The sequence below is a fragment of the Ruegeria sp. CI1 genome (assembly GCF_056536925.1).
Genome location: NZ_JBQFQP010000013.1, coordinates 1 through 57,671 on the forward strand (window position 1 = coordinate 1; position 57,671 = coordinate 57,671).

Annotated in this window: 51 protein-coding genes and 4 pseudogenes (1 of these 55 running past the window's edge); 24 read left to right on the plus strand and 31 right to left on the minus strand. The window is 55.2% G+C overall.

The window, feature by feature from the left end:
- Positions 1-66 precede the first annotated feature (66 nt).
- From ACR0LZ_RS15530 to ACR0LZ_RS15550, 5 genes are read right to left on the minus strand one after another with little or no spacing between them, the layout of a single operon-like run.
- Positions 67-711 carry an aldehyde dehydrogenase family protein gene (locus tag ACR0LZ_RS15530; protein WP_480750750.1) on the minus strand — a complete coding sequence of 215 codons (645 nt, stop codon included), beginning with the start codon at positions 709-711 and terminating at the stop codon, positions 67-69.
- Entirely contained in the window at positions 711-1,895 is a 1,185-nt protein-coding gene (locus ACR0LZ_RS15535; protein WP_480750751.1) for a hypothetical protein, read from the minus strand. Before ACR0LZ_RS15535 ends, ACR0LZ_RS15530 begins: the two co-directional genes overlap by 1 nt.
- Before the next feature lie 30 nt (positions 1,896-1,925).
- Complete coding sequence (locus tag ACR0LZ_RS15540; RefSeq protein ID WP_480750752.1) at positions 1,926-2,234, minus strand: BMC domain-containing protein; 309 nt, start codon at positions 2,232-2,234, stop codon at positions 1,926-1,928.
- Between the two features lie 39 nt (positions 2,235-2,273).
- A complete protein-coding gene (locus tag ACR0LZ_RS15545) occupies positions 2,274-2,540 on the minus strand; it encodes a EutN/CcmL family microcompartment protein (RefSeq protein WP_480750753.1) in 267 nt (88 codons plus the stop codon).
- Positions 2,540-3,832 (minus strand): glutamine synthetase family protein, encoded by a 1,293-nt coding sequence (locus tag ACR0LZ_RS15550; protein ID WP_480750754.1) that lies wholly within the window; start codon positions 3,830-3,832, stop codon positions 2,540-2,542. Before ACR0LZ_RS15550 ends, ACR0LZ_RS15545 begins: the two co-directional genes overlap by 1 nt.
- 95 nt (positions 3,833-3,927) lie before the next feature.
- Between ACR0LZ_RS15550 and ACR0LZ_RS15555 the strand changes: the two genes are divergently transcribed.
- Positions 3,928-5,067, plus strand: a complete 1,140-nt coding sequence (locus ACR0LZ_RS15555) for an FAD-dependent oxidoreductase (protein ID WP_480750755.1) — start codon at positions 3,928-3,930, stop codon at positions 5,065-5,067.
- Here ACR0LZ_RS15555 and ACR0LZ_RS15560 read toward each other — a convergent pair.
- The 5 genes from ACR0LZ_RS15560 to ACR0LZ_RS15580 all read right to left on the minus strand — a co-directional run bounded on the left by ACR0LZ_RS15560 (position 5,064) and on the right by ACR0LZ_RS15580 (position 9,449).
- A complete protein-coding gene (locus ACR0LZ_RS15560; RefSeq protein WP_480750756.1) occupies positions 5,064-5,414 on the minus strand; it encodes a YjiS-like domain-containing protein in 351 nt (116 codons plus the stop codon). The two genes, ACR0LZ_RS15555 and ACR0LZ_RS15560, sit on opposite strands and share 4 nt — an antisense overlap.
- A gap of 90 nt (positions 5,415-5,504) precedes the next feature.
- Complete coding sequence (locus tag ACR0LZ_RS15565) at positions 5,505-6,188, minus strand: type 1 glutamine amidotransferase (RefSeq protein ID WP_480750757.1); 684 nt, start codon at positions 6,186-6,188, stop codon at positions 5,505-5,507.
- Positions 6,185-7,609 carry an FMN-binding glutamate synthase family protein gene (locus ACR0LZ_RS15570; RefSeq protein ID WP_480750758.1) on the minus strand — a complete coding sequence of 475 codons (1,425 nt, stop codon included), beginning with the start codon at positions 7,607-7,609 and terminating at the stop codon, positions 6,185-6,187. Before ACR0LZ_RS15570 ends, ACR0LZ_RS15565 begins: the two co-directional genes overlap by 4 nt.
- A complete protein-coding gene (locus tag ACR0LZ_RS15575) occupies positions 7,594-8,307 on the minus strand; it encodes a GltB/FmdC/FwdC-like GXGXG domain-containing protein (protein ID WP_480750759.1) in 714 nt (237 codons plus the stop codon). The genes ACR0LZ_RS15570 and ACR0LZ_RS15575 overlap by 16 nt, the downstream gene beginning before the upstream one ends.
- A complete protein-coding gene (locus ACR0LZ_RS15580; protein WP_480750760.1) occupies positions 8,304-9,449 on the minus strand; it encodes a class II glutamine amidotransferase domain-containing protein in 1,146 nt (381 codons plus the stop codon). Before ACR0LZ_RS15580 ends, ACR0LZ_RS15575 begins: the two co-directional genes overlap by 4 nt.
- A gap of 2 nt (positions 9,450-9,451) precedes the next feature.
- Between ACR0LZ_RS15580 and ACR0LZ_RS15585 the strand changes: the two genes are divergently transcribed.
- Positions 9,452-10,051, plus strand: coding sequence for a GntR family transcriptional regulator (locus tag ACR0LZ_RS15585; RefSeq protein WP_480750761.1), 600 nt, complete (start codon positions 9,452-9,454; stop codon positions 10,049-10,051).
- A 78-nt stretch (positions 10,052-10,129) separates the two neighbouring features.
- Here ACR0LZ_RS15585 and ACR0LZ_RS15590 read toward each other — a convergent pair whose 3' ends face one another.
- Complete coding sequence (locus tag ACR0LZ_RS15590) at positions 10,130-10,723, minus strand: UbiX family flavin prenyltransferase (protein WP_480750762.1); 594 nt, start codon at positions 10,721-10,723, stop codon at positions 10,130-10,132.
- Complete coding sequence (locus tag ACR0LZ_RS15595; protein ID WP_480750857.1) at positions 10,720-12,228, minus strand: UbiD family decarboxylase; 1,509 nt, start codon at positions 12,226-12,228, stop codon at positions 10,720-10,722. Before ACR0LZ_RS15595 ends, ACR0LZ_RS15590 begins: the two co-directional genes overlap by 4 nt.
- A 169-nt stretch (positions 12,229-12,397) precedes the next feature.
- On the opposite strand from ACR0LZ_RS15595, the gene ubiT reads away from it, so the two are divergent.
- The 4 genes from ubiT to ACR0LZ_RS15615 are packed head-to-tail and all read left to right on the plus strand — an operon-like array spanning position 12,398 to position 16,026.
- Positions 12,398-12,898, plus strand: a complete 501-nt coding sequence (gene ubiT / locus ACR0LZ_RS15600) for a ubiquinone anaerobic biosynthesis accessory factor UbiT (protein WP_480750858.1) — start codon at positions 12,398-12,400, stop codon at positions 12,896-12,898.
- Entirely contained in the window at positions 12,898-13,875 is a 978-nt protein-coding gene (ubiU, locus tag ACR0LZ_RS15605) for a ubiquinone anaerobic biosynthesis protein UbiU (RefSeq protein WP_480750859.1), read from the plus strand. The genes ubiT and ubiU overlap by 1 nt, the downstream gene beginning before the upstream one ends.
- Before the next feature lie 4 nt (positions 13,876-13,879).
- On the plus strand, positions 13,880-14,788 hold the full coding sequence (gene ubiV, locus ACR0LZ_RS15610) for a ubiquinone anaerobic biosynthesis protein UbiV (protein WP_480750763.1): 909 nt from the start codon (positions 13,880-13,882) through the stop codon (positions 14,786-14,788).
- A complete protein-coding gene (locus tag ACR0LZ_RS15615; protein WP_480750764.1) occupies positions 14,785-16,026 on the plus strand; it encodes an NnrS family protein in 1,242 nt (413 codons plus the stop codon). Before ubiV ends, ACR0LZ_RS15615 begins: the two co-directional genes overlap by 4 nt.
- 289 nt (positions 16,027-16,315) lie before the next feature.
- Here ACR0LZ_RS15615 and ACR0LZ_RS15620 read toward each other — a convergent pair whose 3' ends face one another.
- The gene (locus tag ACR0LZ_RS15620; RefSeq protein WP_480750765.1) at positions 16,316-16,672 is read right to left on the minus strand and encodes a hypothetical protein; all 357 of its coding nucleotides are present in this window, start codon (positions 16,670-16,672) and stop codon (positions 16,316-16,318) included.
- Positions 16,669-17,013, minus strand: a complete 345-nt coding sequence (locus ACR0LZ_RS15625; protein WP_480750766.1) for a hypothetical protein — start codon at positions 17,011-17,013, stop codon at positions 16,669-16,671. Before ACR0LZ_RS15625 ends, ACR0LZ_RS15620 begins: the two co-directional genes overlap by 4 nt.
- A gap of 553 nt (positions 17,014-17,566) precedes the next feature.
- On the opposite strand from ACR0LZ_RS15625, the gene ACR0LZ_RS15630 reads away from it, so the two are divergent.
- From ACR0LZ_RS15630 to ACR0LZ_RS15640, 3 genes are all read left to right on the plus strand, one after another.
- Positions 17,567-18,025 carry a c-type cytochrome gene (locus ACR0LZ_RS15630; RefSeq protein ID WP_480750767.1) on the plus strand — a complete coding sequence of 153 codons (459 nt, stop codon included), beginning with the start codon at positions 17,567-17,569 and terminating at the stop codon, positions 18,023-18,025.
- A gap of 6 nt (positions 18,026-18,031) precedes the next feature.
- On the plus strand, positions 18,032-18,907 hold the full coding sequence (locus tag ACR0LZ_RS15635) for a c-type cytochrome (protein WP_480750768.1): 876 nt from the start codon (positions 18,032-18,034) through the stop codon (positions 18,905-18,907).
- 137 nt (positions 18,908-19,044) lie between these two features.
- Positions 19,045-21,351, plus strand: coding sequence for a Tex family protein (locus ACR0LZ_RS15640; RefSeq protein ID WP_480750769.1), 2,307 nt, complete (start codon positions 19,045-19,047; stop codon positions 21,349-21,351).
- A gap of 123 nt (positions 21,352-21,474) precedes the next feature.
- Here the strand turns inward: ACR0LZ_RS15640 and ACR0LZ_RS15645 are convergent, their stop codons facing one another.
- The 5 genes from ACR0LZ_RS15645 to ACR0LZ_RS15665 form a co-directional block, all read right to left on the minus strand.
- Positions 21,475-22,215, minus strand: coding sequence for a methyltransferase domain-containing protein (locus ACR0LZ_RS15645; RefSeq protein WP_480750770.1), 741 nt, complete (start codon positions 22,213-22,215; stop codon positions 21,475-21,477).
- Positions 22,216-22,367: 152 nt separating this feature from the next.
- Complete coding sequence (locus ACR0LZ_RS15650; RefSeq protein ID WP_480750771.1) at positions 22,368-23,447, minus strand: IS630 family transposase; 1,080 nt, start codon at positions 23,445-23,447, stop codon at positions 22,368-22,370.
- A 77-nt stretch (positions 23,448-23,524) separates the two neighbouring features.
- Positions 23,525-25,192: a sulfatase-like hydrolase/transferase gene (locus tag ACR0LZ_RS15655; protein WP_480750772.1), complete on the minus strand. Its 1,668-nt coding sequence runs from the start codon at positions 25,190-25,192 to the stop codon at positions 23,525-23,527.
- A gap of 125 nt (positions 25,193-25,317) precedes the next feature.
- Entirely contained in the window at positions 25,318-25,560 is a 243-nt protein-coding gene (nqrM, locus tag ACR0LZ_RS15660) for a (Na+)-NQR maturation NqrM (RefSeq protein WP_480750773.1), read from the minus strand.
- Between the two features lie 17 nt (positions 25,561-25,577).
- A complete protein-coding gene (locus ACR0LZ_RS15665) occupies positions 25,578-26,603 on the minus strand; it encodes an FAD:protein FMN transferase (RefSeq protein ID WP_480750774.1) in 1,026 nt (341 codons plus the stop codon).
- Between the two features lie 375 nt (positions 26,604-26,978).
- Here ACR0LZ_RS15665 and ACR0LZ_RS15670 point away from each other — a divergent pair, with 375 nt between their 5' ends.
- From ACR0LZ_RS15670 to ACR0LZ_RS15680, 3 genes are all read left to right on the plus strand, one after another.
- A complete protein-coding gene (locus tag ACR0LZ_RS15670; protein WP_480750775.1) occupies positions 26,979-27,503 on the plus strand; it encodes a CBS domain-containing protein in 525 nt (174 codons plus the stop codon).
- 360 nt (positions 27,504-27,863) lie between these two features.
- A complete protein-coding gene (locus ACR0LZ_RS15675) occupies positions 27,864-29,582 on the plus strand; it encodes a type I secretion system permease/ATPase (RefSeq protein ID WP_480750860.1) in 1,719 nt (572 codons plus the stop codon).
- Positions 29,582-30,898, plus strand: a complete 1,317-nt coding sequence (locus ACR0LZ_RS15680; protein ID WP_480750776.1) for an HlyD family type I secretion periplasmic adaptor subunit — start codon at positions 29,582-29,584, stop codon at positions 30,896-30,898. Before ACR0LZ_RS15675 ends, ACR0LZ_RS15680 begins: the two co-directional genes overlap by 1 nt.
- Before the next feature lie 46 nt (positions 30,899-30,944).
- Here ACR0LZ_RS15680 and ACR0LZ_RS15685 read toward each other — a convergent pair whose 3' ends face one another.
- The 5 genes from ACR0LZ_RS15685 to ACR0LZ_RS15705 form a co-directional block, all read right to left on the minus strand.
- On the minus strand, positions 30,945-32,192 hold the full coding sequence (locus ACR0LZ_RS15685) for a Tm-1-like ATP-binding domain-containing protein (RefSeq protein ID WP_480750777.1): 1,248 nt from the start codon (positions 32,190-32,192) through the stop codon (positions 30,945-30,947).
- Positions 32,193-32,234: 42 nt separating this feature from the next.
- Entirely contained in the window at positions 32,235-33,722 is a 1,488-nt protein-coding gene (locus ACR0LZ_RS15690; protein ID WP_480750778.1) for an aldehyde dehydrogenase, read from the minus strand.
- A gap of 5 nt (positions 33,723-33,727) precedes the next feature.
- Entirely contained in the window at positions 33,728-35,248 is a 1,521-nt protein-coding gene (locus ACR0LZ_RS15695) for a tripartite tricarboxylate transporter permease (protein WP_480750779.1), read from the minus strand.
- Between the two features lie 10 nt (positions 35,249-35,258).
- Positions 35,259-35,795: a tripartite tricarboxylate transporter TctB family protein gene (locus tag ACR0LZ_RS15700; protein WP_480750780.1), complete on the minus strand. Its 537-nt coding sequence runs from the start codon at positions 35,793-35,795 to the stop codon at positions 35,259-35,261.
- A 61-nt stretch (positions 35,796-35,856) separates the two neighbouring features.
- Positions 35,857-36,789, minus strand: a complete 933-nt coding sequence (locus tag ACR0LZ_RS15705; protein ID WP_480750781.1) for a tripartite tricarboxylate transporter substrate binding protein — start codon at positions 36,787-36,789, stop codon at positions 35,857-35,859.
- A 119-nt stretch (positions 36,790-36,908) separates the two neighbouring features.
- Between ACR0LZ_RS15705 and ACR0LZ_RS15710 the strand changes: the two genes are divergently transcribed.
- The 3 genes from ACR0LZ_RS15710 (at position 36,909) to ACR0LZ_RS15720 (ending at position 42,130) form a co-directional block, all read left to right on the plus strand.
- Positions 36,909-37,685: an IclR family transcriptional regulator gene (locus ACR0LZ_RS15710; RefSeq protein WP_480750782.1), complete on the plus strand. Its 777-nt coding sequence runs from the start codon at positions 36,909-36,911 to the stop codon at positions 37,683-37,685.
- Positions 37,686-37,761: 76 nt separating this feature from the next.
- Positions 37,762-39,117, plus strand: coding sequence for an aminotransferase class III-fold pyridoxal phosphate-dependent enzyme (locus ACR0LZ_RS15715; protein ID WP_480750783.1), 1,356 nt, complete (start codon positions 37,762-37,764; stop codon positions 39,115-39,117).
- Positions 39,118-39,910: 793 nt separating this feature from the next.
- Entirely contained in the window at positions 39,911-42,130 is a 2,220-nt protein-coding gene (locus ACR0LZ_RS15720) for an NADP-dependent isocitrate dehydrogenase (protein WP_480750784.1), read from the plus strand.
- 35 nt (positions 42,131-42,165) lie between these two features.
- Here the strand turns inward: ACR0LZ_RS15720 and ACR0LZ_RS15725 are convergent, their stop codons facing one another.
- Positions 42,166-42,918, minus strand: coding sequence for an IclR family transcriptional regulator (locus ACR0LZ_RS15725; protein ID WP_480750785.1), 753 nt, complete (start codon positions 42,916-42,918; stop codon positions 42,166-42,168).
- A gap of 290 nt (positions 42,919-43,208) precedes the next feature.
- Here ACR0LZ_RS15725 and bhcA point away from each other — a divergent pair, with 290 nt between their 5' ends.
- The 5 genes and pseudogenes from bhcA to ACR0LZ_RS15750 form a co-directional block, all read left to right on the plus strand.
- Positions 43,209-44,399 (plus strand): L-aspartate--glyoxylate aminotransferase BhcA, encoded by a 1,191-nt coding sequence (gene bhcA, locus ACR0LZ_RS15730; protein WP_480750786.1) that lies wholly within the window; start codon positions 43,209-43,211, stop codon positions 44,397-44,399.
- A 10-nt stretch (positions 44,400-44,409) separates the two neighbouring features.
- Complete coding sequence (gene bhcB, locus ACR0LZ_RS15735; protein WP_480750787.1) at positions 44,410-45,381, plus strand: beta-hydroxyaspartate dehydratase BhcB; 972 nt, start codon at positions 44,410-44,412, stop codon at positions 45,379-45,381.
- Between the two features lie 12 nt (positions 45,382-45,393).
- A complete protein-coding gene (bhcC, locus tag ACR0LZ_RS15740) occupies positions 45,394-46,557 on the plus strand; it encodes a 3-hydroxy-D-aspartate aldolase BhcC (protein ID WP_480750788.1) in 1,164 nt (387 codons plus the stop codon).
- 87 nt (positions 46,558-46,644) lie between these two features.
- Positions 46,645-47,625 (plus strand): iminosuccinate reductase BhcD, encoded by a 981-nt coding sequence (gene bhcD / locus ACR0LZ_RS15745; protein ID WP_480750789.1) that lies wholly within the window; start codon positions 46,645-46,647, stop codon positions 47,623-47,625.
- 269 nt (positions 47,626-47,894) lie between these two features.
- Positions 47,895-48,688 (plus strand): annotated as a pseudogene (locus ACR0LZ_RS15750) (transposase); the annotation flags it as partial.
- On the opposite strand, the pseudogene ACR0LZ_RS15755 reads toward ACR0LZ_RS15750, so the two are convergent.
- Positions 48,685-49,448: pseudogene (locus ACR0LZ_RS15755) on the minus strand (transposase); the annotation flags it as partial. The pseudogenes ACR0LZ_RS15750 and ACR0LZ_RS15755 sit on opposite strands and share 4 nt — an antisense overlap.
- 92 nt (positions 49,449-49,540) lie before the next feature.
- On the opposite strand from ACR0LZ_RS15755, the gene ACR0LZ_RS15760 reads away from it, so the two are divergent.
- Positions 49,541-49,933 carry a transposase gene (locus ACR0LZ_RS15760; protein ID WP_480750861.1) on the plus strand — a complete coding sequence of 131 codons (393 nt, stop codon included), beginning with the start codon at positions 49,541-49,543 and terminating at the stop codon, positions 49,931-49,933.
- A complete protein-coding gene (locus tag ACR0LZ_RS15765) occupies positions 49,816-50,115 on the plus strand; it encodes a transposase (RefSeq protein ID WP_480750790.1) in 300 nt (99 codons plus the stop codon). Before ACR0LZ_RS15760 ends, ACR0LZ_RS15765 begins: the two co-directional genes overlap by 118 nt.
- On the opposite strand, the gene ACR0LZ_RS15770 is transcribed toward ACR0LZ_RS15765, so the two are convergent.
- A complete protein-coding gene (locus ACR0LZ_RS15770) occupies positions 50,072-50,539 on the minus strand; it encodes a hypothetical protein (RefSeq protein ID WP_480750791.1) in 468 nt (155 codons plus the stop codon). The genes ACR0LZ_RS15765 and ACR0LZ_RS15770 overlap by 44 nt on opposite strands.
- A 62-nt stretch (positions 50,540-50,601) precedes the next feature.
- On the opposite strand from ACR0LZ_RS15770, the pseudogene ACR0LZ_RS15775 reads away from it, so the two are divergent.
- Both ACR0LZ_RS15775 and ACR0LZ_RS15780 read left to right on the plus strand, forming a co-directional pair.
- Positions 50,602-50,769: pseudogene (locus ACR0LZ_RS15775) on the plus strand (integrase core domain-containing protein); the annotation flags it as partial.
- A 133-nt stretch (positions 50,770-50,902) separates the two neighbouring features.
- Positions 50,903-51,016: pseudogene (locus ACR0LZ_RS15780) on the plus strand (transposase); the annotation flags it as partial.
- 254 nt (positions 51,017-51,270) lie between these two features.
- Here ACR0LZ_RS15780 and ACR0LZ_RS15785 read toward each other — a convergent pair.
- The 4 genes in view from ACR0LZ_RS15785 to tssL are tightly spaced (each overlapping or abutting the next) and all read right to left on the minus strand, a layout consistent with a single transcriptional unit that may run on beyond the window.
- The gene (locus tag ACR0LZ_RS15785) at positions 51,271-51,993 is read right to left on the minus strand and encodes a PP2C family protein-serine/threonine phosphatase (RefSeq protein WP_480750792.1); all 723 of its coding nucleotides are present in this window, start codon (positions 51,991-51,993) and stop codon (positions 51,271-51,273) included.
- A complete protein-coding gene (gene tagF / locus ACR0LZ_RS15790; protein WP_480750793.1) occupies positions 51,990-52,676 on the minus strand; it encodes a type VI secretion system-associated protein TagF in 687 nt (228 codons plus the stop codon). Before tagF ends, ACR0LZ_RS15785 begins: the two co-directional genes overlap by 4 nt.
- On the minus strand, positions 52,676-56,245 hold the full coding sequence (gene tssM / locus ACR0LZ_RS15795) for a type VI secretion system membrane subunit TssM (protein ID WP_480750794.1): 3,570 nt from the start codon (positions 56,243-56,245) through the stop codon (positions 52,676-52,678). Before tssM ends, tagF begins: the two co-directional genes overlap by 1 nt.
- On the minus strand, positions 56,245-57,671 hold the 3' portion of the coding sequence (gene tssL, locus ACR0LZ_RS15800; RefSeq protein ID WP_480750795.1) for a type VI secretion system protein TssL, long form. Its footprint extends 13 nt past the window's final position; the window shows 1,427 of its 1,440 coding nt (coding positions 14-1,440); its start codon lies beyond the right edge, outside the window; its stop codon occupies positions 56,245-56,247. Before tssL ends, tssM begins: the two co-directional genes overlap by 1 nt.

Consider the following 57,671-nt stretch of genomic DNA (forward strand, 5'->3'; position numbering starts at 1 on the left):
ACCCGGCGCTTGCTTCACCGAAAATCCGCCGCATAATCAAACCAAACAGATGCGCCAGATCCTCTCTTAGCTCAGGCAGCCATCTGTCCCAAAATCCCCGACGACGGACACCATCGCTGGCCCACCGGTCGCCATCACAACGGAGGTGCGTCGATGCTTCATCAGCTCGGCGGTGCCTTGTATCGTCACGGCATCAAGACATTGGATCAACCCTTTGGGCGCCCCCATCTGTTCCGCTAAGCTGGACATGACCTTTACTGTTTCGATACCGCTACGCACACCACGTGGATGCGGGGCGCAAACGATGGCGTTTCCCGCTTTGACCGCCGAAAGCACCTTGTAGATGATGGTCGAGGTCGGGTTTGTCACGGGGATGAGTGCGGCGACCACCCCCATTGGTTCGCCAAAAGCTGCGATTTTGGTCGCGTCGTCGCGCCATAACAGGCCAAGGGTTGTTACGTCTCGCAGATAATCCGCGACTGATAGGGCGTTGAACAGGTTCTTTAGCCGTTTGTCCGGGACATTGCCGTAACCGGTCTCCTCGACGGCGATTTGCCCAAGCCGCTCGGCCTCGGGTTCGATTGCGCGGGCCATGGCATCAACAATGGCATCAACCTGAGTAGGATCGGTCCCTAAGAAGGCACGATATGCGGAAAAGGCCGTTTCAGCAGCACGCCGCGCGGCGGCGATCGATTTCAGATCCGCATCCATCACGTTGCTCCAGTGGCAATGGCGTCAAAAATACGACGCGCCTGATCGACGTCGCCTGCGGAAATACCAATGCTGTCCAGCTTGCGGCCCGCGGCGGCCACATCCGCCCCCAGCATTTGATCCGTGATCGCTATCAAGCTGCGGGTCAGCGGCGCGGGAATACCTGCCAGCGTTGCCGCCGAACCGAGTGGCACCAGAGACCCAAGTACGCCATCGCGCATCAAACCAACTGCGACCTGCCGGTGGGGGACAGGACGCGAAAACTCGCCCCTGTCCGCACCTGCGAAGCGTTCGATCCAGTCATCGATGTCGGGTAAATCCCTGACGCCAAAGGCCGCCGCAACCCTGCGCCGTTCTTCGGCGAGTCCTACAATCACAGCGCGTTGGTCTTCTCCGATCAGTGCGGAGAATGTGATGTTTGTCGCCAGCAGTTCACCACCCATCGGAACACTTGGACCTCCCTTTTCCAGTGCGGCGCCTCCGAGCACCAAGGCAGGGATTTCCACTGCGGCGGAAAGATCTCCGAAACTGGAAACCAAGACCGAGTCAACGGGGCTCAGGTTGGGAAGAAACTGGCTTAACCCGTCAAGCACATGGGTTCGACCGCGCGGTAAAGTCGCTCCGGCCATTGGAGCGGCGTGAGTCAAATTCAACACCGAACCCTCGGCAGCGAACCAATACGGCAGCCCCTGTATCTCGATCAAAGTAACATCCGCCTTACAGCCGCCAATGCGCAGCATCCACGCCGCTTCGACAGCGCCCAGTGACCGGCCAGGGGCAAGCACCAGAACCTGGCCGTCACTCAGATGATCGGCCAGTACCATTGCATAGGTACGCTGCTTGTGGACTGGCCCTGTGAGAAAGATCACTTCGGCCCCGCTAACCGCGGCGTCCAGTTCGGCGGTAGTGCGGACAGACGGGCTATCCCGGTTCACATGATATGACCCCACCGGTCCAACACCACGAAGACCGATGCCCGAAGATTTCTCCAGCAGGTCCAGTTCACTGCCGTAGGCGGAAAACAACGTAACGTCTGCCCTTTCTGCCAGACACAGAGCAGCCAGAAGTCGGGCATCCGGCCCTCCGCCCAGAACGGCAATCTTGCCATATTTCTGGGTTGGTGCGGCTTCCCTTGTTGCGCCGCTTGCTACGGCACGGGTGAATTCTGCGAATCCAGCGGACATGGTTGCTCCTTACTCGACTGCCACGAAGATTCAGGCAGTTGTGCCTGCACCCAGCCCATCAATGATGGCTTCAAGCTCGTCGTGAGGACGTGCGATGACATGCACTGAAACGACTTCGCCCACTTTATTGGCTGCGGTCGCGCCCGCGTCTGTGGCGGCCTTCACGGCACCAACTTCGCCGCGAACAAGGGTGGTCACGAGACCGCCACCCGCTTTGGTTTGTCCGACGATCGTAACGCTTGCGGCCTTGACCATTGCGTCTGCAGCCTCAATCGCGCCGACGAGGCCGCGGGTCTCGATCATGCCCAGGGCCATCTGCCCCGCAACTGGTTTCGCCATTTTTGTTCCTCCAGAGTAAAACGTTGATAAGTGTTGAAGTCAGTTGGCCGAGATGTGATCCACAACCGCCACAATGGTCAGATCCACCGGCACTGTGGACAAATCCGCAGCCATCCGTGCTGCCGATCCACCGACCACGAGCACAGTGTCTCCGATCCCCGCACCACTCGTATCTACGGCGACACAAGCCGGTCGAAGGACCTTGCCGCGACTGTCGACGATATCGGTGATCAACAGCTTTTTGCCGACCAAGCGCGCGTCCTTGGCAGTTGCAGTGACAGTGCCTGTAACTTTGCCTATCAGCATCAGAGCGTCCTCAGGTACCGGTCCAATTCGACTTGCGTCACCTGCTCGGCAAAGAAACCCAACTCACGCTCGGCCTGCTGAAGGACAAGTTCCCACTGCAACTCGCCCATCACATCCTTAAGCCAATCCGAACTGCGCGCCAGATTGATGGCAGTGGGTAGATCAGTCGGAATCGCGTCCCCGATGGCCTCCTCATACGCGTTGCCCATCGTGGGCTTACTGGGTTCAAGGCCCTGTTCCATACCGTCCAGACCTGCTGCGATTTCTGCAGCCAGCAAAAGATAGGGGTTGGCATCGGCACCCGCGTCACGCTTTTCAACGCGAACAGAAGTATCGGAGCCTTCGATGACGCGGATACCGACTGTTCGGTTGTCGTATCCCCAACTCGCGTTAATTGGGCAGAAGGTATAAGGCGCGCGACGACGATATCCATTCACCGTCCCACTTCCGCAAATTGCGCTTTCACACATGCGCTTTTGTAGTCCTGCAATAAATGCTTTAGCCGTGTCGTTGATTTTCCCGTTTTCGGCAAAAGCGTTCTTGCCATCCTTCCACAGGGAGTAGTGTGTGTGGAATCCATTGCCCGACTGTTCAAAGAACGGTTTTGGCATGAAAGTCGCCAGATACCCATGCGCAATACCCAGCTGCCGGATCAGCGATTTGAACAAAACTACCCGGTCAGCGGCCTGAAGTGCCTCGCCATACCGAATGTTCACCTCGATTTGCCCTGCTGCGTATTCGGGATTGGACTGTTCGATCGGGATGCCGCATTCATTTATTTGTTGACGGATCGGACCAACGATATGCTCCATCCGGGCCGCCCGTCCCAGCCCATAAACTTGGATGCCGTTGTCACGTGGTTGCCCGGTGTCGGGGTCCAGCAAATAGAACTCAAGCTCTGTCCCGACGTTGACTTCGAACCCCATGTCCCGCGCACGTTCCACCTGCCGCACCAAGGCCTGACGGGGGTCGATCGGAACCGGCTTGTGATCCATGCCTTCGGCCCGACCAAAACAGACCGCGACACCCGGCTCCCAAGGAACCGGGACGGGCTTGCTCATCGGAAAGACATGCATATCAGGATAGCCATTATCGAAATTGACATACGGAGTGTCCCAGACATCGCATGTCATATCGATAGCAAAGAGCGCAATTGAAAGGGCGTTGCCGCCTTTGCAAATCTGATCCCAATGGCTCGCCGGAATACGCTTTCCGCGCATAATTCCGTTTAGGTCTCCGACACCGAGAATGACGGTGTGCGTCCCCTCGGGCAGCTCGAAATCCGAACTCATTGATGCGCTCTCCCTGTCGCTTTTTGGCTTTTCTTAAGTTGTATTCTGTATACAGTATTCACGAATACGACCGAGAAACAAGGAAAATCTGCGCCATGCCCGGAAGCTCTGTAATTGTAGTCGGCGGCGGCATTGTTGGGGTCATGACGGCCCTGACATTGCAGCGACGAGGAGAGCAAGTAACGCTGATCGACAGGTGGGAACCTGGACATTCTCGTGCATCTTCAACGGATTACAACCGAGTAGTCCGTGCTATTTCAGGCCGGGACGAGTTCTATACTCGGTGGGCCCGCGAAAGTCGGATGCGCTGGCTCGAACTGCAAGCCGAAACCGGTCTAAACCTGATGTACGAATGTGGCGCACTGATTCTTGCAACGCGGGGACATTGCGATTGGGAAGATGCGACGGCTGATACATTCGATCGTATCGGAGTTCCGTATTACAAGTTCGAACGTTCCGATATCGAATCTCGATTTCCACAATTCCGGGTGCCGGACATCGAATATGCTTTGTTCGAACCTGAGGCGGGAATGCTGATGGCACACCGCTGTGTGATCACCGCATTGGGTCTGTTTCGCAGTGCAGGCGGCGAAGTCACCAGGGGGCGGGTTACAACGGACGATGTCGAGCGCCCAATGCTTGATGGGCAGCCATTGGAAGCCGATCTGATCATCATCGCGACCGGGGCCTGGATGGCCGACATGTTTCCCAAAACGGTGAAACCGATCACGACCGTTGTAGGTGTCAATGTTTTATACACCTCGACCCCTGATGGGTCAGAAGACTTCGACATGGGCAGAATGCCGTGTTGGATCGACCACGGGCAGGGTTCTTTTGGATTGCCCTCTTCGGAGGGGTCAGGTGTCAAGGCAGCAGTGGTGATCCCCGACAAGATTGATCTGGACAATGACGAACGGCTAATTCGCCAAGCGACGCTAGGACGAACCCGCAGTTATATACGGCATCGCTTTCCGGGCCTCGAAGGTCAACGGGTTGTCGACTCAAAGTTCAATCAGATAATTTTGACACCGGACACTCATTTCATTGCTGACTGGCATCCCGAACACGAAAACGTTTTTCTTGCCGGAGGTTGCTCGGGACATTTGTTTAAACATGCACCCGTATTTGCAGAATTTGTAGCAGGCGTCGGTCTGAGAGACTTCGGCACAGCCGAACGCTTCAAACTATCGGGGCGGCGAAAGCTGAGCCCCAAGGAAAGTCCCAGCGGTCGTTAACTGCCCGACAGAGCGCGATAGATGTTGGCGTTTGGGCATCTGTCTTCGGGCAAGTGTTCACCCTTGCGGATCGCGTCTCTGCAAGTCTTGGCCTGATCGCAGTACCCGCATTTTTCAGCGAGCTCGAGACTAAGTTCCGGACGAGAATCGAGCGCTTCTTCGCTCAAACCAAACTGACTGGCCATTGCAACAATTCGCTCCCGCGCTCCGGGCGATCCGGAACGCAGAGCTTGAAAATCGGCCCGGCTCAAACCAAGATCAGCCAGTTCACGATCGCTCAGCTTTTCTGAACGCCCCAGATTTGCAACGCGAGAGATCGCCTGAAAGAAATCATCAAACCTAGCCATTCAATTGTCTCCGCCAATACCGTATTCAGTATACAATCTTCAAGGTTTTGGAATTTGATCAAGATCAACTCCGCACACCATGGATATCCATTACGCACTGCGGAACAGCGAGACAGCTTCCTTTACAGCCAGATCGCGTGGCACCACAGCATTTTGGATTGAAGCCAATGCCAGTTCCGCCTCGGTTTTAGACAAAAAAACGCCCCGACCTCGCTCAACTATCTCGCGCAAATGTGTTTTGGTATACTCGGGGTGGAACTGAACCGATGCTGCGGGAAAATCATAAGTCAGTGCGCCGACAGGACAATGCGCCGCCGTCGCAGTGACTTTTGCGCTCGCCGGAACCCGGGTCACTTGGTCTTGATGCCAGACGTAACTCGGAATCACTGAGGATCCAAAATCGAATTCTCGCGCGCCAATCACGTTGCCAACGGACGCTTTCGCGGCCCTGCCGCCAAATGTATCTGCCATGATTTGGTGACCAAAGCAGATTCCGAAGATGGGCTTGCCCGCATTTTTTGTGTTCAGCAAAAAATCTTTGAGCGGCTGTATCCACGGCGGGGCGTCATAAACTCCAAATTCGGACCCGCCCACTATAACCCCGTCAAACGTGCCTATCTCAGGCAACGCCTCGCCATCGACGACGTTTGCAACCGAAAACTCTGCGCTTCTCAAATGCGGTGCCAACCACCCCTTGATTTGGCTCGCGGTCCGTGGTGTCCCCTTCAGTAACGGAAGGGGATGCCCTGTCAGTTCGAGGATGGCAATTTTCACCAATCGAACGCCCTGTCTATCCCCGCCATTTTGACACCAGTAAAGGCAGAGGCTTCGAAGCTCAAAGCGCGCAGATCTTCGGTTTCCAAGTTGTGGACAGATGACTTGCCGCAAGCCTTTGCCAGAGCAGTGATTTCCATGGTCATGGCCGTCAGGTATCGTGCAATCCTTTCTGCTCCCGCCTTGGGATTCATCCGCACTTCCAGCTCAGGGTCCTGTGTTGCGATTCCGACTGGACAACGACCTGTATGGCAATGATGACATGCCCCAGGAGACGTCCCCAATGCCTTGTAATCCTCCACATAGCGCGGAGTATTACACCCTAGGGCCACCATCGCCGCATTGCCGATCATTACGGCATCGGCACCCAATGCTAGACACTTCGCGGCATCGACCCCGGATCTGATGCCACCAGCAGCCACCAACGAAACTTTGCCCGTCATGCCGCATTCATCCAACGCCTCTCGCGCAGCCCGGATCGCGCTCATCGTCGGAATTCCGGTGTGGTTCAGCAACAATTCCGGAGACGCACCAGTTCCTCCTTCGGCGCCGTCAACGACAACGACATCCGCCCCGGCTTTGGCAGCAATTGCCACGTCGAACCGTGGACGTGTCGCACCCATCTTGATAAAGATCGGCACCTGATAGTTCGTTGCGATCCGTAACTCTTCGATTTTAACGGCCAGATCGTCAGCCCCCAGAAAATCCGGATGACGGATCGTTGAACGTTGATCGACACCTTCCGGCAATGTCCGCATTTTGCTGACACGCGGGCTGACCTTCATGCCCAGCAATAGTCCTCCGGTTCCGGGTTTGGCCCCCTGCCCCACAACCAGCTCCAAAGCATCCGCGCGCCGAAGGTGATCCAGATCGACTCCATAGCGAGCAGGAGACATCTGGTAGAGTAGAATGCGTGACGCTTCGCGTTCCTCTTCCAGCATTCCACCTTCGCCCGTACACGTCATGGTGCCGACTTTCGAGGCCCCGAACCCCAGAGAAGCCTTGGCCGAGGCAGACAGGGCCCCAAAAGACATCGAGGCTATGTATATCGGAATTTTCAATTCGACAGGGCGTTCTACAAGCCCGCGACCACCACCCAAGACCGTCGTGGTATCACAGTTTTCGCGATATCCCTCCAACGGCAGGCGTGTCATCGTCGCAGGCACGAAGGTTAGATCGTCGAATGTCGGCAATCGCTTGTTGAAAGTGTTGTAACCGCGCACCTGATAGCGACCGAGTTGTGCTAGAGCGTGCACCTCGGAAATCGCCTCTGGCGTCCACCGGGTGGACCCGCCTTCATCATAAGAGGAGGGAACACCTGCGGGCCTACCTTCGACTGAGCCGGCATCGCGAAACCGGATTTCATTCTCCGAGGCCGTTTCGAATGGATATTCATATGGTTTACTCAGATCATGAGCCATGCGCTTGCGTCCCTGCTTTCAAAATACCAAAGGCGCTGACCTGAAACCATTTTTCGCCAGTTTCGAGAACTGTCAGTCAGCCCTAGCGGTCGCAGAATGGCGTCTACTTCTGCCACTTCCTCTGCGGTTGGGTCGATGATTTTGACGTCCACACCAGTGCTTTCGACCTCACCCGCGACCCAAACCTCTCCTTGCCACAAGGCGTCCGCGCAGGACGCGCCCGCGCCGCCTAGCGCGATGATTTTACCCGCATGTGCCATGAAGCCGGATTGATAGCCGATCTTCCCCTCGACCACGATGTTTCCGCCTTTCATGGCAACGCCAACACGTGGCCCTGCGTTGCCCTTGACGTGAATCGTGCCGCCAATCATGGCAGCACCGCAGGACATGCCTGCATAACCACCAACGGTGATGTGACCCTTGGCCATCCCTTCACCCACGGCCCAGCCGCAGTTTCTTTCGATGGCAATCTTGGCACCGGTGTTCAAGCCACCACAATAGTAGCCGACGGAACCTTCGAATGCGATGTCGACATTGTCAGGCAGGCCAATACCAAGATTGTGCCGTGAAAGGGTGTTCGTCACACGGATCGGTTGACCGAGGCTGCAAGCCGCCATTATCTCCCGGTTGATTTCCCGGATTGGGCGGTCCCCAACTTCAATGACGATTTCGTCGGTAAGCGTTGCCGTTTCGCTCATGCCGCCATACTCCGGTTTCCGACACCCCAGATGCCCGTTAGTGAAGGGCCGTCATAATTGATGACATCACATTCTTCGGAAACAACGCGGCGCACGGCTTGTTCTTCGGTGGCGGCCGCCAACTCGCCGTTTTGGTTGACAACGACGAGCGGCTTCATGGCAAAGCGATCCTTGGCAAACCCGATCCCATATGGTGTGGCAATCATATAAGTAAAAACACCATCGATCGAGTTGATAGACTTTTTCAGTGCCTGCTCCATCGTCAAACCGGCTTTCATCTGATCACTGACCCAAACGGCTATCAATTCGCTGTCATTTTCAGTCAGAAAGCGATACCCGGCACGGGTCAGGCGGTTGCGCCACAAAAAATAGTCCGTGATCTGCCCATTGTGGACGATCGCCACATCCGAAAATGGCCGCGCCCAAAACGGATGCGATGCATTTGGCAGCACAGAGCTTTCCGTGGCAAGACGTGCATGCCCCAATCCGTGCGTACCGATCATGTCGCGAACTCCGTGTTTATCCGCAACAGCTTCGGCGCCTCCGATGTCTTTAACTATTTCCAGACTGCGACCGCAGGATTGAATTTCGATGCGGTTGGTCAGTGTGTCCGCATCCGAAACCCAAGCCTGCAAGTTGACCGGTTCGGATATTTCCATACGAAAGCAATAGTGTCTGTTGGCGTCCGTCACGATCTTTGGCTCGGACAGGAAGCCGGACCCATTTGCCTTCAAAACTGCCTCGAATTCATCGAGGTCAGATCCCTGCAGCGATTTGTCAAAACCCATACCTCTCAGCACGTATCCGGTGTCTCGCGGCACCCCGTAAATAGCGAAGCCAGTGCTGTCGGCACCACGATGCTCCTGCGCATCCATCAAGGCGACAAGATCGGCCCCGACTTGGCCCGGAGCAGCAAGAATCCTGCCAGCGATTCCACACATAAAAGAACTCCCTGTTCGTTTTGCTTTGTATACTGTATACAGTACACGAGCAATATCAACCCTATTCGGCTTGGCATCGCCTGCATTATTGAATACAGGATTCAGCAATGAAGAAAGCGAGGCACTGAGTGGCACTAAAACAAATAAAAACGCAGCGCAGACGGCTGGCGGATGAAGTTTACGACCAACTCGTAGAAGCAATCATGAGCCGCGAGATATCGACAGAAGACCGACTGGTGCAGGAGAAACTGGCCGCAGAATTGAATATCAGCCGAACTCCGGTCCGCGAGGCGTTAATGCGGTTGGAGACCGAAGGCGTACTGGAAGTCGTCGCTAGCGGTGGGTTTCGCCTCGCGCAAATGGACCACAATGAAGTCAAGCAACTTTATCAGGCCCGTGCAGCCATCGAAGGGCAAGCCGCACGTATCCTTGCGGTCAATGCTTCGGCCAAAACCCTGGACGGGCTGCGCGCCCTCATTCGCATCGAAGAAGACCTCGAAGACCCAACCACACGGGATTACTTCATTGCAAACAGACGCATTCACCGGGCCTTCATGGTGGAGGCTGACAATAAATTCCTTCTCGACATGTTCGATATGATTTGGGGAAAAGCGATGGCATTTCACCTGTTTTCGGCAATCGAGAACGTCGATATTTCCAAGTCCCTTGGTGACCACCTGAATCTCGTAGAAGCTATCGAAACTGGTAACCCAACCGAAGCACTGGAGGCATTCACCGCGCATATTCAAGCCGGATTCGACCTGCAGATTGAGGGTTTGTCGGAATCCCAAACCAACGCCTGACGTTGATGAACCAGCCACTTGTCCAATTTTGTCAGACCACAATGGCTTACAACGCACCTGACATGGGAACTGCAAAAACTAGGAAAGGCCAGAAAGAGTGGTCTTTTCGGGGGCCCACTGACGCGCCATTGGAACCGTTATTCCAAGGTGATCTATGGCGCGTGCTGCAATTTGATCGATGATGGCGGCGACCGATTCAGGTTGCAGGTAAAATGCGGGAACGGGCGGGAATATCGTTGCTCCCAGCTCCACCGCTGTGGTCATGTTACGTAGATGGGTCAAAATCAGAGGCGCCTCGCGTGCCAACAAAACCAAGCGCCGCCGTTCTTTGAGCTGCACTCCGGCCGCGCGGGTCAGCAGATTGTCGTCCAATCCGTTCGCTATCGCCGCCAGTGTTCGCATGGAACATGGTGCGACGATCATGCCCGATACCGGAACCGACCCCGAAGCGATGCTAGCACCAACATCGTTTATGTCATGGACTCGTGTTGCAATCTTGCAGGCTTCTTCAAATGCCGCCTGCCCGCATTCTAGCTCAATCGTGCGTTCCGCAGCCGCACTGATCACCAGGTCGGTTTCGGCGCCAAGTATTGCCAATTGTCGGACGACCGACAGACCCAGTGCGGCGCCTGACGCCCCGGAAATCCCAAGAACAACGCGCCTGGGCATCATGGAATGAGCCCCGGTAGAGCACGTCTCACGAAATCGGCTGCAAAGGCCGCATCTTCCGGATCGGTTCTCATAACTTCTCCCCACTCACGGGTGGTTTCACTATCGATTTTCTTCGTCGCATCGATGCCCATTTTTCCGGCCAAACCGGCTTTGGGCGAGGCAAAATCGAGATAGTCCATGGGCGTCCCATCAATGATCATCACGTCCCGTGCGGGGTCCATCCGTGTGGCCAATGCCCAGGCAATATCGTCCCAGTTTGACGGATCGATGTCCGAGTCAACGACAACAATTATCTTGGTATAGCTGAATTGTGGCAGCATTCCCCATAGCGACATCAAAACCCGACGTGCCTGTCCGGGATAACGCTTATCTATACTCACCACCGCCATGCGATAGGAGCAGGCAGCAGGTGGCAACCAAAGGTCACGGATTTCCGGGATTTGCGCGCGGATCGTTGGCAAGGCAAGTGTATTGAAAACCTCTCCGATAATCGCAGGTTCGTCTGGTGGTCTCCCTGTATAGGTGGACAAATACAGAGGCTCTTTTCGGCTGGTCATTCCCGTCACCCGCATTACCGGGAATGGTTCGGCAGCGTTGTAGTATCCGGTATGATCCCCGAAGGGTCCTTCTGGCGCCGTTTCCGCGGGCGAAATCCAACCTTCCAACACGATTTCCGCCTCGGCCGGAACCATCAGAGGAACAGTTTTTGCGGGTGCAAAGCGAGGTCGAACTCCACCAAGCACACCGGAAAAACTCAGTTCCGAGACCGTCTCTGGTAACGGCAGCGCCGCTGAAAGCAAAAGTGCCGGGCAGGCCCCTAGGACAATGGCAACAGGCATTGGTTCATCTTGAAGCACCCATGTCCGATGGTGCGCCGCGCCACCCCTGTGGGGCAACCAGCGCATGATCAGACGGTTCTCTTCCAATACCTGAACCCTGTAGATTCCCGCGTTGTAACGTGAGATGTCTTCAGGTTTGGTGCCGAATGGACGAGTCAACACAACTGGCCAGGTAATCAGCGGGCCAGCATCACCCGGCCAATGAGTCTGCACAGGAATGACGTTCAAATCGACTTCGTCACCCTCACGAACAATGCCCTGAACGGGTGCAGACGATAGGAATTTCGGTCTGGTTGACAGCGCAGCATTGAGCATCGGCCAACGCGAGAGCGCGTCACGTGCGCCGGAGGGTGGCGAAGGAGAGCGCAACGCCGCAAGAAATTCTCCCAGCTTGGGCAGGTTATCCTCTAGCATGCCAAGCCCCGCAGCGACCCGTTCAGTCGTGCCAAACAGATTGGTTACAACAGGCATCCCTCCAAGACTACTGTCGGAGCATTCCGGGTGATTGAACTGCAACACCGGGCCGCCTTGCTCTAAAACAACGCGATGCACCGCCGTCATCCGATGGCGGATAGGAACCGGCTCTGACACCGTTTGAAACTGCCCGGCCTCAGCGCACCAGCCGAGAAAGGATCGCAGGTCAGGAAATGGGGGCAGGTCGCGTATGGCGGAACTCCTTTGCGGATGATCGCGAGCTATCAGAGGAATTCACAAGCTGAATTGACATCAGTCAAATTACGCGAGGCACAATCAAACTAGGACAGGTGCAAACACGGCAGGAAAGGACCACTCATTGCCTCAGCCCTCCCCGATCATCCCACGGTTTCCACCGGCATTGGGACGGGCGCTAAGGGTCATACCCCTTGGCCCGCTATCGCTGTCCCTGACCAGCTATACCCGTGCCTTGGCAAAGCGTCACCCGGGCATGTTCCGGCGTTTGGGCGAACACGTTTCGTCGCGGTTTGTCCTGGACCCCACTGATCTGCCTATCTGTATTCTAATGGAACCAAATGGCGGCAAACCGCGAGTGCGTGTCTTGCACAATAGGTGCAATGGCGACGCTCGAATTTCAGGGCCACTTGCAGCACTTCTAGGCCTTGTCCATGGCGCATACGACGGTGACGCGCTGTTTTTTTCCAGAGACTTGACGATCGAAGGCGACACGGCAGCCGCATTGGCTTTGCGCAATGCGATAGATGAAGAAGAACTGGATCTAGCACAGGAATGCGCGCGTTTTTCAGGGCCATTTTCAACTCCACTTCTGCGTCTGATTGCACTGACCGAACGTAGGACGGGTTTGTTTCTCTCGCGACCCGAGGAGAATTTATCGTGGTAATGGAAATCGTATGCCCCGCAGGAACACCGGCCGCGTTGCGTGCAGCCGTTAAGGCCGGAGCACACACCGTTTATTGCGGCTTTGCAGATGAAACCAACGCCCGGAATTTCCCCGGCCTGAATTTCAGTCGAGAAGAAATGCGTGAAGGCGTGTCCTTTGCACATGCGCATGGAGCAAAAGTTCTGGTCGCAATCAACACTTATCCGCGTGCAGGGGCGGAAAGCACCTGGCACCGCGCTGTGTCAGACGCCGGAACGGCAGGTGCCGATGCCGTGATCCTGGCCGATCCAGGCCTGTTGGACTACGCGGCCGCTAATCTTCCTCAATTGCGCCGTCACCTCTCGGTTCAGGCGGCCGCTGCCAACGCCGACATAATCAACTTCTATGCCAGTGAGTTCGGAGTGAGACGGGTTGTTCTACCGCGCGTCCTTTCCGTACCCGAAATTGCCGCGATAAATTCAGAAATTGACGTCGAAACCGAAGTATTCGTCTTTGGCGGGCTCTGCGTGATGGCCGAAGGCCGGTGCTCCTTGTCTTCTTACGCGACCGGAAAATCGCCCAACATGAACGGGGTTTGTTCACCAGCCAGCCATGTTGAGTACATCGAAGAGAACGGCGTTTTGGATGCACGTCTTGGTGGTTTTACCATCCACCGGGCAGGCAGGGGTGAACCGGCCCCTTACCCGACATTGTGCAAAGGGTGCTTCAGCGCAGGCGAAAAAAAAGGCCATCTTTTCGAAGACCCGGTCAGCTTGAATGCCGAACAACTAATTCCCCAGTTGAAAAAGGCGGGCGTCACGGCCCTAAAAATCGAGGGTCGCCAACGCTCTCGCTCATACGTGGCCCAAGTCGTTCGAAACTTCCGCGCTGCCGTCGACGCGCTCGAACAAGGCAGGCCGCTGCCTGTCGGCATGTTGGCAAGCCTGTCAGAAGGCCAGGCCATGACTACTGGCGCCTATAAAAAAACATGGAGGTGACGCCATGGAACTCACGGTTGGTCCAAACCAGTTCTTTTGGCCCACAGAGGACTGGACCAAATTCTATTCTGATCTTGCAACGGCACCTGTGGACAGGGTCGTTCTGGGTGAACTCGTGTGCTCTAAACGGTTGCCATTCTACCAAGACCAGATCCCGGCAGCGATGACCACGTTAGCAGAAGCGGGGAAACAGGTGGTACTCACCAGCCTTGCGCTTGTGACATTAAAACGTGAACGGAAATTGACTGCCGAGCTAGCCGAATTGGGCGCGGCTGTCGAGGTCAATGACCTGACTGCGCTGGCTTACCTGCCGAAAGGCGTCGACTTTCATGTCGGTCCTTTGATCAATGTTTATAACGAGGGTACGCTGTCATGGCTCGCCAAGCGCGGTGCAACCCGCATCTGCCTGCCGCCTGAACTGCCTCTGAACTCGGTGCGGCGCTTGACGGACAAGGCTCAGGAACTCGGTGTTGCGATCGAAATCTGGGGGCATGGGCGCATACCCTTGGCCATGTCTGGTCGATGCTATCATGCGCGCTTGCATGGGCGGATTAAAGACAATTGCCAATATGCCTGCGAAGATGACCCCGATGGCCTGCAGGTTCGAACATTGGACGATCAACCGTTTCTGGCTATGAACGGAGTGCAGACCCTGTCCGAGACATATGCCTGTGCTGCCAACCAGATTGGGCTATTGGCAGACTGCGCGGTCTCTGCGCTGCGCCTATCTCCGCAATCGAAGGGTTTCACCAATTTGTGCAAGGGGTATCGTCGTTTGCTGGAAGGTGAGACATCGGCCGTGGGCCTTACGGAGGAGATTTCGGCGCAAAACCCTGGTATCAGATTTAGCGACGGTTTCCTTACAGGCGATACCGGTTTGAGTTGGTCCGGTGCCGATATTAACGCGGTATGAATTCTCACTACGGCGGTTCGGATACTTTATTGGCCCAGGTTTTAGCCGCCCCTTACCGACCGCTGTTTCTCGCGGCCATACTCGCAGCGCTCCTGTCGGTAATGTGGTGGCCGCTTGGCCTCTTGATTGGCATTCCCGCGCCGGTCTTTCCATCTCCTTCGCTTTGGCACGCTCACGAACTAATCTTTGGATTTGCAGGAGCCGCCACAGGTGGATATTTGCTCACCGCCTTGCCCTCGTGGACCGGCGCCGATCCGATTTGCGGGTGGCGTCTGAAATTACTGGTTGGTCTTTGGGTATTTTCACGATTCACAATGGCAACCGCAGATTGGCTGCCATCATTGTTCGTTGTCATCGTGAATTCGGGGTATTTTCTTGTACTGGCAGGCCTACTTATCCAAGGCATTGTGACCGCGAAGGCCTACCGAAGATCTTTCTATTGCATCGCGGTGCTTGCCATGTCCGGATTGGACGGCGCCCTTTTAGCTGGCGCCTCATGGGGTAATTTCGCGACCAGCTCGTCGGTACTGCATGTTATGATTTTGTTGTTTGCGTTGATGATCCTGAACATCGGCAGTACAGCAATACCCGCCTTTACCCGAAACTGGCTGATGTCGCGATCGTGCGAATGTGTCACCGTGTTCGAAGGCACCCGAAACAGATACGCCAGCATTGCCTTCCTGCTAATCGCATTCGCATTCTTCCTAGTCGAGCGAGAGCGTGCTGAGGGCGTTGCTCTTATGGTTGCCTCACTCTTGATCCTGGTGTCCATGCGTAAGTGGCAAACCCACAGAGTCCTCGGGAACCCGCTCCTAGTCGCCTTGCATGGGTCTTTTTTGTTTCTTCCACTTGGCTTGGCAGTGATGGGTTCTATTAAAGCATTCGAATGGCCTTTGGACAAAACCACCGCGCTGCACATTTTGACGATGGGCGCGATGGCGGGACTTATCATGGCCATTTCGGGCCGAGCTTCGTCCCATATCGGAGACGGCAATCTGAAGGCCAGCCGAGTATTTATTGCCGCAGTCGCCCTGATTTGGCTTGCCACCATTACAAGAGCCTCTGTGCTGGTCTTGCCATCTTCCAGTAACTTTCTCTTTTGGGCTGCGTGTTTCTGGTGCCTAGGGTGGATGTTGTTTCTTTTTGACTTCCGACACGCGTTGAAAGGCCCACCACCTCGGCCAGTCCTGAGTGGAAAACGTTTGAAAACTCTGCCCGAAATGGGCGGTTCGGTTTGATGCACTAGAACCTGACAATCTCATTGACGGTCCGATCCGTTGGGCACGGCAACTGCGCACCTTTCGGCGGTGTTTCGCAGGCAGGAAGCGAAAACCATGCTTCTTGTTCTTGCTCTACGTATTTTGGATTTCATGTTCTAGTTCGAGAAAGGGCGCCAAAACTGGTGCAACCAGATACTTGCCAAAGGACCTGACCAACTACGCGATCAGGTCCTCTAGTCTGTCCATATAGAAACCGGTTACCGACCCGTTTTCCAGGCACTTTTACCAACTTCACAAATTATGAAAGCTATTCGAACGCACCAAACAACCGGCTTCTGTCCTGCCGTGTTGCTGTCCGTTCAACCACAGTGTTGTTGTTGGCGTCTTTCAACTCATACTGCCCATTCTCGATTTCTTCTTTCCACCCATCCACATAGTTGACTTCAATATTCCGTCCGCTGATCTCGAAACTGGCTACCGTGCCGCCACCTTTTGCTCGGCTGGCAGCTCCTCTGGGCGCCGTCGCCTGTGTACTGCGGGCATTCGCCAAATTCTCAAAATCCTGGGGCGTCGCAGGGCGTTCTTCGACCGTGCGACCAAGCGCGTTCTTCCGTTCGAACCGGCCATTTTCGATTTCGATCTTCGATCCATCCGCAAAAGTCACTTCGCGCCCATGATGATTCGGGTCATCGTCCAATCCTCGGCCCTTCCTTCCGCGACGTCCATCGTCGTCATCATCATCTCGCGAGCTTCGGCTGTCGCGATCATCATCGTCACTGTTTCCAGGCCCACTGTTATCATCGTCGCCGCTGCCAGATCCGCTATTCCCGCCGTCACTGTCGTCGCCGCCGCCGCCAGATCCACTATTCCCGCCGTCACTATCGTCACCGCCGCCGCCAGGCCCGCTATTCCCGCCGTCACTGTCGTCGCCGCCGCTGCCAGGCCCGCTATTCCCGCCGTCACTGTCGTCGCCGCCGCTGCCAGATCCACTGCTTCCTCCGTCACTATCCCCTCCACCACCGGGGCCACTGTTTCCGCCGCTCTCACCATCCTTCGCCCATGCTACTGGCACGGATAAGGTTACAAACCCGCGCTCGTTAGTGGTTATGGTCAATGGAATTGCTGCCAGTGTTGCTGATAGGGCTGTGGTCAAAGCCAATTTCGTCGCCTGTTTCATCCGTCTTTCTCCTTCTGCCAGTGCGAAAACCGACGGGTATAGCCGTCTCTCTGGCAATTTGAGCATGTATTGAATTCTAGGAAATCAGACTTTTGTCCCGTGTTATCCTCGAATTGGTCTGCTTCGGACCATTTCTGCCTCGATCTCCGACTCTGGTCCTGACCGAAGAACAACCTTCTCAGACCTTGGTCGGTTTGGCTGAGAACTGGATTGTCGCAGGCTCATATTGACCGGACCGGTGCGACAGGCCATGAACCCCGACTTGCATGCGCGCTCCTATTGGAGGTCCCTGATACCGGACCGGTCGCAGAAGTTGCTATGGCAATTTCAAAAAACGCTCTATTGTTTAACAGGTCAAACGACCGGAGAGGCGGACGACACATGAAAAAGACCTTTTTAACTATCACGATAGCGACTTTGTTAAGTACCGGGATTGCACAAGCCCAAGATTATTCGTCGGCCATAAATGCGAGGCAAGGCCAGATGCGAATGCAGGCATTAAACATCAGCATTCTCGGTGCGATGGCCAAAGGCGAGTTGGAATATGATGCTGGTTTGGCGCAAGCAGCAGCAGACAATCTTGTCGCGATTTCAAATATCAACCAGTTGACCAATTGGCCTGAGGGCTCGGAAGCCGGAGCCAATGAGGGCACAAGAGCCAAGCCTGAGATCTGGAGCAATTCCGCAGGGTTCCAGGAAAAGTGGGCTGCGTTTGCCCCTGCCGCAGTGCAGATGCAAGCTGCAGCTGGACAAGGTGCAGCCGAGATTGGTGCAGCGATCGGAGCCGTCGGAGGCACGTGTAAAGGTTGCCACGACGATTTCCGTGTACCTCAGAACTAGCTCTATATGCGCCGGGGTGTCCTAGCGCTGTCTTTGGCGGCCGTTTTGGCCGCCATTGTTTTCTTTTTGCTCACGGCGCCTGAGCGCCTCTCTTCTGAGGCATTTTCCGAAAAAGAAGGTGATGCAGTGGCCGGGAAAACAGTGTTCCTCGCGGCGGGCTGTTCGTCATGTCATCAATCGCCAGGCTCGGAGGATTCGTTGACATTGTCCGGAGGACAACGGTTTCCTTCTGATTTTGGTACATTCATTGCACCAAATATCTCCATGCACCAATCCGCTGGAATTGGTGATTGGTCCCTGACGGATTTCGCAACCGCTCTGAGATATGGGGTTTCACCGGACGGGCAGCACTACTATCCTGCGTTCCCCTATACCTCGTACACACGCATGACGGATCAACAGATTGCCGATCTCTGGGCCTACATGCGGACACTCCCCGAAGCTGATGACGCAAGCCTACCGCACGAAATCACGTTTCCATTTTCGGTTCGCAGAGGGTTGGGGCTATGGAAACGGCTCAAATTTTCCGCCGACTGGGTTATGCCCGAGGTCACCACAGCAGAAGTTGAACGTGGTCGCATGCTGGTTGAAGCACTGGGACATTGCGGCGAATGCCATACACCTCGGGATGCGTTGGGCGGCCTGAAAAAAAACGTTTGGTTGGGTGGCGCCCCCAATCCGACCGGCGAAGGGCGTATCCCTGCCCTGACGCCGGATAAGTTGACGTGGAGCGCTGCGGACATCGCATACTACCTCGAAACCGGGTTTACTCCGGACTTTGACAGTGCCGGAGGGCACATGGTTGCAGTTATAAAGAACACCTCGCAACTCACCCCCGAAGATCGCGCCGCAATCGCCGCTTATCTTAAATCGCTGAAGTGAAACTCAGTCGCCTGGGTGAGATTCCTGCTTCAGAGATCTAGGCCGGCTTCTTTTTCCCGTGATCGGTGCAACCGTCTCTTTCCCTCCTTCAAGGCACTGGCTAAGAAGTTCCTCTAATTTGATTCAAGGAGACAGGTTTGGACCGGATCGCCCGCACAATTGCCACCGAAATCAGCGCCCGCCCTGAACAGGTGAGCGCAGCGGTCAAGTTGCTGGACGAAGGAGCCACCGTGCCATTCGTCGCCCGTTACCGCAAGGAGGTGACAGGTGGGCTGGACGATACTCAACTGCGGATTCTGTCGGACCGGCTGTCGTATCTAAGAGAACTGGAAGCACGACGTGAAACGATCCTGAACTCGATAAATGATCAGGGGAAACTCACGGACGATCTGAAGAAATCCATCGCACAAGCCGACACCAAGGCACAGCTTGAAGATATATATCTGCCCTACAAGCCTAAACGCCGCACCAAGGCCATGATTGCTAGAGAAAACGGGCTCGAACCTCTGGCCGATGCCATCTTGTCTAACCGCAGCGCCGACCCGGAAAAGCTGGCGGAAGGCTATGTAACCGAAGCAGTGCCAACGTCCAGGGACGCATTGAATGGTGCCCGGGACATCGTCGCCGAACGACTAACCGAAAATGCAAATCTTCTGGGGAAATTGCGCAGCTTCATGCAGAAAGAAGCATTTCTGACGTCAAAAGTGATCGACGGCAAGGAACAGGAAGGAGCGAAATTTTCCGACTATTTCGATCATACTGAGTTATGGGCAAATGTGCCGTCTCACCGGGCGCTAGCGATGCTGCGAGCATCGAAAGAAGGCATCGTAACTCTGGATATTGCGCCCGAGCCAGAAAGCGGCACTGCACGCGCCGAGGCGATGGTGGCAGCTCATTTGGAAACACGGGACGATGGCCCCGGTGACCAATGGTTGCGCAAAGTTTCCGGTTGGAGTTGGCGGGTGAAACTTTCGTTGTCGATGATGGTCGAACTCATGGCAGATCTGCGAACTCGCGCACAGGAAGAAGCCATTCAGGTTTTTGCGCGCAACCTCAAGGATCTACTGTTCGCAGCCCCGGCGGGCGCACGTCCGACACTCGGCCTTGATCCAGGGATCAGAACCGGCGTCAAGGCCGCAGTCGTCGATGCGACCGGTAAACTTATCGCCACAGAGACGCTCTATCCGTTCCAGCCCAAGAACGATTTGCGTGGGGCGCAAACCACAATCTTCAAGCTGATTACCGAACATAAGATCGAACTCATCGCTATTGGCAATGGAACTGCCAGTCGCGAAACAGAGCGAATGGTCGCAGACACGTTGAAACTACTGCCGAATTCGGTAAAAGGTCCAACTAAAGTTGTGGTGTCCGAGGCCGGTGCCTCCGTCTATTCTGCTTCGGCACTTGCGGCACGAGAGTTTCCGGATCTTGATGTCAGCTTGCGCGGCGCCGTTTCAATCGCTCGCCGACTGCAAGACCCATTGGCCGAACTGGTCAAAATTGAACCAAAGTCAATCGGTGTCGGTCAATACCAGCACGACGTGGATCAGCATCGTTTGGGTCAATCACTGGAAGCCGTGATTGAAGACGTCGTGAACGCCGTGGGCGTCGACCTGAACATGGCGTCTGCACAATTGCTCTCACACGTGTCCGGTTTGGGCCCTGGGCTGGCCGAGGCGATCGTTGCACATCGGGACCTTAATGGTGCTTTCAGAACACGCAAAGAACTGTTGAAAGTCGCCCGCCTTGGCCCGCGTGCATTCGAACAATGTGCCGGTTTCCTTCGCATCCCCGATGGAGACGAACCGCTCGACGCATCCGCCGTGCATCCCGAAGCCTATGCTGTTGCCCGCCGCATCGTTAAGGCGTGCGGCCGAGACATTCGGCAGATTATGGGCAGTGGCGGAGCATTCACGACTTTGCGCGCCGAGCAATTCGTCGATGACACCTTTGGCTTGCCAACAGTGCGAGACATCTTGTCAGAACTGGAAAAACCCGGTCGCGACCCACGCCCGAGTTTTGTTACTGCCTCCTTCGCCGACGGTGTTGAAGAAATCACCGATCTCAAACCTGGTATGGTTCTAGAAGGTACTGTAACGAACGTCGCGGCGTTCGGTGCGTTTGTTGACATAGGCGTTCACCAAGACGGGCTGGTTCACGTCAGCCAGTTGGCCGATCGGTTTGTCAAAGACCCGCACGAGGTGGTAAAAACGGGCCAAGTTGTAAAGGTGCGTGTGGTTCAGGTAGATGTTTCTCGAAAGCGCATCGGTCTAACCATGCGGAAGGATGGCGGGGCAGTTGCTGAGAGAGATCGGTCGGCACGCGGTCCGGCATCGAACAAAGGCAGCTCAGCAACAAACCATCAGCGCAGGAGTGCCCCCGAAGAGAACCGCAGCACTGGTGCACTTGGCGCTGCACTGAGGGACGCTTTCAAGAAAGACTAGTAGGCTAGAAGCCCATTGATCAGTAGGCTACTGGAGATCATGCTCTAATGGTCAGAATCAGACATCGCGAACCCTGTCGCACGTCCCTCGGCGAAGGTCGGAGGTAAGAATGATACCGCGAGGTCAGGCTTGTGTCCGCGCGGTGACTACAAACTGCGGAGACACTGCCAAATAGGTCCCGTCCACGGCGGCACCTTCCAAATCTTTCAAGAGTGTCGCGACACGCTGTGCTGACATCCCGCCCTCGATCGCATATTCACCGATCGTACGGATCATGCCAAGCAACCGGCCGGTCGTGTCGGCTGCAGTAACGACTTGGACCTTGATATCGGAGAAGCCCGCACGTCGTGCCAGAGCATGAAGCCGACGTCCGATGATGGGCTGTTTCCAGGCCCAAGCCGCCGCTTCGATGAGATCGTTCCATTCTCTCAGTTCAAGAGGTTCGACGGCCATAAGACGCCGGTCACCCTCGATCATATGAAGCCTCCCATCCGGACGCAGCACACGCCGAAACTCAACCAAATTCGCCTCTGGCTTGGGTACATGAATAAGCGTGTTTCGCACGATGACTCGATCGACGCTTGCCGTCGGCAAGGGCACATCTTCATCGGTCAATAGGTGCGTGGTTATGCGATCGGCAATTCCTGCCTGTTCTGCCTTTGATCGAGCACTCGCGAGAAAATCTTCATTTACGTCGGCAGCGTGAACATGACCGTCAGGGGCAACTCGGTCGACAAATTCGATTGCTTGATGTCCCGGGCCGCAGCCAAAATCCAAAATATCAAGCCCAGGGGCGAGACACGCGCCATCATAGTAATGGGCGGTCTCTTCGCTCCACCGGAACATCGCTTCGAAGCGCTGCAAACGCTCATCCGGAATGTCGATCCATTGACTATCTAGTTCTGACATAAGTCACCAAAGCCAACATCCCCTCTTGCGGCCATTTGACCTTAGCACATTTGGCCGCCTTGGGCTCCAAGCCGTCATTTGACGACTTCTGTCAGACTTCGATCGACCTATCGGCCCGAAGCCAAGGTCTGGAACCCACGGTTTCGCGCGGCGATGATCCGGTCGGGGTCGGCCGTCCAGCGGAAAGGCTTGGCCTCAGTCGTGTTGTGTTCTGCGATGAAGCGGTTGATGGCGGCCTGCAAATCGACGAGTGAGTGGAACACGCCGCGTTGCAGGCGGCACCGGGTCAATTTGGCGAAGAAACCTTCGACCGCGTTCAGCCAGGAGCAGCTTGTGGGCACGAAGTGGAAGGTCCAGCGCGGATGCCTCTCCAGCCAGGTGCGGACCTTGGCGTGCTTGTGCGCGGCGTAGTTCTTCAGGATCACGTGGACCTCCCTGCCTGAGGGCACGCGGTGCTCAATGTCATTCAGGAAGCGAATGAACTCCTGATGGCGATGACGCTGCATGTTCCGACCAATCACGGTTCCGTCGAGCACGTTCAGCGCTGCAAATAGTGTGGTGGTTCCGTTGCGCTTGTAGTCGTGCGTCATCGTGCCGGCCCGCCCCTTCTTCATCGGCAAGCCCGGTTGTGTGCGATCCAGCGCCTGGATTTGTGACTTCTCATCGACCGAAAGCACCACCGCGTGCGCCTGCGGGTCGACATACAGCCCCACCACGTCGATCAGCTTGTCTACGAAGTTCGGATCCTTCGAGAGTTTGAACGCGCGCCAGCGATGTGGGCTGAGGCCATGCGCCTTGCAGATGCCACGTACCGTCAAAGGCGCCACCCCGGCAACTTTGGCCATCACCCTGAGCGTCCAGTGCGTGGCCTCATGCGGCGGCTTCTGGGTCAGCCGCACGATCTCAGCGACCTTATCTGCCGGCGTTGGCGGGGTTCCCGGTGGCCGTGTCTTGTCGCGCAGGAGACCTTCGACGCCTTCCTCCACGAAGCGCTCCTGCCAGCGCCAGACGCAGGTCTTGGACTTGCCTGTCTCCGACATGATCGCCGCTAAGCCGTGCCCGTTGTCGCTCAGAAGAATGATCCGGGCCCGCCAGACATGCTTCTGGGGGCTGTTGCCATTCGAAACGATCGCATCCAATCGGTGACGGTCGGTCGACGAGAGGCTGAAACTGACACCGGTGCGCATGTTTGTAGACACGCACAACCCCAAGGCAGAGGGAATCCCAAAACGGACTCGTCCGTCTCGCTCAAACCACTAGAATATCATTTCAAATAGCTCTTGTACGGCCTCGCTTTTCGTTTCCGGTATTTGACGGTCAAGTGGAGTGGGGCTTCATTCTCATCGTAGATTCCGACCATCACACCGCGTCCTCGGCTTTTTGTTCTCATGTCGATCAGTTGCTCGCGTGTTCTTGTGGTCCTTTGTGACGGGCGGCGCGTCCATTCGAACAAACGGTCATACATCGCACTAATGATGTCCCCGTGGGCTTCGGACTTTCCCAGATCCACGAGTTCATTTGGATCGTTCTCGAGGTCGAATAGAATGGGCGGATGACCGCCTTCACAGTGGATCAGCTTCCATTTTTCCGTTGCAACCATGAACATCACGGCATCGCGAACATCCGCCTGCAAAATGTCGGCGACTGGTGAAGCAGAGTAGTCATACTCGCAAATGACGTAGTCGCGTTTTGTGTCGCCTCTCATACTCCTTAGAATTGGCAGCAGGCTTTCGCCTTCAAGGATGTGATCCGCAATATGCCCACCGGCAACTTCAACGAACGTTGGGACGAGATCGATAGATTCCACCAGCGCATCGCAAACCGATCCACGAGTATCATCCGCCTCGTCGGACGGATCGAAGATGATCAATGGAACCTTGGTCGATGCATCATGGAAGAAAGTCTTTTCCCCCATCCAGTGGTCCCCAAGGAAATCGCCGTGATCCGAAGTCAGAACGATCACCGTGTCTTTCATCCGTCCCGTTTCTTCCATCCAGTCGAACAGCCGACCCATCTGGTCATCCGCTTGTTTGATCAGGCCCATGTAAGCCGGGATTACCGCATCTCGCACCTCCTTGCGCGAAAAAGCCTCTCCCACCTTGGTATCCATGAACGCCTTCAGCACTGGGTGCGCATTTTGTCGTTCGGAATCCGAACGGTTTACGGGTAATACATGCTCTGGACCATACATTGACGCATAAGGTTCGGGTACGACATAGGGCCAATGCGGTTTGATATAGCTGAGGTGAAGGCCCCACGGGCCCTCGTTACCTTGCATGAACTCCATACCTCGTGTCGTTAGGTAGGGCGTTTCGCTGTGTTTCTCTTCAATGTTCGCCGGGTTTTGGGAATGTTTCAGGAACCAGCCTGACAAAACGTTTCCGTTTTCATCCAGTCCTGAGTTGGCAAAGTCATGCCATGGGTTGTCGCTCTCGTAACCGAGGGCGCGAAGGTACTTATTGTAGTTCTCGGCACCATTCGCATCATAGTAACCGTCGGGCCCTTCGGGAAGCATGCCGTCGTCACGTTCGAACACGTCAAATCCGCACTCCGCCACTCTGGCACCGATCAGGCTGTCAGGCTCCAAGCCAAGCCGAGCCATCCCCTCGGCATCTGCTCTCATATGCGTTTTCCCGACCAACCAGCATTCCATTCCGGCTTCCCGCAGGTGGTCGCCCATTGTCACTTCACCGACTTTCAGGGGAATGCCGTTCCACGAGGCCCCATGGGAATGCACATAGCGTCCGGTATACGTAGACATGCGTGAACTGCCGCAGATCGGGGATTGGATATACGCTCGGGTGAATCGAACGCCCATCGAGGCCAGACGATCAATGTTCGGCGTCTGCAAATGCGGATGGCCATAACAGCTCAGATAGTCCCAGCGCAGCTGGTCGAACATAATAAAAAGAATGTTCTTCGGCCTGACCATGATCTCCATCCGAATTGATTTACTTCACATGCTAACTGAATTGTAAATCAACGTTTGGCGATTGGCTATAACGACCCTTACGAAAATGCTGTTGCGCCCAGCGTACCGCATGCAGACTCGATGCGTTAGACGGAAGCTTCACTCTCCATCTCTTCCAACTTTTTACGTGCACGCGGGCATTGCAGTTTGTCCCTCAGCGGACTGTCCGGATCGATGTCCTTTTGGCATACGACACATTTGTCCGCCCCCGATATTGCATTAAGGCCGCCGCAGCTGCCCTTGATCGTCTTACCCATCAGCATGACACCCAAAGACATGCCCACGACGATGATCAACAACAAAGAGAATGCCAATACGAATGTGCTCATCTTAGTTCTTACCCCGGTCAGTTTCGCCCCAGCACTTCCTTGAATGCACTACTTTGCACCGTGATATAGGCCTCATCGTCGCCTGTCACATCCCGAGCAATAAAAAAGACGGCAAGATCGAATTTTTCGGCCACTATCATACCGTCATCCAATCCCAAGGCCAACATCGCAGTTGCCCAAGCATCCGCCATCATCGCGTTTTCGGATACAACCGTCACTGAAGTGGTGTGGTGCGTAATCGGACGACCGGTTGTCGGGTCGATAATATGCGAATATCGAACCCCATCCTGCTCGAAAAAATTCCGATAGTCGCCCGATGTTGCTAGTCCCAAGTCACTAACAGGCACGACCAGTTGCACTGCCTGCGCGCCGGGCTCCGGTTTTTCAATACCGATTTGCCACGGCTTTCCCTTGTCATTCTCACCCCTTGCCACAAGGTCACCGCCGATCTCGACCATGTAATCGTGGACATCGGCGGCATCCAAAGTAGCAGCCACTGCATCGATACCAAAACCTTTGGCAATAGCCGACAAATTGATGCCCACACTGCCGTCTGTCTTGGCAAGCATTAATGTTGACTCGTCCAAATGGAGAAGCGACCCTTGCCCAACGTGTTCAAGCGCAGCCAAAATGGCTTGGTCGCTTGGAACCGGATCATCGGGCTTGCGAGGGCCAAACCCCCAGAGTTCAATTAACGGCCCAAGAGTTACATCAAACTTACCACCGCTTTGTTCGTGCACTTCATTGGCCGCCGCCATCACTCGGGCAAATTCGGCGGAGACTTTGACAGGAGCAGTACTGTTGGATGTCGAAAAAGTTGAGACCTCAGAATTTGGATCCCAGTTCGACATCTTTGCATTAACCGCTGCAAGGGTTTGTTTGATCGACTGAGACAACGTTTCCGAGTCCAGATTGTCGCCGATGGCAATAATGTTGTAAGTGGTTCCCATGGTCTCGCCCGACAGGCGAACCACCTCGGACTCCTTGTCGAACAGGCAGCCGGCAGTCAGACACAGAAAGACCAAAGCGAACCAGTGGCGCATAAACTTACTCCAGAGACAAATGCACTCGGCATATGACAGCGCATATTTGCGGAGTCAAACAACACTCAGTGGTCGAAAGGAAGGAATCCCAGCGCTATCAAACCTAGCGCTGCTGGTACTCCATATAGCCAAGCGCGAATCTGCCAGCCCGGCGTTTGCTCCTTCCATGCTTGGCGAAAGCGATGACCGCAGACAACAACCAAGAAAACGATCAAAACACCACTTAGCGAAGTAAGGTGAAGATTTTGCAGCATTCAGATTTCCCTTGATTCACAGTACTCTGACATTCTGTGACGCATTTGCCCACTATACAGATCGCCCACCAGCGGTAAGGTGGACACAAGAATTCGAACCGGTACAGGAGGAGACCAGCCAATGGCCCCAAGCTCTTACCAAGCGCCCAAGCGTGGCGACAAGGCCGAGACCACCACCTACAGCCAAACCGTTGAATCTAATTTGTCACACTCATTGACGACCGTAGCCAAGCTCTTGGAAGGAAAGGGAGGCGATGTGTTTTCCGTCCGCCCGGGAGAGACTATTCATGAAGTCGTAAAACTCCTGAAGGAAAAACGTATCGGCGCCTTGGTCGTCACGGATCAGAATGGCGCGCTGCAGGGTATCCTTTCTGAACGGGATATCGTGCGACGCATGGCCGAGACGCCTGGACAGACCTTGCCTCAGTCCGTTTCTGATCTGATGACCACGAAAGTTCAAAGCTGCGCACCAGAGGATTTTCTAATGGACGTCTTGAAGCGTATGACCGAGGGGCGCTTCCGACATATGCCAGTATTGAAGGACGGAAACTTGTGCGGGATGATAACAATTGGAGATGTGGTTCAGTTTCGCCTCAACGAGTTGGAATATGAGGCACTGAAAATGAAACAGATGATCGTGGGTTGAAAACCATCGGCACGTCCGCAGTTGGGTTGGCTCCAAACATAATACTAGCATAACCAAACCCGCCCCGGTGTGTTGCAGGCGATAAGTCGCTGAGTATCAAAAAGTTTGGCGATTTTCCGCAATACAAGAACTAGGGAGTGTTGAAGACACAAATCGAAGATGTATTTAGCTCCTTCGAGAAAGCTCCCAAAACTCTTTGCAGAATGTGGGGACCGAATGACCGGACACATGGGCTGAAGCTGATAAGCGGCTGAAAATTCAGTCAATGTTCGGAAACAATTAAACCCGGGAATCAAGCATCGCGAACGCGTTTTGTGAGCCCATTAAAGTCTGATCTTAAATATGACACGTCTAAGCCAAATGCCTCAGGCACGCCACGAACTTCAAGCGGCGCGAAACAATGGCCTTCGATATATCGGCGTGGCCTTCCTATTCAGCATCTTTGTAAATATTCTGATGCTCACAGGCCCGTTATTTATGCTTCAGGTTTATGACCGCGTTCTAGGATCGCGATCTGAAGAAACGCTGACTGCGCTGTTCTTGCTGGTGGCTCTGCTATATGGCCTGATGGCCCTACTTGACTATGCCCGCGGTCGCATCGTCGCGCGATTTGGAGCGCGGCTGCAAACTGAACTGGATGAAAGAGTCTTCGAAGCGACACTCAGACAATCGATTCACCCGCGTGCCCGATCTACCCCTGCGACGGCCCTGCGTGATCTTGAATCTATTCAAACACTGTGCAGTTCTCCCGTACTTTTGGCCGTGTTGGACATACCATGGACGCCATTGTTTCTTGCCGCGATTTTCATCTTTCATCCTTGGCTTGGCTGGCTTGCAATTGTGGGAGGAGGCATTCTGATAGTTGTCGCATTGCTCAATCAGGCTTTGACGCGCAAGCGCGTAGCGGACGCCCAAAAAGCGTCAGCCTTGGCCAACGCTTTCTCGGAAAGCGCCCGACAGGCATCCGAAGTTGTGCGCTCCCAGGGTATGCAACGCGACGTGACAGCACGTTGGATGCGGCAGAGGTCCGACGCGCTGGGGCAAACAATTGCCGCTAGCGACTGGACCGGCAGCTTTACATCTCTAACCAAATCAGTTCGGCTATTCCTGCAATCGGCCATGCTAGCACTTGGTGCCTACCTGGTTTTGCAAAACGAAATGACCGCAGGCGCGATGATTGCCGGCTCTATCCTATTGGGTCGCGCGCTCGCGCCGATAGAACAGTCGATCGGCCAATGGGGGCTCATTGAACGCGCCAGAACCTCGTGGACATCGTTGAGCAGATTTCTTGACTCAATCCCTCCAGAAGACAAGCGAACCAAGTTACCAATCCCTAAAGCGCACCTGTTGGTGCAATCCGTGACAGTCATTCCTCCGGGTGCCTCGACGCCAACCTTGCGCAATGTCAGCATGACTGTGGAGCCGGGCGAAGCCATCGGCGTTATCGGCAAAAGCGGATCTGGCAAGACCACATTGGCGAAGGCTTTGCTGGGACTTTGGCCCGCTGCGGCGGGGGAAATTCGATTGGGTGGAGCCACGCTGGACCAGTACGATGTCAGTGATCTGGGCAAGCATATCGGCTACCTGCCGCAACAAGTTACTTTGTTCAATGGAACTGTTGCCGAAAACATTGCCCGCATGTCCCTGAACCCTGATTCCGAGGCAGTTATTGCCGCGGCCAAGAAGGCCAAGGCCCATGAGCTAATCCTGAGCCTGCAAAAGGGATATGACACGTTTCTCGAAGGTAACGACAGCCAATTGTCCGGTGGTCAAAAGCAACGGATTGCGATGGCACGCGCTTTGTATGGCGATCCGGTTCTGCTGATCCTAGACGAACCGAATTCGGCTTTGGATGCGGAAGGAACCGAAGCACTCAATGCCGCAGTGCGAGAGTTCAAGTCTGTCGGCAAAGCCGTCATGATCATGACTCATCGCCCTCAAGCCATATCTGAATGCGATCGTTTAGCCGTGGTGGAAAAAGGCCAGATTGTGCGGATAGGCAACCGTGATGAGGTGCTGAGCGCAATGGTTCAAAATGCTGGTGTGATCAAAAGACAATTCGGAAAGGTGGGCGAGTAATGGCCGATATATCTGCTTCGTCCAATAAACCTGCATGGCGTATTGCCTTTCCTGCAGCCGTAGGGTTCTTCGCGCTGGCCATTTTGGTTGGCGGCATCGGTGTCTGGAGCACGCAAACGGAACTTGCTGGTGCTATCGTCTCTCCGGGGATTGTCGAGGTTCAAACAAATCGTCAGGTGGTTCAGCATCCGGATGGTGGTGTCGTGGGCGAAATCTTTGTTCGCGACGGTGACAGGGTAAATGCGGGCGATATGTTGATCCGGTTCGACGACACATTCCTGTCGTCGGAACTTACTATCGTCCAGGGGCAACTGTTTGAACTTCTCGCACGCAAGGCTCGCCTTGAGGCGGAACGCGATGGTGAGGACACCGAAGGACTGAACACCAAACTCCAGCAATTGACCGAAGACGAGCATGCGACGCAGGAACTTGTAGACGGTCAGCGCCGCTTGTTCATTGCCCGAGCAGAAACAATGGAGAAACAGTCGGAGCAACTTCGGGAGCAGAAAACGCAGATCGAAAGCGAAATCAAAGGCACGCAGGCGCAACTGGTCGCTTTGAGAGAGCAAGTTGCCCTGATCGAGGACGAGTTGGAAGATCAGGAAAGCCTTCTGACAAGGGGCCTTACACAGACCAGCCGCGTTTCGGCATTGAAGCGCGAAAGCGCAAACCTGAACGGTGAAATCGGGCAGCTCGAAGCGACCGTAGCCCGGCTTAAAGGCCAGATCGCCTCGACTGAGATCGAGATCGTCCGCCTTGGCGCAACCCGAAGGGAAGAAGCCATAACAACTTTGCGCGACCTGCAATTCCGCGAGATTGAACTGGCCGAACGGCGTCTTTCACTGCGTGAACAGTTGTCGCGCATGGATATTCGGGCACCTGTCTCGGGTGTCGTTTATGGAAGCACGATCTTTGCGCTGCAATCGGTGGTCCAACCCGCCGAACCTATGATGTATGTGGTTCCGCAGGACACCCCACTGAAAGTAACGGCGCGGGTGGATGCCATTAATGTTGACCAACTCCATGTTGGGCAGGCGGCTACACTGAGGTTTACAGCTTTCAACCAAAGGCAGACACCAGAAATCGACGGCCATGTCGCTACCATTTCGGCTGATGTGTTTACGGACGAAAAAACCGGGTATAGTTTTTATCGGGCCGAACTCTATCTGGATGAGGGCCAGTTGGACCGTCTCCACGGCCAAGTTCTGCTTCCGGGCATGCCCGTTGAGACTTTGATCAAGACGGACGAGCGAACGCCGCTTTCCTATTTGACCAAACCGCTCACAGACTACTTCGTGAAGGCATTCCGCGAGTAAATTGGAGACGGCAGGTTATTAACCGGCATGGTTCTTCTAGGGTCGTTCATTGCGCCCGCAATTCCTTGGAAACGGTCCCGTCCCTGATCCATTCATCAAAAAGAGACAGCACTGCGTCACTGAACTCACTATCATTAATATGCGCGTCCACCTCGGTCATTGGCGTCTGTCCAGGAATAATCTTTCGGGCTTCGTCAACCAATGCGGCAAGCCCTTCTGGATCATGCGCCTCTTGCCCTTCCCTGTCCCATTCTTCGACTCCACCTAGGGGCAAGAAGAAGTGTGTTGCCCCTTTGGCGGCTGCCATTCGTTTTGCCATCTCACGTATCCACATGCGGCGTTCTTCAGCTGTGAAGACAGAGCTTTTGATCAATCGATTGTGTTCGTGAAAGGGGCGGTCGACATATTGCGGCGGGATATCCTGCCAGCCAGCAAAATCCACCAAGTCTAGGGCTCCAGGCGCCACCATCTGAGGTGTCCCGACCTTTCCTGCATTTGTAAGCCGGTCTTCACCACTGGAAACGAGCGACCCGGCCATCAGGTTGCCGAATTCCTGCATAGAAAAATCCATGACGCAATTGAACGCTCCCTCACCGGCCAGCTTTTCAAAAGCCATGCCGCCCATTCCCGTCGAATGAAACACCGCCACGTCAAACCCTCGTTCTTCAAGTGCAGGTTTCAGTGTTTTCATGTATTTCAAGCAGGATGATCCCAGCGAGGTCATACCGACCATGGGTCGATCTGAAGAGGGCGGCTGAACAGCTTTTGTGGCTCCTACGATGGCTCCGGCAGCCTGGGAAAGGGATGACCGGCATACCGAATTCAACCCATAGAGGCCGCCTGCCCAAAGGATCATCTGGATGTCAGGCGCCAAACGATCAGGGGGGACTAAGGCAGAAAAGCTGACGGTTGAGGCGATGTATTTTGGCACTCCCATGGGCAGGACTTGAGCACAATCGAGCGCGAGGTCCGTGCCCATCGTGCCGCCGATTGCCAACATTCCGTCAAACCGCCCTTCTGCATGTTCTTTCGCAACCAACGACGCAGCCCCCCGTGACATGACACGAAAGGCTTTGTTCTCGTCTCCTAACGCAATGACGTCATCAATGGTCATGCCGCCAGCGGCGGAAACATCGTGCTTGCTGATATCCGTCGGGTCGGAAGGAACACCCAATACGCTCACATCCATACTCAGAACATTGGCTCCTTGTCCCTTGATGCATTGTTCGATGAACCTCATTTCGGGTTCCTTGGTGTCGTAAGTGCCAATTACCAGGATGGTTCTTTTTGACATTCGTTTCCTCCTAGCGATCGATACCGCCGCAACCAAATTATCTTAAAGCTGAATCCAGGCGGATTTCAGATCCAAATACTTGTCCATCGCATGCAGTGATTTGTCGTGCCCGTTGCCTGATTGCTTGACCCCTCCCAACGGGACCGTCATATCGGAACCGCCATATGTATTGACGTGGATGACACCGGACCGCACCGCGTCAACCATCCGATGCGCACGGCTTATGTTCGAGGTCCATATCCCGGCGGACAGCCCATAGTCGGTGCTGTTGGCCAGCCCAATTGCCTCAGCCTCGTCCTTGAACGTCGTAACCGCCAAAACTGGGCCAAAAACCTCTTTTCGAAACAGGTTATCGGTTGGTTTGACCCCACTCATGATCGTGGGCGACATATAGTAACCTCCGGTTTCCTCCAGTATCCGCTCGCCACCCGTAACGCAGCGAGCGCCCTCGTCTTGGGCCGTATGAACAAAATCCAGATTGGACGAAAGCTCAGCGAGAGAATGTACGGCACCTATCTGGATTTTCAGATCCAGTGGGTCGCCAACGCGGAAAGCACCCGCATGGCGCGCCATTTCGGCCACGAAATCGTCAGCTATGTCGTCTTGTACCAGCAGCCGGGATGCAGCCACACAAACCTGACCTGAGTTCCGAAAAATACCTGCTGCTGATATTGCCGCTGCCTGAGCCAGGTCTGGCACGTCGTTGAACACTATATTTGGAGACTTTCCGCCAAGCTCAAGATAACAGCGCTTTAGATTGGACTCCGCCGAATACTTCATTAAGCACCGTCCTGTGGCACCCGATCCGGTAAAAACAAGAATATCCACGTCCATGCTCAAGGCCAAGGCCTCTCCGACGACCGATCCTTTTCCGGTCACCACGTTGAACACGCCATCAGGCAACCCTGCTTCAGAAGCCAGCTCAGCTATTTTGAGTAGGGTAAGCGAGGCACTTTCAGCAGGTTTCAGAACAATAGAATTGCCGGCGGCCAAAGCGGGCGCGATTTTCCAACTGCCGATCATCAAGGGAAAATTCCACGGCACAATTGCCCCCACTACACCAACTGGAGTGTGGTGAACCAAGCCCAGTACGTCATTGGGCGTTGGAGCGATCTGACCGTAGATCTTGTCGATGGCCTCGCCATAGTACCGGAACGTAGCCGCGGCTGACAAAGCTTCCGCCTTGTAGGCCATATTGACCTCGGTTCCATTGTCACGAACGCCCAGCACGGCCAATTCCAAGGCTCGCTCCTCGATCAGATCTCCCAGCCGCATCAAGATCTTCTTGCGGGCAGCAGGCGCCACGCGAGACCAGCGACCATCCTCGAACGCGGCCCGAGCCGAGTTCACTGCCTTGGCCATGTCTTCCGGAACACCCTTGGCGATCCGCGTCAGGAATTGACCATTGATGGGGGAGATGACTTCCAGGTGCTCTCCCGATACCGAAGAAACAGATTTGCCATCGATGAAATGGCCCTGATCGGGAATATCCTGGCGTCGGATGCGATCTATAGCTGCCTGGTCAAGCATTCAAATCACCCTTGTTGTGTGGTTGTTTCCGGTCCGACAGGCTCGGGGTTCCGGCGGGCTTTGTGTTCTCGGATCAAGGCTCTGATATGCAACGCGAAAATTAGCGCGATCATTGCGAACAGGAAGGCGGCGATGGGACGATCGACAAAGTCCAGTGGCGTCTTGACCCGGGCCATCGCGCTGCGCAATTTGACCTCCATGATGCCTCCCAGAACCATCCCTAGAATAATTGGGACAATCGGCAGATTCAGTCGCTTTAGAATCAACCCAAATACACCGAACCCGGAAGCCAAGGCGCAATCAGTGATGGAATTTCGCAGACTGTAGACCCCGACAAAGGACAGGATGATGATCATGATTCCCAGAAAACGAGTCGGGATCTGAATGATCTTCAAGAGCAGGTTGGTCGAGAACAGCAAAAAGACCAGAACAATCACGTTTAGCAGTATCAGCGCCAGATAGATCGCCATGACAAAGTCCATCTGGCTTTCAAACAGCTGGGGGCCGGGGATCACATTGTGGACGTAAAAGACCGACAGCATCATCGCGGTTAGCGCCTCGCCCGGGATGCCAAGCGCCAGCAAGGGGATCATGGCAGCGCCTGGCACGGCATTGTTCGACGCTTCCGACGCGACAAGCCCTTCTGGCGAGCCGTCACCGAATTTTCCCGGTTCTTTCGAGCTTTTCTGGGCATAGGTATAGGATAGGAATTGCGCCGTAAACTCGCCCACTCCGGGAACCATACCCATCAAAACACCAAGACTGGAGGACACAGTCGCTACCCGCTTGATCCCGAAAAGTTCCTTGAACCCCGAAAGTAAATTACCATCGACATGCGCCTGACCTGGCGCGTGATCTTTGTCGACCAGAAGTAGTAATGCCTGACTGATGGCGAAGAGTCCGAGAACAACAACGATCAGATCGACCCCCGAGGCCAGCCAGCTTTGGTCAAATGTGAAACGTTTCGTGTATTTGACCGGTTCCAGCCCAACGGTGTTCAGCAACAGGCCAAAACTTGCCAACATCGCCGCAGCAAACGTTTGCCCCCGATGGGCCAACACCACAAGGATGATGCCCATGAGTGCCGCAAGAAAGATCTCGCGACTACCGAAATGCGGGGCGACGGCCGCAAGAACCGGCGACAGGATGATCAAGCAGATAACCGAAAAGATGCCACCGAAGAAAGAAGCCGAGTAGGCCAGCGACAACGCTCGCTGCCCCTGTCCTCGTTTCGTCATCGGATAACCGTCATAAGTGGTCAGGGCGTTGACCGCTGTTCCGGGCGTATTGATCAGAATTGCAGGGATCGCGCCGCCATACATGGATGAACCATATATACCCAAAAGCAAAGTCAGCCCGACAATGGGTTCAAAGGCAAATGTGGCGGGCAAGAGAATTGCAATTGCAACAGCCGCGCCGACGCCCGGCAATGCGCCGATGATGACACCGCCTATCGACCCGATAAGGAGGGCTGCGACCACGTTCCATTGAGCAATTATCCCGAAACCGGAGATCAGCGTATCCATCGGGATGGCCTCATAAGTAAGTCAGGGCAAACGCCCGCACTGAATCAGGGAGGTACTCATATATCTGGCCCGCCGGGATTTTGACCTGCAAGAAAGCGCGAAACAAAATTGCTACGCTGACTCCGAAGGCGGCAGATGCAGCCAAGGAGGCAAAACTCGTGAACCCACAACGAACAGCTAGAAACAGCGCGAAGAGAACTGTCGACGGCAGGTATCCAAGGTAAGGGACCACCAACACATAGATGAGGAAATAGGCAACAAATTCCAGCGACCTCAGCCAGAAAAGTACTTCGCGCCAACGACCGGGAATTCGGGGGGACAGGGCTGAACTCAGGCAATGAAGCGCACCGAACAAAACCATTCCGTAAACCGCGATGGTTGGCCACAACGAAGGTTGTGCAAACCATTTGGTTCTTTTGACTAGCTTGGTTTGCTCTCCAAGCTGCGTCAGAAGAAAAAACGAGAAAGCGAGAAAAAAGATTGCAAATACAATGTCACCTGGCCGGCGATAGCGTTTGAACAAATCCTGCAGCGTTCTTACAAGCATTGACCTTCCTCCCTGCGAGTCATGCCCCCGGTCCATCCGGGGGCATTGAAGTCAACGAGCTTTATTCCCCAAGAATTTCAGCGACCTTGCCGAACATGGCTTTGTCAGATTCGATCTGCTCCGTGGATTCGGCCGCATCCTGCCAATAGATCAGAACACCAGTTTCATTTATCAGGCTCTGAGCTTGCTCGGACTGCAGCGCCTTCTGCGCTGCTGCAGCAATCTTGTCGCGCGCCTCCTGAGGCACGTCTTTGTGAACGAAAAGCCCGTTCCACAATGACAAGGTCAGACCGGGTACCAGCTCGGTAACGGTTGGGGTGTCAGGTGTGATTGCGATACGCTGACTGCCGATACTTGCCAGAATGTGCAGATCATCCTTGCACGGCATGATCTGCTGCAGCGTCGTGTTGATGACATCCACATCGCCTGAAGCAAGTGTGTTGCAGTTCAGTTCGTCGAATGCGGCTTCACTTGCAAAGTCAAACCCACTTTCGATGGCTGCAGCCATAGTGATCTTGGTGGGCGGCAGGAACGTCCCGAAATGACCCAGTGCCACTTCGTTATCCTTGCCATGGGCAACAAGCTCCTCCCAACTCGAATACGGGGCATCTCCAGATGCGGCCACCACGAATGGATAGGTCATGAATATTCCCAGTGGCTCAAATGGGTTCGGAGAAAGTTCAGGAATGCCTATTTCCGGCCCGATGACCGGAACGCCCACCACGAACGAACCCACAGTATAGCCATCCGCAGGCGCGGTCGCGACCTCCACCGCCCCGGGAAACGGCCCGCCACCACCACCGGGCTTGTTCACTACAGCAGCCGGAACGCCGTACATCGACTGGAACTCATCCGCGATCAACCGGGTCAATACGTCCTCCAGATCACCTGGAGGCCACGGCACCACAAACGACACAGGTTTTTCCGGGTACTCTGCGAAAACCGCACTTGCCGTCAACACAAAAGCGCCTGCGAAAGCAGTTAGTTTGACCATAAGATTTCCTCCCAAGTTGGCTCATTATTTGAACCGTTATTTCAAAAATAAGATTGCTATATTAACTTCTTTGTGTCAAGCTTGATGTCGAGATGAGACGTAGCAGCAGGGCTTAAAAGGTGGGAACGACACTGAAGGCATTGTCCTTGTTGGACCTTTTTTCGACACGACACCCTGAACTGGGGCTGTCGCAAGTTACGCGCATGTCCGGCCTGAATAAGGCGACTGCGTTGCGTCTTCTTGGTGAGTTGTGTGAATTCGGCTTACTCGAGCAGAAATCGGACACCAAGCTCTATCGTCTCGGCAGTACGGTTCTGAGGCTCGCCAATCAAAGGGAAATGGCTTTTCCCACCCGATCCATTGCTCGCCCAATCCTACGGGAGTGTGTAGGAGCAACTGGAGAAACCGTTCATATGTCTCTGCTGGACAGATTCCACTTGAACACAGTTGCAATTGAAGAAACTCAAAGCCACTCGGTACGTGTAGTAGTGGATCCTTCCGAAATCCTGCCCCTGCACGCAACGGCATCGGGTTTGGTTGTAACTGCCTTTGGCAACAAACGCCTTTTGGAGCACCTCCTGACCCACGATCTACACAAGGTAACGAACGAAACAGTCACCAATCGCTGCGATCTTGCTGCAATGATTTCTACTATCCGCGACCGTGGGTATGCGGTCGCCGAAGGGTCATTCGAAGAAAGCATCAAAGGAATTGCCCGCCCTCTGTTCGACGGCAATCAAATGGCTGTTGGCGCGATTGCGGCGGCTATTCCAACTTCTCGTGCCACACCGGAACTCGAAGCCAAATGTCTGATATCACTGGAACGTGCGGCGGAAGAAATAACATCCGCCCTCGGGGGGCGCCCCCCGCATGACTATCCAAACTCAACTCACTGAACGAAGCCGAACCTCAATCGCAAAGTTCGTTTTTGAGAGATCCTCTCGTCTTATTCATGATCCGGAGTTCAAGCCAATGAAAGATTCGAACTTTCTGATGGAAAATAACGGTCGCCATTTTTGGCAACCGATGACTCATCCTGCAGATGCTCAAACCAACCCACCTACCATTCTGACCGGCGGAGAAGGGGTTCACATTGTTGATGTCGAGGGGCGCAAGACTATCGACGCGGTCGGAGGCCTTTGGAACGTTAATTTGGGCTACTCTTGCGAGCCAGTAAAAGAAGCCATCGCCCAACAACTGTGCGACCTGCCATACTATTCATGCTTTCGAGGCACCACCAATGACAAAGCGATTGAGCTATCTTATGAATTGGCTGAATTCTTCTTGGCGGACGGATTAACGCGTGCTTTCTATACGTCCGGCGGGTCTGACTCGGTCGAAATTGCGTTGAAACTCGCCCGTCAATACCACCGGATCAGAGGCGAAGCTGGGCGCACAAAGTTTCTCAGCCTGAAATACGGCTATCATGGAACCCATTTCGGTGGCGCAAGCATCAACGGGAACGGTAAGTTCCGCAATGCCTATGAACCGATGCTGCCTGGTTGCTTCCATATTCCCGCACCATATACCTATCGGAACCCATTCAATGAATCCGACCCCGAGCGACTCGCGCAACTGTGCTTGCAAGCTATCGAGGCTGAAATCGCGTTTCAGGGTGCAAATACGATCGCAGCGTTTATCATGGAGCCAATACTCGGCGCTGGTGGCGTAATCCCCCCACACAAGAGCTTCATGCCGAAAGTTCGTGAAATTTGTAACAATCATGGAATCTTGCTGATCGCCGACGAAGTCATTACCGCCTTCGGCCGAACAGGCGACGAAAGCGGGTCTCGTCATTGGGGTGTAAAGCCGGATTTCATGACAACCGCCAAAGCGATCACCAACGGATATTTTCCGTTCGGGGCAGTCATGGTTTCGGATGAGGTTTCAACAGTTTTTGAAACAGATACCAGTGGCATGGCCTCCGTTGACTCGGGCTACACATACTCAGGTCACCCCGTCGGTGCCGCAGCCGCACTGGCGTCGCTGGCCGAAGTTCGAAGGTTGCGGGTGTGGGAAAACGCTGCAACCAGGGGGGCCGACTTGTTCAGTGGCTTGCAAAAACTCAAGGAAAAACACGCATTGATTGGCGATGTGCGCGGTGGCGAAGGCCTGATGTGCGCTTTGGAACTGGTATCGGATCGAACGGTAAAATCGCCCGTTTCAAAAGATGTCCCTGTCAAAGTTCAGAAAGCGACTTATCAAGCAGGCGCAATGATCCGTGTCTCGGGTTGCAACATCATTCTTTCACCTCCGCTCATCATAACCGCTGAAGATGTCGAGACGATACTGTCCGCGCTCGACGCGGGATTGAGTTCGATCGAATGAACAATGTAAGTCACCCTTTCGGATCCTGAATTTTCAAAGTTCGTTCAGCAAATCCGGAAATTGTTCGAGCCTGCGTGCACCGAATTGGGTTTGAACGGCCGATGGTTGGTGCTTGTCGTGGCCAAGCTGTCCAGCAGGAGCTGTCTCCTGGTCTTTGAGAAAGAGACTAATGTACAGCGCCCGTTATTGAGGTTTGGGCGACGGGTGTTCTGCTCGGGCCTTTCCATTGCGCACAGTATACACGGCAGGCAGGGTGGAATTAGACATACCTCATGCGGGATCGTCGACTGCTCAAGCTTTCTGGCATTCGCAAATTGCGCCATTTCGTGTTCCACTTATCCTGATTGCCTAAGAACTTCTCGCGAATCGGCGACATGGTCTATTCGCGCACGCGCAGCAGCCATGCGATCGAAAGAGCGCGCAAGGTGTCCAGAGTCATTTCCTATAATTCAAAATTCGGCATTTCGGTCTCATCCCCGAAAAATGCCTTCTCAAGACAATCTCCGGCCAAGTGTCGCTACCATCAAAACTTGCTCTCCAGTTTTTCGCTGAACACTGGCGCTCAACCGTCTCACGATTGCAGAGAAACAAACAGTCGCGAGGAATTGCATCAAGTGGGGCAAAATGCGCATCTCTGACCGATTGATCCCAAACGCATAGGGATGTAAGGGAAGCTTGTCAAAACAGTGTCTCTGCAGGGTCGGGTCAATCAATCCGCTCCGCTTTCGTCACCACGCGGGTGGCCTCACACTCTTGGATCCCACGCCCAGAAAGGCAAAAAAGGTAAAGTAATATGGCAGATAAATCGAACTTCGACATATTGTATACCATTGTAGACGAAGCGCCGGAACTGGCGAGCGCATCCTTCCTGCCGATCATTCGAAAGTTCGCTTCGGCCGCAGGCGTGAGCGTCGGAACCAAGGATATTTCCCTTGCGGGACGCATCATTTCAGCATTCCCCGAAAACCTGACCGACGGGCAGCGCCAAACCGACGATCTTGCGGCATTGGGTGATTTGGTCAAGACCCGCGACGCCAACGTGATCAAACTGCCAAACATCTCCGCCTCGGTGCCGCAGTTAGTGGCGGCAATCACCGAGCTTCAGGGACAGGGGTATAACATCCCCAACTACCCCGAAAATCCCAAGACAGTTGAGGAAAAAGAGACTCGTGCCCGATACGATGCCATCAAGGGTTCAGCCGTCAATCCGGTCTTGCGGGAAGGAAACAGCGATCGCCGCGCAGCAAAGGCGGTCAAGAACTATGCTCAAAAGAACCCGCATTCGATGGGCGAATGGTCCAAAGACAGCAAGACCAAAGTCAGCTCGATGCCCGGCGACGATTTTTATGCCAATGAGAAATCAGCAACCATCACAGCCGCTCAGACAGGTGATGCCAAGATCGAGTTCGTCGACAACGATGGCTCGGTCACTGTTCTGAAAGACGGTTGGAAGCTGGAAGAAGGCACGGTCGCCGACGCGACCTTCATGTCTGCTAAGGCGCTTGACGCCTTTCTTGCGGAAGCCATCGAGGACACCAAGGTGGACGGCACCATGTTCTCGTTGCACTTGAAGGCGACAATGATGAAGGTCTCGGACCCAATCATCTTTGGACATGCGGTCAAAGCGTGGCTGAATCCCGTATTCGAACAGTTCGGCGATGAAATGAAGTTGCTAGGTGTGAACCCGAATTCCGGCATGGGTGACCTGCTGGAACGCGTCAAGGGCAATGCCGATATCATAGCCGCGATCGAAGCCCTCAAGTCGGAGCGCCCGTCGATGTACATGGTCGACAGCGACAAAGGCATCACCAACCTGCATGTACCCAGCGATGTGATCGTCGATGCGTCGATGCCTGCCGTGATCCGCGCAGGCGGCAAGGGGTGGGACCAGACCGGAGCCAAGGGTGACACCAACTGCGTGATCCCTGACAACTGTTATGCTTCGATCTATGACGAGACGATCAAGTTCTTCAAAAAAAACGGCGCATTGAACCCGGCAACTGCAGGCGCCGTGGCGAACGTTGGCCTGATGGCGCAGAAGGCCGAGGAATATGGCTCCCACCCGACCACATTCGAGGCGCAGGCAGACGGCATTATCCGTATTGTCCTGGCAAATGGCGAAGTCCTGCACTCGCACCAGGTCGAGACCGGTGATATCTGGCGTGCCTGCACCGTCAAGAAAGCACCGATCGAAAACTGGATTCAACTTGCGATGGACCGTCAGCGATTGACCGGGTCCGAAGCAATCTTCTGGCTGGACGCCAACCGCGCCCATGACGCCCAACTAATTGACTATGTCAAACCAACCCTTGAGGCAGCGGGCGTTGCTGACAACTTCCTGATCATGGCCCCACGCGAAGCCACCAGGCAGTCGCTTGAGACAATCACCGAGGGCGAAGACAGTATCGCTATCACTGGCAACGTGCTGCGTGACTACTTGACCGACCTTTTCCCAATCTTGGAATTGGGCACTTCAGCAAAGATGCTTTCGATCGTCAAACTGATGAATGGTGGCGGCCTGTTCGAGACCGGTGCTGGCGGATCGGCTCCGAAACACGTGCAGCAGTTGGTTGAGGAAAATCACCTGCGCTGGGACTCGATGGGTGAGTTCTGTGCATTGGGTGAATCGCTAAACTTCCTCGCGGATGTTAAAGGCAATGCCAAAGCTGGTGTTCTGGGCCGTGCGGCCGAAGATGCGACCCAAGGCATCCTGGACAACAACAAGTCACCGAGCCGCAAGGTTGGTCAACCAGATAACCGTGACAGCCACTATTGGTTCGCCCGCTACTGGGCCGAAGCACTGGCTGAACAAGATGACGATGCCGACCTGGCCACCGTATTCGCTCCGATCGCTACGGAGTTGGCCAACAAAGAGGATGCAATCCTATCGGAGTTTGCGGCGGCACAAGGAAAGGCAGCCGATCTGGGCGGTTACTACCACACTGACCCTGCGAAAACTGCGGCCGTCATGCGCCCATCAGCGACACTTAACGCCATCATTGGCAGACAATAACAAGACAAAACCCCCGGAGAAAATCTTTGGGGGTTCTACTTTGCTTGTGGCTTAGGTGCACCTCCCAGTTTTTGCGTGATTTCGGCCGCCGCCTCGGAAACCGCATTGCCGAACATTGCAATCGTTTCAACGGAAAAACGACTGCTTGGGCCAGATATGGAAATCCCGGCGCAGGGTTGCCCGGATTCGTCCAAAATCGCACTGCCAATGCAGGACATGCCATCATAGCGCTCTTCCGCATCAAACGACCAGCCACGCATTCTTGTTTCCGCCAGATCCCTGAAGAGATCCTCCGAGCTTGAGCGTGTGTGTTCGGTAAAAACGGTCAGACTAACGTCTTTGAGAAGGTGTTTAACCTCGTTTTCCGTCAGCATTGCCAAAATGGCCTTGCCTGTTCCGGACGCATGCATGGCCGTGCGGGTCCCTGGCGGAAAGAATGCCCGAATCGGGTTGCGCGTCTCAACCTGATCAATGAACACGACCTGAGCTCCGTCCGGGACCGCCAGATTGGCCGTTTCGCCGGTCTTCTCCATTAACGCCCGCATGACCGGTTGCCCGATTTCGGTCAAACTGGTGCGATGCAGATAGACTGACCCAGTGCGATAGGCTTCGATACCTATCATCCACTCCTGCGTGGTTTCGTCAAAAGACACAAAATCGTTTTTTTGCAATGTCGTCAGAATTCGATGGGTAGTTGCAGCCGGGATTTTCATTCCAAGAGACAAATCTGTCAGCGTTGCCCGCCCTGCTGTCGCTAAGGCCACCAACAAACCGAGTGCGCGATCCAATGATTGCAAAGTGGCGACATTGCTGTCCGAGAATGGTGATTTCGGCCGCCCGCGCGGTCGCTTCTGGATCGTCATGGTCCAGTCCTCCTGCCACCACTTTGCCAGATCGGGCCGTGAAAAGGCAAAGAAAACATTTTCCAAAAGCGTGGGATATCTTTCACTGAAAAATAATTTTGTGTTTTATATAAGTGTCTTAATATTTTCATTCATATTTCGGAAATATTTTTCAAAAAAATTGCAAAGCAAAAAACAACCAGCCATGCTTGCAGCAAGCAATGGAGGTTACCGCCATGTCCGATCAAAACCCCGTCTTCATTCCCGGCCCGACCAACATCCCGGATCGCCTGCGCCTTGCGATGCAGGCGCAGACACGGGATCACCGCGCGCCTGATTTCGTAGACACTTTCGCACCCGTTCTAGAAGATACCAAGAAGGTCTTTGCCACTACCAAAGGCCAAGTCATCACCTTTCCCGCCAGTGGCACCGGCGGATGGGAAGCGGCGGTTTCCAATACGCTTAGCCCCGGCGATAGGATTCTTGTGGCACGCTATGGAATGTTCAGCCACCGCTGGATCGATCTGTGCCAGCGCCACGGTCTTGACGTCCAGGTCATCGATTGCCCGTGGGGGAGTGGCGCGCCTGCAGACAAATTCCAGGAAATCCTGTCTGCTGACAAGGAGCATCAGATCAAGGCAGTCCTGACGACACATAACGAAACTGCCACTGGTGTCCTTTCAGACATAGGCGCGGTGCGCCGCGCGATGGACACCGCTGATCATCCAGCCATGCTGTTCGTCGATTGTGTCAGCTCGTTGGCCTCGGTTGATTTCCAGTTTGATCGCTGGGGCGTGGATATCGCTGTTTCCGGCTCGCAAAAGGGGTTCATGCTGGCCACCGGCATGGCGATCCTCTGCGTCAGCCCCAAGGCGCTGGAGGCAATGAAATCCGCCAAACTGCCGCGCACATTCTTTGATTTCCGTGACATGATGATAGCCAATGCCTCGGGCGGGTTTCCCTACACCCCACCTCTGCAACTGATTTACGGCATGCGCGAAAGCCTTAAGATGCTGTTCGAGGAAGGTCTGGACAACGTCTATGCCCGCCATCACCGGTTGGCCGAAGGCGTGCGCCGTGCAGTTGATGCCTGGGGTCTCAAACTGGTTGCTCAATCCCCAGACCTCTATTCCGATACCGTTAGCGCGATTTTTGTACCCGAGAGTTTCGACAGCAACGCTCTCACGGATCACGCATTCAGCGCATATGGTGTATCCTTCGGCATCGGCTTGGGCGAAATGAACGGTAGGGCATTCCGTATCGGACACTTGGGCAGTCTGACCGATGTGCTGGTTCTGTCTGGTCTAGCCACCATCGAAATGGCCATGGCTGACCTGAACTATCCGATTGAACTGGGCAGCGGGGTCGCGGCAGCGCAGGATTACTATCGCACCAGCCGCCAGACACCGACCAAAGCCGCAGCGTGAGGAGGACCGTATGCTCGACTACACTTCAGCGGCAGATCTGACGATCGACCACATGCGCGAGGCGCATGAAAGTATAAAACCACATATCCGACGCACACCGGTCTTGACCTCGGATTATCTGAACGACCTGACCGGCGCGCAGGTGTTCTTCAAATGCGAGAATTTGCAGGAGGCCGGGGCATTCAAGGTGCGCGGTGCCTGCAACGCGGTCTTTGGGCTTTCCAACAAGATGGCGGTAAAGGGGGTTTGCACTCATTCCTCGGGCAACCATGCCCTGTCGCTCTCATATGCCGCAGGCCGCCGGGGCATTCCGTGCAACGTCGTCATGCCTCGCACCGCGCCACAGGCCAAAAAGGATGCGGTGCGACGCTATGGGGGAACCATCACCGAATGCGAACCTTCAACCTCATCGCGTGAGGCCACCTTTGCCGAGGTTCAGGCGCGGACGGGTGGCGAATTTGTTCACCCTTATAACGATCCGCGCGTGATCGCGGGACAGGCCACTTGTTCGGCGGAACTGCTGGAACAAACCGACGGGCTCGACGCAGTAGTCGCCCCCATCGGTGGCGGAGGCATGGTATCAGGCACTTGTCTGACCGTTTCGAGCCTTGCTCCTGAAACTGCAATTTATGCGGCGGAACCGGAACAGGCTGACGACGCTTACCGTTCGTTCAAGGCCGGGCACATCATTGCCGACGATGCGCCCAAAACGGTGGCAGATGGGCTGCTGGTGCCACTCAAAGAGAACACCTGGCATTTCGTGTCCAACTACGTGACCGATATCTTCACTGCATCCGATCAGGAGATCATTGATGCGATGAAACTGACCTGGAAATACCTGCGTGTGGTGATCGAGCCGTCTTCGGCCGTACCGCTCGCAACGATTCTGAAGAACCCCAGCACGTTCCGAGGCAAGCGCATCGGCGTCATCGTCACCGGTGGCAACGTGGATCTGGACAAATTGCCCTGGGTCAAAGGGTAAGGAGGAAGACCAATGAACAAACCGGCAAACATCGACGATCTGGAAGTTGGCTTTGACATCCCAGCCACCATTGGCATGGATGAAAGCGAAATTCAGACCCCATGCCTGATCCTCGACTTGGATGCATTGGAGCGGAATATCAAAAAAATGGGCGACTATGCCAAGGCGCATGGCATGCGACACAGGGTGCACGGCAAGATGCACAAATCGGTGGATGTTGCCAAACTGCAAGAGGAACTGGGCGGCGCGGTTGGCGTTTGCTGTCAGAAAGTGTCCGAGGCTGAGGTTTTTGCCCGAGGCGGCATTAAGGATATTCTTGTTAGCAATCAGGTGCGCGACCCCGCCAAGATCGACCGACTGGCCCGTCTGCCAAAACTCGGCTCACGCATCATTGTCTGCGTTGACGATATTGACAACGTGGCCGACCTGTCGGCAGCGGCTCAGAAATACGGTACCGAGTTGGAGGTTTTCATCGAGATTGACTGTGGCGCAGGCCGCTGCGGCGTGACCACAACCACTGCTGTGATTGAAATCGCCAAAGCAGTTCAGGGCGCTCCAAACCTGAAATTCACCGGCATTCAGGCCTATCAGGGCGCGATGCAGCACCTTGATACCTACGAGGCTCGCAAGGAAAAGCTCGACATCGCCATCGCGATGGTCAAGGACGCGGTCGTGGGCCTTAAAACTGAAGGCATCGAGTGCGAGCTGGTCTCAGGCGGCGGTACAGGATCGTATTATTTCGAAAGCAACTCGGGCGTTTACAATGAACTGCAATGCGGCTCGTACGCATTCATGGATGCCGATTATGGCCGCATTCTGGATAAGGATGGAAACCGCATCGACCAAGGAGAATGGGAAAACGCGTTTTTCATCCTGACCTCGGTAATGAGCCACACCAAGGCCGACAAAGCCATTTGTGACGCGGGCCTCAAAGCCCAGTCCGTCGATAGCGGCCTACCCTTTGTCTATGGGCGAAATGATGTGGAATACATCAAATGCTCTGACGAACACGGCGTGATCTCGGACCCGAAAGGTGTCCTCCAGGTCAATGACAAGTTGCGCTTGGTGCCTGGCCATTGCGACCCCACAGCAAATGTCCATGACTGGTATGTCGGCGTGCGCAATGGAAAGGTCGAAGCTCTGTGGCCGGTTTCGGCCCGTGGTAAGGCTTTTTGATCAGATAGCCTCGAGGCCTGGGATGCGGTGCTCCTTCTTCTCCGATCTCCGCACTGCGACCACAACAAAGAAAGCACGGTGACAGACATGACTGAAGAAACGGATGGCCTACTGATCGTAAGCGAAGCCTTGTGCGAAAAACTGGTTGGACGAAAACAGGCCTTTGACGCTGTCGAGGCGGTCTTCGCCGCTATGGCGCGTGGCGATGCGTATAACTTTCCTGTCGTCCGCGAGGCAATCGGCTATGCCGACGCGCTTTACGGCTTCAAATCCGGCTTTGATCGCGCCGGTATGGTGTTGGGCGTCAAGTCGGGCGGCTATTGGCCAAACAACATGGACAAGGGCCTGACCAATCACCAGTCCACCGTGTTCCTGTTCGACCCTGACACTGGGAAACTGGCGGCTCTGGTGGGCGGCAACTATCTCACGGCAGTCCGTACTGCGGCCTCATCCTCGATCTCGATCGCCCATTTGGCACGCGAGGATGCTAAAGTGTTGGGCATGGTCGGCGCGGGTCATCAATCCACCTTCCAGCTGCGCGCGGCGGCCGAACAACGCGATTTTGAAAAGGTCGTCGCTTGGAACCCGCATCCAGACATGCTGCCTCGCCTCGGGGCTGTCGCCGAGGAGCTTGGCATGGCGTTTGAAGTGGTTACACCAGAAGACTTGGGTGCACTGGCCGACGTCATCATCACCATTACGTCTGCTTTTGAGCCTTTGCTTATGAAAGACTGGATCAAACCCGGAACCCATATCGCCTGCATGGGTACCGACACCAAGGGCAAGCAAGAGGTCGATGCAAACCTCGTTGCCGCGTCCGCGGTTTTTACCGATGAAGTCGCTCAATCCGTGTCAATCGGTGAGGCGCAACACGCCACTGCCAACGGCCTGATTTCAGCGGATGATATCACTTCAATTGGTGCCGTAATCAATGGAGACCAACCAGGCCGAACCAGTGACGAGCAGATAACGTTGTTCGATGGTACGGGTGTCGGGCTGCAAGATCTCGCCGTAGCATCAGTCGCCGCTCGGCTGGCAAGGGAACAAGGGTTGGGGTTAGTTGCTTAGGAGGCCCGCTAGCTTCAGTGTGCTACCGTGGGATTTTCACAAACAGGCTAGCGGCTTGCACGGCCGAAAACTAGCATGACCGGTGTTTGTCCAGAGAATGAATTCAGATTCATGGTTTCGGTAAGATAGGACGCGTGGTTTCGCATGCGTGCAAATGGGGTGGATTCCGGTAGGGGGCAGGATTGTAGTGCTCTGCCTCCTGAAAACTGGATCGTTTGAAGCTGGGTTTTTCCGCTAGGTTTCCTTGGCTGGGAAAGGAGCGGAATCGCATGAAAGCATCGAAGTTCACGGAGGCGCAAAAGGCCTTCATTCTGAAGCAGGGCACGCCGGTCGCGGAGATCTGCCGCAAGGCCGGGATCAGTCAGGCGACGTATTTCAATTGGAAGAAGAAGTATGGCGGGCTGCTGCCGGACGAGATGCGTCGGTTGAAGGCGCTTGAGGATGACAACACCCGGCTGAAGAAGATCGTGGCCGATCTGACGCTTGACCGTGAGATGCTTCAGGACGTCATTCGGCGAAAGCTCTGAAGTCTGGTCGTTTGCGCGAGATCGTGACCAGGATGTGCGTCGACTGGGGCGTGTCGATCCGGAAGGCCTGTGGGGCCATCTGCTTCGACACCTCCACCTACCACTACGAGGCCCGGCGAACGGATCAGGCTGCCGTCGAGAGGCGGATCAAAGAGATCGCGGAGACGGGTGTGCGCTATGGTTACAGACGTGTGCACGTGCTGCTGCGACGCGAAGGATGGGTGATCAACATGAAGAAGACCCGCCGGATTTACAATGAGTTAGGCCTGCAGATGAGGAACAAGCACCCGAAACGACGGGTGAAGGCAAAGCTGCGGGAAGATCGCCAGGAAGCAGTCGGACCGAACGATGTCTGGGCAATGTACTTCGTGCACGACCAACTCGCCCTGGGCAACAAGCTGCGTATCCTGACCATTGTTGACACGCATTCCCGCCTCTGTGCGGCAGCCGATCCTCGCTTCACTTATCGGGGCGAAGATGTCGTGCAGACGCTCGAACGGGTCTGCGGGCAGATCGGCTATCCGAACACGATCAGGGCTCGAACAACTCGTTCTGCAGGCAGTGAAAAGTCGATCTCAATGCCCAACCCTTCGCGGTTGAAGTCGTCCAGAACGTTCAGCAGCCGGAATTGCGGTCCATCCCCCAGCCTGTCGGCCATAAAGTCCATCGACCAGAGCTCATTCGGGGGCCCAGGCACAGCCAGTTCGTCCGGCTTTTCCCGCTTCAGACGCTTGCGCGGCTTGATCCGCAGGTTCAGCTCCAGCTCGCGGTAGATCCGGTAAACCCGCTTGTGGTTCCACCTGTGCCCCTGCACGTTGCGCAGATACAAAAAACACAGGCCAAAGCCCCAAGTCTTATTTGCAGCCGTCAGGCCGAGGAGCAGGTCGGCGATTTGCTCGTTCTCCTCATCCAGCTTCGGGCTGTGCCTGTAGCACGTCTCGCTGACGCCGAACGCCCGGCACGCCAGCGCGATGCTGACCCCTTTCATCGCCACCGCTTTCACGGCCAACTCCCGGCGCTGAGCTGGCCGTATCATTTTTTTCCAACAGCCTCCTTCAGCAAGTCGTTCTGCATGCTGACGTCGGCGTACATGCGCTTCAGCCGACGGTTCTCCTCGGCCATGGCCTTCATCTCGCTGATGAGACTGGCGTCCATGCCGCCATACTTCGCCCGCCGCTTGTACAGCGTGGCACTGCTCATCCAGCGCTCGCGACAATGCTCGGCGGCAGGCACACCGCCCTCCATTTGGCGCAGCACACCCATGATCTGGGCCTCTGTGAATCGTGTCTTCTTCATCGGAATCTCCTCGTTCATCCTGCCGAGAAAATTCTACTTCCGCATCCCCTTAAGGTCGGGGGGGATTACCCATGCACAAGCTCAGAGAAGCAATGAAGGCGGAGACCCGGGACGTCCGTCTGGACGGCGAGGTCGAGGTTGATGGCGCCGTGTTCGGTGGTCATGTCCGGCCCGCCAATCTGCGGGAGGAGCGTGTCGACCGGCGGCGTCGCGCCAACCGGAGTGGGAAGCGCCGGGTGGTTGTCGTGCTCCGCCAGCGGGGCGGCCGAACTGTGACGAGAACCTTTCTTCGAGAGGCGCAGGGCGTCGAGTTCGCAAGGGAAAGGATCGCTCCAGATACCGTTGTCTCGACCGATGAAGTCGCGCATTGGGTCATCTGGAAACTGACTTTGACATGCAAAGGATCAATCATTCAGAGGGTTACAGCGTCGGAGGTGCTCATACCAACCTTGCCGAGAGCTTCTTCTCGCGGCTTAGACGGATGATTGGCGGACAGCATCTGAAGGTCGAAGGAAGGTATCTCGATGCATACGCGGCCCATGCAGCCTGGCTCGAGGATCATCGGGAGGAGAGCAATGGCCACCTGGCAGATTGCCTGATCGGCAGCGCGCTTGCATCGCCGGTCAGCGGGTCGTGGAAGGGGTATTGGCAACGACGCGCAGCGTGACGGCGTCGCCGGCACCCCAGACACACATACCTTTCTTCTTCTCGATCATCCTGACGAGCTTTCGTCGCTTGGCATGTCGCAGCGCCTGGACGACCTTGAAGACCACCGAGTTTCTGAGCGCAGTATCTGAGATGTCCAGGTTGCGCTCCACCATTACGCGCTCGGCAAGCTCTCTCGTGGTCAGCTCAACATCGACCCCGAGATGGCGGGCACAGATATCCGCGATCTCGCCCTTCTTGAAGAACCCATGGCTCACAATGTACCGGGCGCGCTGCCGTTCAGGTGCGGCGAACAGTTCAATCGTCGCGTTAACATGCGCCAGATCGTGCTTCGCATGTGCGAACTGCGCTTCGTATGCTTTAATCTGGCACAGTATCTCGGCCCGCTTCTCTGTCAGCGTGTGAACAATCAATGGTTTCGACATGCCGCCATTCCACACGAGATCTCGCCGGTCATCCAGATGGCATTTTGGTGCATTTGCTACCTAAGACCGAATGCCTGAACGCGCACTGGTCCATGAGTCTTGCGGATGCCCGTGAAATGCTGGAGGATTGGCGCAGGTACGACAACGAAGACGGACCCCACAGTGCGATCGGATATAACGTCCCGATCGCCATGCATTATCCCGATGGCGTCACCAGCCCACCATCGTGAAGGAGCCGGAAAAATCTAGCTTCCGGCGGTCCAAACTTGGGGAGCAGCGCAAATCAACGACGGTTTCTCCCAAAGACTGGATGAAAGTTGGGTCTCAGGTCAAGTTTGATGAACCCTTCGAAGGAGCAAATGAATTCGAAAAAGCGGTTTCAGCGAAGCGCAGATTATCGGGACGATCAAGGAACACGAGGCAGGCATGTCGACGGCGGAGGTGTGCCGTCGACACGGGCTTAGCAACTGTATTTTTCAAGCGATCTGAGCCGACCAGTTTTGCTGAGATTTGAGGAGTGCGTTCACGATTGGGCACGGGTTTTCCAGAAGAGGGCCCGAATCCGCGTACCGGTTTACAATGAGGCCTGCGAAAATCTTTCAGATTTGGCCCGAAACTTTTCGATGTGAGCTCGAGACAGAATTTTAAGACGCATAATCAACACATTGACGGCGAGCTTCAGTTGTGAGATCAAAACCTCAAAAGGTGTGCTTATTTTTTTGCTTTTAAAATCATTGAACCACATCTACCACAATAACCGAAATATTGTCGCTGCCGCCGCCATCCAGTGCCAGTTGCACCAAGCGATCCGATATGGTTTCGATCGGCATTTCCGACATGGCACGTTGCAACATCCCGAAAGTAGCGTATTTCGTCAATCCATCCGAGCACAACAAAAATCGGTCTCCGGGTTGCAGTGCGCCACGAAATTTATCGAGTTCCAGTTCTCCTCCAACTCCAACCGCCCGGGTAATGGCGTTGGACTGTGGATGATGTTCGGCTTCGTCCCATGTCATCTGACCGGCCAGAACCAACTCGGCCACAAAGGAGTGGTCGGATGTCAGCATCTGAATTTCACCATCGCGCATCAGGTAAATCCGACTGTCACCTGCCCACAAACCGACAAAATGCCCGTTGGCCATCATCAGAACAACCACTGTTGCCCCAATTGTCTGCCCACCGCGCTTCGAGGCTTCTTTTTGGATTGCCTCATGGGCCAGGCGCAGGATGTCACGAAGAGCATGCAGCTTGTCGGTTGGCGTCAGACCCGAAGGAATTGCGGCCACCATATCCGCAATCAGACGGCTGGCGTAATCGCCGGCAGCGTGGCCTCCCATGCCGTCCGAAACAAGCCAGATACCTTCATCCGGAAGCGCCAGAATCGAATCTTCGTTTACCTTTCGTCTCAGGCCGACATGCGTGCGTGCGTTGTAACGTACCCTGGAAAAAGTCATGTAGGTGGTGCCTCGGCCCAGATTTCGGCATGAAGATTGAACAAGCCTTGCATCTTTGGTCCGGACGGTAAACCTTCGCAGACCATCAGACGGGAACCGCCCTGAACGACTGTGCTCCAAATGCTCGGATTGCGAAAAGAATCCGACATTAGTCCCGAAGCTAGATCGGGCAAGCAACCATTTTGCCCGTTTTCCTGTCTCAGGATGATACAGTTGCCGGTTTTTTGTATGTTCGCGTTCTGTTGAGAGGATGGAACGGCTATTTCAGACAGGGCCTTGTCTAACCGATCACGAGACATGTCATCATCCAGCGCGTCCAATGCAACCCTCTCTAGGGCCTCGAATACACCGATATTGTTGAAATGGTCCAGAAAAGCACTGCTGCCGGAAACTACTGGAGCGGCGAGTGTCAGCGGAAAGCGGCGGCCCACCCGATCGACTGACGGCATCAGAACGCCCAGGACCTTTTGTGGACCAGCAAGTCCCGGTGACAGGCAGAACCGCCAGATCGGCGCGGACATGTAAAGCTCATTCCATCTTCCGGAATTCAACTCGGACCCCTGCAACAGACAGCGTTGCAACCATTCATCCCATTCGGCCACAAAAGACTGGGAAAGGCTGAGGCGAAAAAAGTCGCCAGCCGACGGCATCTTACCGAATGCTCCGAACCTCTGCCGCTGCATCAAAACGACTTGGGACAGCTGAATTTGGCAAGCGCTGGCAACGCAAAGGGATTGATCACCGATCCCGATTGTAGCTGGAAGATAGCAATCCGGCCTCCGACATTGAAAATGACTTTCTTGCGGTCGGATACGTTGGTTCGTCGCACTTCGGCCGCATCCAACAATCGAAACCACGCCCAGGGTCCATCACGGCTTAGTACGCTTTCGATGTTTTTCTTTTGCGGATCGAAACTGACCCGCGCAAGCCCAACAGGCCCCGGCCATGCCACGGCTAACGGTGATGGCAGCCCGCCGCGATGACGGAACTCCAGGGTTTGGCCGTCAATTTCCAAAGTCACACCTTTTGCCTTGGGATCGAGCGCTTCGGGCATGATCTGGAAGTTAATTGCCGGTTGCGGACCGTTTGCAAAGAACGCATCGCGGATTTCCGCTGCGTATTGCAGTTGTTGCAACACCGCCTGACTTATCCCGAGATCGGTCTGGTTCACGCCAGTTTTCCATGTCCAAGGCCGCGTGCGCATATCAACGTGCTTGATCAGGTTGTCGTTCATGAAGGCGTCGATCATCCCACCAGGCCCAAACAACTTGGCAAAATCGCCAATCGCAACGTCCGCACGCGCCCGACGGTCGAACGGGTAGCGGTTTTCCAGAACCTGCTCGCAAAACGGCAAAACATTAGCCTGCCACCGAGCATTGATCGATGCACGCGTGCTGTCCGTCGTGATGCCAGATGAGCCGTTGACAATCTGCGTAGCCCAACGTTCCATTGGCCCAGGAACACGCGCCGCTTCTTGCATGAAACGCTGCATGGCCTGCCCGCTTTCCGCTCCTGACACGCCGCTGAACGACATTTTGTTGAGGTCCTGGTACACGTCTGTCAACGAGCCCATCAGCATATCAAGTTGCGAAGGTTGCGCCTCGGGCCGTGCCGTCAACTGATGCAACCAGTCAAACCGGTCCTGAACATAGGTGCCGGGCGGCGCTATGGGTTGAGCCCCCTGCCCGGTCGCCGTTTTTGCCAGCGCCTCGAGCAAGATCTGGGTTTGCACCGAGGTATTGGCTTGCAGCTCAATTCCAGCCACGGTGGAGAGTTTGTTGCTGACCTCAGTGTCAGCCAATGCAGAGCGGTCTTCGGTGAGCCGTGTTTCGTCGGAAATCGCCATCAGGATATTCACAATCGGCGAAGTCGGTCCGGACAGGACATTTGTAACCTCGACGGCGTGACTGAGCGATTCCATTGGGATGATATCGATATCGCCCAAAATGGCGTCATACCGTGCAATGTAGTCGTTGTAATACAGGTCAAGAACATCACGGCTGAGCGCTGCAAGTGCGAGTTCCGTCTGTTCTGCTTCGCCACGCGGACCCAATACCCAGCTTTCCCGTTGAACACGCTTTGCGACGCCGACAGCTTCTCCCAAGAATACCCCGTTGAAGCCTTGATAGGTAAATATACCTTCGATCCCGGAGTTGAGCGGCTTTCCGGAACTGCGGACCAGAACACGTGTGACGGCAGGGCCGCCAACCTCGGTAAGCCGCCATTCTGGCAAAGCGGTTGAAGCAGGGCTGGCTATAATCCCATTATAAACCCTCTGGGCCAGCGGCATCTCGGACAGGATACCCTGAATCTGCTCTACCATTGGGCCGTTCAACGCAATTTCCTGCATGGGCTGACCAAGCAATGCGTCCAAATGGTCGTTCAAATCGGCTCGCAGTTGGTCGCGCGATGGCCCAGGATAGGAGACCGTCCAGTCGATATTCATCCACTCGCGAACCAGGTCCTTGTTCATCGGGCCTTGCAGCCCAAGCATCAGATAGACCTTGAGCGCTTCATAGAGGACATCCGGGTTGTTGATGTTGGCTGCCATCTGCTCTTCCAGCCGCAACAGCAACCTTGGCAAATAGCGCCGGTTCAGCGCGGCGCGATAAGTTTGTGCAGCCTGCGTGCCGATCACCTCACCCTGATACAGACCGTATGTCAGGCGGCGTTCGGGGTCGGGGTCATCAAGCACGGGATTGGCAGGCATGTCGCGAAGGTTGTTGAGCGCCTGCACTACGGGCACAAGATCGGTATCCCCGACCGGGCTGGGAGGAAGTGTTGCCGCGGCGGCCTGATAGGCGCTGACACTGTCCCGTGCCTCTGCTATCAGGTCGGCGTTGCCCAGATAGCTACGCACCAGCAAGGCACCAACACCGATTGCCGCCAAAATCGTGGCCGCGATAGAACCCCATTTGACGATTCTGTAACGGCGTTCAACCTTGTCGTCGGCAGATACCAGACCCGCCTCGCGAAAGATCACCGCTTCGAACAACCGGGTCAGGAAATAGGATCGTCCCGTCCCCTGTCCTGAACCGATGGCTTGCCGTCCGATACCAAACGTACGAGCCATGCCGAGCATCAGGCGGTCGATCGGTGTACCTTCCTGTGTACCCGATGTGAAGTACACCCCTCGCAACATATGGCGATGCTGGTATCGGCTTTCCTGGAAGACTTCGCTCAGAAAATCGCGGGCAACCTTGCGAACAGAGGCAACCTGAACCGGGAACCCGGCGACAAGCGCGCGGCGCTGGGGATCGGTCTCGGTCTGCATCCTCTCCAAGGACTGCGCATTTAGTTGCCCCAAGAGACCTGCAAACTCCTCATCAAACGCCGCAACCGGGGATTGTTCACCTTTGACCTTGTCCAGAGGCAGTGTGAAACCCCAGACCTGCTCGCGCTCTTCCTTGCCCAAATTGTCGAAGAATTCGGCGAAGCCCGCGATCAGATCAGCCTTGGTGAAAAGGACATAAACCGGGAAACGGACACCCAACGTCTCGCGCAATTCCTCTAGTCGACGTCGAACCGCCTTGGCATGTTCTTTTTGCGTCATCTCGTCCTGTAGTGACAGGTCGCTCAGGCTGATAGCGATCATCGCGCCGTTGATTGGCTGTCGCTTCCGGTACTTCTTGAGCAATCCAAGAAAACCGACCCAAGCCGCGTTGTCGACTTCGGCATCGCTTTCCTGGGTCGTATAGCGGCCGGCGGTGTCGATAAGGACCGCGTCTTCGGTGAACCACCAGTCACAGTTACGGGTTCCGCCCACGCCTCCGATTGCAGATTTACCCATTTCCCTGGCCAAAGGAAAACTCAGGCCGGAATTCACGATGGCAGTGGTTTTGCCTGCGCCCGGCGGCCCTATCATCACATACCAGGGCAATTCATTCAGATGTCTGCGCCCGTTCTTGGATTTGCGCAATTGGGACATCGCTGTCTTCAGCTTTGAGCGCAGTTCTGCGATTTCGGAGCCGATCATGTCGCCGGTTTCATCCACCGTTTCGACGATTTCCTCGGTCATCTTTTTTTCGCGACGGCGTCGAACGAAGAAAATGATCAACATTATCACAAAAAAGAAGCCGAAGATCGCGCCACCCCAGATCAAGCGGCCGCTCAAGCTGTCAAACGGGCGCCATTCGCCCCAACCAATCAAAGGGCCAAAATAGATCAGGCAACTTGCCAGCACGACCGCGACAAGCAGCAGGATGGTATAGATCGAACGGAACAGCGGCAGGATAAGTCGGTTGATAAGCATCAGTTCTGCTCCTGGACCAGCAAGACTTCGATTCTGCGGTTGGCCGCACGTCCTTCGCGGGTCGAGTTGTCTGCAATCGGCTCATTGTCTGCACGGCCTTCGGCACTAAGTCTTGATGGGTCGTTCAAGGCGTCAGCCATCTGCTGCATAACGGACTTGGCCCTTGCCAATGACAAATGCATGTTGGAGGGAAACCGTGAGGATCGGATTGGGACATTGTCTGAATGTCCCGCCACTATGACCGGCCCCGGTTCGTCGTTTAGCGCCTGAGCGACCCGATTGACGGGATCTACAAACGAATCCTGCAGCTGATCCGACCCTGACCCGAACATTCCCGACCCGGTGATCCTGATAACCAGTGTGTTGCCTGCTTCGAAGACCTTCACGATGCCCTCTTCAATTTCGGGCTGAAGGAACTGCGCCACTTTTTCAACTTTTGCTTGCTCAGGTGGCGGCGATGGAGGGGGAGGTGCTCGGCGTTGCAACTCGGCCACCGGTCCTGAATCTATCACCGAAAGTTGGCCTATCAGGTTTTCAGTCTTGGAAGACAGGGCATACGAAAGACCGGCAAATTCTAACACCAGCAAGACCGCAGTGACCCCCACCGCAATCCAGACGGGCTTCCATGCGCTGAGCGCGCGATATGGTTTGTCCGCACCTTCCCAATGCGGCGACAAATCGTATTCGAGCGGTCCTCGCTGGGCGCGGATAAGCCGAGCCAAACCTTGCCGGATCTGCAGATGTCTGTCGCTTCCCCCCTGCTCTACGCGAAGCCGCCCCTCGAACCCGAGGGACAGGCACATATAGACAAATTCCAGAAGTTCGATATTGGAGCCGGGCTCTTTCTCGAGGCGCGCCAGCAGGTCGTAGAAGCGATCACCGCCCACCGTTTCGCGGTGGAAGGTTCCAACAAGCGATTGCGTGGCCCAACTGGATTGCTCACCCCAAGGCGTGTTCAGGACCACATCATCCAGTGTCGCGCAGATAGCATACCGCGCTACCTTCACCGTCTGCGCCGCAATTCCGGCCTGAAGCGCCGCATTTTCAAAGGTGCGGACTTCGGACACCACGCTTTGTCGAAGTTTGTCCGGGTCCATGTGCTGTGCCCGGTTTCGTATGCGACTGATCAATGAAAACAAAGGTGTAGCACAAGCATTTAAGCGATTCATACCGGTCATGACGACAGGCTCCGCCGTAGGTGCGGATTGCTGCTGCTTAGTCCGCGACTGGGGAACGCCATATGCGCCGACGCCACCCGCGCCCGCCGTAGGTGCAGACGCCGGTTCAAGCGGTGGTGTTCCATACCCAGAAGGATCGCTGGCCTGAGGGGCTGCAGGCTGTTGCGAAGCGCTATGCACCGGGCGACGCCCGCCGGGGTTCGGGCGGATCACTGTTTTGTCGGTGTCGTTCGGTTCTGCGAACGGAT

Bases quoted from the DNA above. Each gene is read 5' to 3' on its own strand.
- ACR0LZ_RS15555 (WP_480750755.1), top strand. From the start codon at position 3,928: ATGCCCGGAAGCTCTGTAATTGTAGTCGGCGGCGGCATTGTTGGGGTC.
- ACR0LZ_RS15675 (WP_480750860.1), top strand. From the start codon at position 27,864: ATGCCTCAGGCACGCCACGAACTTCAAGCGGCGCGAAACAATGGCCTT.
- ubiU (WP_480750859.1), top strand. From the start codon at position 12,898: ATGGAAATCGTATGCCCCGCAGGAACACCGGCCGCGTTGCGTGCAGCC.
- ACR0LZ_RS15615 (WP_480750764.1), top strand. From the start codon at position 14,785: ATGAATTCTCACTACGGCGGTTCGGATACTTTATTGGCCCAGGTTTTA.
- ACR0LZ_RS15785 (WP_480750792.1), bottom strand. From the start codon at position 51,993: ATGACTTTTTCCAGGGTACGTTACAACGCACGCACGCATGTCGGCCTG.
- tssM (WP_480750794.1), bottom strand. From the start codon at position 56,245: ATGCTTATCAACCGACTTATCCTGCCGCTGTTCCGTTCGATCTATACC.
- ACR0LZ_RS15560 (WP_480750756.1), bottom strand. From the start codon at position 5,414: ATGGCTAGGTTTGATGATTTCTTTCAGGCGATCTCTCGCGTTGCAAAT.
- ACR0LZ_RS15695 (WP_480750779.1), bottom strand. From the start codon at position 35,248: ATGGATACGCTGATCTCCGGTTTCGGGATAATTGCTCAATGGAACGTG.
- ubiV (WP_480750763.1), top strand. From the start codon at position 13,880: ATGGAACTCACGGTTGGTCCAAACCAGTTCTTTTGGCCCACAGAGGAC.
- bhcC (WP_480750788.1), top strand. From the start codon at position 45,394: ATGAACAAACCGGCAAACATCGACGATCTGGAAGTTGGCTTTGACATC.
- ACR0LZ_RS15585 (WP_480750761.1), top strand. From the start codon at position 9,452: ATGAGCCGCGAGATATCGACAGAAGACCGACTGGTGCAGGAGAAACTG.
- ACR0LZ_RS15545 (WP_480750753.1), bottom strand. From the start codon at position 2,540: ATGCTGATAGGCAAAGTTACAGGCACTGTCACTGCAACTGCCAAGGAC.
- bhcA (WP_480750786.1), top strand. From the start codon at position 43,209: ATGTCCGATCAAAACCCCGTCTTCATTCCCGGCCCGACCAACATCCCG.
- ACR0LZ_RS15530 (WP_480750750.1), bottom strand. From the start codon at position 711: ATGGATGCGGATCTGAAATCGATCGCCGCCGCGCGGCGTGCTGCTGAA.
- ACR0LZ_RS15630 (WP_480750767.1), top strand. From the start codon at position 17,567: ATGAAAAAGACCTTTTTAACTATCACGATAGCGACTTTGTTAAGTACC.
- ACR0LZ_RS15590 (WP_480750762.1), bottom strand. From the start codon at position 10,723: ATGATGCCCAGGCGCGTTGTTCTTGGGATTTCCGGGGCGTCAGGCGCC.
- nqrM (WP_480750773.1), bottom strand. From the start codon at position 25,560: ATGAGCACATTCGTATTGGCATTCTCTTTGTTGTTGATCATCGTCGTG.
- ACR0LZ_RS15635 (WP_480750768.1), top strand. From the start codon at position 18,032: ATGCGCCGGGGTGTCCTAGCGCTGTCTTTGGCGGCCGTTTTGGCCGCC.
- bhcD (WP_480750789.1), top strand. From the start codon at position 46,645: ATGACTGAAGAAACGGATGGCCTACTGATCGTAAGCGAAGCCTTGTGC.
- ACR0LZ_RS15685 (WP_480750777.1), bottom strand. From the start codon at position 32,192: ATGTCAAAAAGAACCATCCTGGTAATTGGCACTTACGACACCAAGGAA.
- ACR0LZ_RS15650 (WP_480750771.1), bottom strand. From the start codon at position 23,447: ATGCGCACCGGTGTCAGTTTCAGCCTCTCGTCGACCGACCGTCACCGA.
- ACR0LZ_RS15700 (WP_480750780.1), bottom strand. From the start codon at position 35,795: ATGCTTGTAAGAACGCTGCAGGATTTGTTCAAACGCTATCGCCGGCCA.
- ACR0LZ_RS15715 (WP_480750783.1), top strand. From the start codon at position 37,762: ATGAAAGATTCGAACTTTCTGATGGAAAATAACGGTCGCCATTTTTGG.
- ACR0LZ_RS15540 (WP_480750752.1), bottom strand. From the start codon at position 2,234: ATGGCGAAACCAGTTGCGGGGCAGATGGCCCTGGGCATGATCGAGACC.
- ACR0LZ_RS15665 (WP_480750774.1), bottom strand. From the start codon at position 26,603: ATGCGCCACTGGTTCGCTTTGGTCTTTCTGTGTCTGACTGCCGGCTGC.
- ACR0LZ_RS15680 (WP_480750776.1), top strand. From the start codon at position 29,582: ATGGCCGATATATCTGCTTCGTCCAATAAACCTGCATGGCGTATTGCC.
- ACR0LZ_RS15670 (WP_480750775.1), top strand. From the start codon at position 26,979: ATGGCCCCAAGCTCTTACCAAGCGCCCAAGCGTGGCGACAAGGCCGAG.
- ACR0LZ_RS15705 (WP_480750781.1), bottom strand. From the start codon at position 36,789: ATGGTCAAACTAACTGCTTTCGCAGGCGCTTTTGTGTTGACGGCAAGT.
- ACR0LZ_RS15690 (WP_480750778.1), bottom strand. From the start codon at position 33,722: ATGCTTGACCAGGCAGCTATAGATCGCATCCGACGCCAGGATATTCCC.
- ACR0LZ_RS15535 (WP_480750751.1), bottom strand. From the start codon at position 1,895: ATGTCCGCTGGATTCGCAGAATTCACCCGTGCCGTAGCAAGCGGCGCA.
- ACR0LZ_RS15760 (WP_480750861.1), top strand. From the start codon at position 49,541: ATGAAGGCGGAGACCCGGGACGTCCGTCTGGACGGCGAGGTCGAGGTT.
- ACR0LZ_RS15720 (WP_480750784.1), top strand. From the start codon at position 39,911: ATGGCAGATAAATCGAACTTCGACATATTGTATACCATTGTAGACGAA.
- ACR0LZ_RS15570 (WP_480750758.1), bottom strand. From the start codon at position 7,609: ATGGCTCATGATCTGAGTAAACCATATGAATATCCATTCGAAACGGCC.
- ACR0LZ_RS15550 (WP_480750754.1), bottom strand. From the start codon at position 3,832: ATGAGTTCGGATTTCGAGCTGCCCGAGGGGACGCACACCGTCATTCTC.
- tagF (WP_480750793.1), bottom strand. From the start codon at position 52,676: ATGCAGCGGCAGAGGTTCGGAGCATTCGGTAAGATGCCGTCGGCTGGC.
- ACR0LZ_RS15655 (WP_480750772.1), bottom strand. From the start codon at position 25,192: ATGGTCAGGCCGAAGAACATTCTTTTTATTATGTTCGACCAGCTGCGC.
- ACR0LZ_RS15575 (WP_480750759.1), bottom strand. From the start codon at position 8,307: ATGAGCGAAACGGCAACGCTTACCGACGAAATCGTCATTGAAGTTGGG.
- ACR0LZ_RS15770 (WP_480750791.1), bottom strand. From the start codon at position 50,539: ATGTCGAAACCATTGATTGTTCACACGCTGACAGAGAAGCGGGCCGAG.
- bhcB (WP_480750787.1), top strand. From the start codon at position 44,410: ATGCTCGACTACACTTCAGCGGCAGATCTGACGATCGACCACATGCGC.